This is a genomic window from Polaromonas sp. YR568 (assembly GCF_943369675.1).
GTDB lineage: Bacteria > Pseudomonadota > Gammaproteobacteria > Burkholderiales > Burkholderiaceae_C > Polaromonas.
This window is the reverse complement of the sequence record NZ_CALROB020000008.1, coordinates 112,427-155,728: the sequence shown is the minus strand read 5'-3', so window position 1 is coordinate 155,728 and position 43,302 is coordinate 112,427. Positions and strand designations below refer to the sequence as shown.

39 protein-coding genes and 1 tRNA gene (1 of these 40 running past the window's edge) are annotated in these 43,302 nt (G+C 63.0%); 27 read left to right on the top strand and 13 right to left on the bottom strand.

The genetic code is table 11. The features are described from left to right. Positions 1-158 precede the first annotated feature (158 nt). Positions 159-1,289, top strand: coding sequence for a branched-chain amino acid ABC transporter substrate-binding protein (locus ACLV8F_RS06355; protein ID WP_411883395.1), 1,131 nt, complete (start codon positions 159-161; stop codon positions 1,287-1,289). A 173-nt stretch (positions 1,290-1,462) separates the two neighbouring features. Here ACLV8F_RS06355 and ACLV8F_RS06350 read toward each other — a convergent pair. The 4 genes from ACLV8F_RS06350 to ACLV8F_RS06335 form a co-directional block, all read right to left on the bottom strand. After that, positions 1,463-1,552, bottom strand: a tRNA-Ser gene (locus ACLV8F_RS06350). A 62-nt stretch (positions 1,553-1,614) separates the two neighbouring features. Beyond that, entirely contained in the window at positions 1,615-1,989 is a 375-nt protein-coding gene (locus tag ACLV8F_RS06345; RefSeq protein WP_411883394.1) for a DUF2237 family protein, read from the bottom strand. 36 nt (positions 1,990-2,025) lie between these two features. Beyond that, positions 2,026-2,937, bottom strand: a complete 912-nt coding sequence (locus tag ACLV8F_RS06340; protein WP_411883393.1) for an SPFH domain-containing protein — start codon at positions 2,935-2,937, stop codon at positions 2,026-2,028. A 67-nt stretch (positions 2,938-3,004) separates the two neighbouring features. After that, positions 3,005-3,433, bottom strand: a complete 429-nt coding sequence (locus ACLV8F_RS06335) for an NfeD family protein (RefSeq protein WP_411883392.1) — start codon at positions 3,431-3,433, stop codon at positions 3,005-3,007. Positions 3,434-3,634: 201 nt separating this feature from the next. On the opposite strand from ACLV8F_RS06335, the gene ACLV8F_RS06330 reads away from it, so the two are divergent. Then, positions 3,635-5,923 carry an Orn/Lys/Arg decarboxylase N-terminal domain-containing protein gene (locus ACLV8F_RS06330; protein WP_411883391.1) on the top strand — a complete coding sequence of 763 codons (2,289 nt, stop codon included), beginning with the start codon at positions 3,635-3,637 and terminating at the stop codon, positions 5,921-5,923. A gap of 18 nt (positions 5,924-5,941) precedes the next feature. Here the strand turns inward: ACLV8F_RS06330 and ACLV8F_RS06325 are convergent, their stop codons facing one another. Then, positions 5,942-6,886: a DNA ligase gene (locus ACLV8F_RS06325; protein WP_411883390.1), complete on the bottom strand. Its 945-nt coding sequence runs from the start codon at positions 6,884-6,886 to the stop codon at positions 5,942-5,944. A 167-nt stretch (positions 6,887-7,053) separates the two neighbouring features. Here ACLV8F_RS06325 and ACLV8F_RS06320 point away from each other — a divergent pair, with 167 nt between their 5' ends. After that, the gene (locus ACLV8F_RS06320) at positions 7,054-7,794 is read left to right on the top strand and encodes a GNAT family N-acetyltransferase (RefSeq protein WP_411883389.1); all 741 of its coding nucleotides are present in this window, start codon (positions 7,054-7,056) and stop codon (positions 7,792-7,794) included. A gap of 21 nt (positions 7,795-7,815) precedes the next feature. On the opposite strand, the gene fabI is transcribed toward ACLV8F_RS06320, so the two are convergent. Next, positions 7,816-8,637 carry an enoyl-ACP reductase FabI gene (gene fabI / locus ACLV8F_RS06315; protein WP_411883388.1) on the bottom strand — a complete coding sequence of 274 codons (822 nt, stop codon included), beginning with the start codon at positions 8,635-8,637 and terminating at the stop codon, positions 7,816-7,818. Between the two features lie 95 nt (positions 8,638-8,732). Here fabI and ACLV8F_RS06310 point away from each other — a divergent pair, with 95 nt between their 5' ends. The 12 genes from ACLV8F_RS06310 to ACLV8F_RS06255 all read left to right on the top strand — a co-directional run bounded on the left by ACLV8F_RS06310 (position 8,733) and on the right by ACLV8F_RS06255 (position 25,293). Continuing rightward, positions 8,733-10,550, top strand: a complete 1,818-nt coding sequence (locus ACLV8F_RS06310) for an extracellular solute-binding protein (protein ID WP_411883387.1) — start codon at positions 8,733-8,735, stop codon at positions 10,548-10,550. Positions 10,551-10,554: 4 nt separating this feature from the next. Next, entirely contained in the window at positions 10,555-11,580 is a 1,026-nt protein-coding gene (locus tag ACLV8F_RS06305; RefSeq protein ID WP_411883386.1) for an ABC transporter permease subunit, read from the top strand. Beyond that, the gene (locus tag ACLV8F_RS06300; RefSeq protein ID WP_411883385.1) at positions 11,564-12,640 is read left to right on the top strand and encodes an ABC transporter permease; all 1,077 of its coding nucleotides are present in this window, start codon (positions 11,564-11,566) and stop codon (positions 12,638-12,640) included. The genes ACLV8F_RS06305 and ACLV8F_RS06300 overlap by 17 nt, the downstream gene beginning before the upstream one ends. After that, positions 12,640-14,280 (top strand): ABC transporter ATP-binding protein, encoded by a 1,641-nt coding sequence (locus ACLV8F_RS06295; protein ID WP_411883384.1) that lies wholly within the window; start codon positions 12,640-12,642, stop codon positions 14,278-14,280. The genes ACLV8F_RS06300 and ACLV8F_RS06295 overlap by 1 nt, the downstream gene beginning before the upstream one ends. A 372-nt stretch (positions 14,281-14,652) precedes the next feature. Then, a complete protein-coding gene (gene rimP / locus ACLV8F_RS06290; protein ID WP_411883383.1) occupies positions 14,653-15,240 on the top strand; it encodes a ribosome maturation factor RimP in 588 nt (195 codons plus the stop codon). Between the two features lie 33 nt (positions 15,241-15,273). Further along, positions 15,274-16,800, top strand: coding sequence for a transcription termination factor NusA (gene nusA, locus ACLV8F_RS06285; protein WP_411883382.1), 1,527 nt, complete (start codon positions 15,274-15,276; stop codon positions 16,798-16,800). A gap of 27 nt (positions 16,801-16,827) precedes the next feature. Beyond that, the gene (gene infB, locus ACLV8F_RS06280; protein WP_411883381.1) at positions 16,828-19,728 is read left to right on the top strand and encodes a translation initiation factor IF-2; all 2,901 of its coding nucleotides are present in this window, start codon (positions 16,828-16,830) and stop codon (positions 19,726-19,728) included. A 66-nt stretch (positions 19,729-19,794) separates the two neighbouring features. Further along, on the top strand, positions 19,795-20,163 hold the full coding sequence (gene rbfA, locus ACLV8F_RS06275; RefSeq protein ID WP_411883380.1) for a 30S ribosome-binding factor RbfA: 369 nt from the start codon (positions 19,795-19,797) through the stop codon (positions 20,161-20,163). 90 nt (positions 20,164-20,253) lie between these two features. Beyond that, positions 20,254-21,300, top strand: coding sequence for a tRNA pseudouridine(55) synthase TruB (gene truB, locus ACLV8F_RS06270; protein ID WP_411883379.1), 1,047 nt, complete (start codon positions 20,254-20,256; stop codon positions 21,298-21,300). Positions 21,301-21,349: 49 nt separating this feature from the next. Then, positions 21,350-23,173 carry a translational GTPase TypA gene (gene typA, locus ACLV8F_RS06265; RefSeq protein ID WP_411883378.1) on the top strand — a complete coding sequence of 608 codons (1,824 nt, stop codon included), beginning with the start codon at positions 21,350-21,352 and terminating at the stop codon, positions 23,171-23,173. A gap of 120 nt (positions 23,174-23,293) precedes the next feature. Next, positions 23,294-24,169, top strand: coding sequence for a DMT family transporter (locus ACLV8F_RS06260; RefSeq protein WP_411883377.1), 876 nt, complete (start codon positions 23,294-23,296; stop codon positions 24,167-24,169). Next, positions 24,166-25,293, top strand: coding sequence for an enoyl-CoA hydratase/isomerase family protein (locus tag ACLV8F_RS06255; RefSeq protein WP_411883376.1), 1,128 nt, complete (start codon positions 24,166-24,168; stop codon positions 25,291-25,293). The genes ACLV8F_RS06260 and ACLV8F_RS06255 overlap by 4 nt, the downstream gene beginning before the upstream one ends. A 25-nt stretch (positions 25,294-25,318) precedes the next feature. Here the strand turns inward: ACLV8F_RS06255 and ACLV8F_RS06250 are convergent, their stop codons facing one another. From ACLV8F_RS06250 to smpB, 4 genes are all read right to left on the bottom strand, one after another. Then, entirely contained in the window at positions 25,319-26,176 is an 858-nt protein-coding gene (locus ACLV8F_RS06250; RefSeq protein ID WP_411883375.1) for an anti-sigma factor family protein, read from the bottom strand. Positions 26,177-26,189: 13 nt separating this feature from the next. Further along, positions 26,190-26,717: an RNA polymerase sigma factor gene (locus ACLV8F_RS06245; RefSeq protein WP_411883374.1), complete on the bottom strand. Its 528-nt coding sequence runs from the start codon at positions 26,715-26,717 to the stop codon at positions 26,190-26,192. Between the two features lie 58 nt (positions 26,718-26,775). Beyond that, positions 26,776-27,144, bottom strand: coding sequence for a hypothetical protein (locus ACLV8F_RS06240; protein ID WP_411883373.1), 369 nt, complete (start codon positions 27,142-27,144; stop codon positions 26,776-26,778). 127 nt (positions 27,145-27,271) lie between these two features. Further along, positions 27,272-27,805, bottom strand: a complete 534-nt coding sequence (gene smpB, locus ACLV8F_RS06235; protein ID WP_411880407.1) for an SsrA-binding protein SmpB — start codon at positions 27,803-27,805, stop codon at positions 27,272-27,274. Between the two features lie 67 nt (positions 27,806-27,872). On the opposite strand from smpB, the gene ACLV8F_RS06230 reads away from it, so the two are divergent. Next, on the top strand, positions 27,873-28,319 hold the full coding sequence (locus tag ACLV8F_RS06230; RefSeq protein WP_411883372.1) for a type II toxin-antitoxin system RatA family toxin: 447 nt from the start codon (positions 27,873-27,875) through the stop codon (positions 28,317-28,319). After that, positions 28,306-28,662: an RnfH family protein gene (locus tag ACLV8F_RS06225; protein ID WP_411883371.1), complete on the top strand. Its 357-nt coding sequence runs from the start codon at positions 28,306-28,308 to the stop codon at positions 28,660-28,662. Before ACLV8F_RS06230 ends, ACLV8F_RS06225 begins: the two co-directional genes overlap by 14 nt. 86 nt (positions 28,663-28,748) lie before the next feature. Here the strand turns inward: ACLV8F_RS06225 and ACLV8F_RS06220 are convergent, their stop codons facing one another. Further along, positions 28,749-29,285, bottom strand: coding sequence for a DUF4124 domain-containing protein (locus ACLV8F_RS06220; RefSeq protein ID WP_411883370.1), 537 nt, complete (start codon positions 29,283-29,285; stop codon positions 28,749-28,751). Between the two features lie 351 nt (positions 29,286-29,636). On the opposite strand from ACLV8F_RS06220, the gene guaB reads away from it, so the two are divergent. The 8 genes from guaB to tadA all read left to right on the top strand — a co-directional run bounded on the left by guaB (position 29,637) and on the right by tadA (position 39,597). Continuing rightward, complete coding sequence (guaB, locus tag ACLV8F_RS06215; RefSeq protein ID WP_411883369.1) at positions 29,637-31,106, top strand: IMP dehydrogenase; 1,470 nt, start codon at positions 29,637-29,639, stop codon at positions 31,104-31,106. A gap of 71 nt (positions 31,107-31,177) precedes the next feature. Then, on the top strand, positions 31,178-32,797 hold the full coding sequence (gene guaA / locus ACLV8F_RS06210) for a glutamine-hydrolyzing GMP synthase (protein ID WP_411883368.1): 1,620 nt from the start codon (positions 31,178-31,180) through the stop codon (positions 32,795-32,797). Between the two features lie 17 nt (positions 32,798-32,814). After that, a complete protein-coding gene (locus tag ACLV8F_RS06205) occupies positions 32,815-35,514 on the top strand; it encodes an AAA domain-containing protein (protein WP_411883367.1) in 2,700 nt (899 codons plus the stop codon). Between the two features lie 55 nt (positions 35,515-35,569). Continuing rightward, complete coding sequence (locus tag ACLV8F_RS06200; RefSeq protein ID WP_411883366.1) at positions 35,570-36,172, top strand: 2'-5' RNA ligase family protein; 603 nt, start codon at positions 35,570-35,572, stop codon at positions 36,170-36,172. 113 nt (positions 36,173-36,285) lie between these two features. Further along, positions 36,286-37,284 (top strand): GAF domain-containing protein, encoded by a 999-nt coding sequence (locus ACLV8F_RS06195; protein ID WP_411883365.1) that lies wholly within the window; start codon positions 36,286-36,288, stop codon positions 37,282-37,284. A 30-nt stretch (positions 37,285-37,314) separates the two neighbouring features. Beyond that, on the top strand, positions 37,315-37,950 hold the full coding sequence (locus tag ACLV8F_RS06190; protein WP_411883364.1) for an FMN-binding negative transcriptional regulator: 636 nt from the start codon (positions 37,315-37,317) through the stop codon (positions 37,948-37,950). Between the two features lies 1 nt (position 37,951). After that, positions 37,952-38,179 carry a hypothetical protein gene (locus tag ACLV8F_RS06185; protein WP_411883363.1) on the top strand — a complete coding sequence of 76 codons (228 nt, stop codon included), beginning with the start codon at positions 37,952-37,954 and terminating at the stop codon, positions 38,177-38,179. Between the two features lie 26 nt (positions 38,180-38,205). Continuing rightward, positions 38,206-39,597, top strand: coding sequence for a tRNA adenosine(34) deaminase TadA (gene tadA / locus ACLV8F_RS06180; RefSeq protein WP_411883400.1), 1,392 nt, complete (start codon positions 38,206-38,208; stop codon positions 39,595-39,597). Here tadA and ACLV8F_RS06175 read toward each other — a convergent pair. Continuing rightward, complete coding sequence (locus tag ACLV8F_RS06175; protein ID WP_411883362.1) at positions 39,581-40,189, bottom strand: trimeric intracellular cation channel family protein; 609 nt, start codon at positions 40,187-40,189, stop codon at positions 39,581-39,583. The two genes, tadA and ACLV8F_RS06175, sit on opposite strands and share 17 nt — an antisense overlap. Before the next feature lie 68 nt (positions 40,190-40,257). Here ACLV8F_RS06175 and ACLV8F_RS06170 point away from each other — a divergent pair, with 68 nt between their 5' ends. Then, complete coding sequence (locus ACLV8F_RS06170; RefSeq protein ID WP_411883361.1) at positions 40,258-41,199, top strand: LD-carboxypeptidase; 942 nt, start codon at positions 40,258-40,260, stop codon at positions 41,197-41,199. Between the two features lie 165 nt (positions 41,200-41,364). Here the strand turns inward: ACLV8F_RS06170 and ACLV8F_RS06165 are convergent, their stop codons facing one another. Continuing rightward, positions 41,365-41,706 (bottom strand): hypothetical protein, encoded by a 342-nt coding sequence (locus ACLV8F_RS06165; protein WP_411883360.1) that lies wholly within the window; start codon positions 41,704-41,706, stop codon positions 41,365-41,367. 314 nt (positions 41,707-42,020) lie between these two features. Between ACLV8F_RS06165 and ACLV8F_RS06160 the strand changes: the two genes are divergently transcribed. Continuing rightward, positions 42,021-43,302, top strand: the 5' portion of a protein-coding gene (locus ACLV8F_RS06160) for an aldehyde dehydrogenase family protein (RefSeq protein ID WP_411883359.1). 152 nt of this gene lie beyond the right edge of the window; the window shows 1,282 of its 1,434 coding nt (coding positions 1-1,282); it begins with the start codon at positions 42,021-42,023; its stop codon lies off the right edge, out of view.

Here is a 43,302-nt window from a genome sequence, read left to right as displayed (position 1 = left end):
ACATAAGCCGTTCTGCTCCCCGGGTAAACCCCCTTATCGGAATTTAACCTAGGGACGTTGCTATGGTGCGGGCCCGGAAATTGCGTTATGTTCGGCCCCGTTGAGTAAAAAAATTCGTTCTCAACCTTTAACGGTAATTTCCTAATCGGAGTGTTTTTATGCAAATGAAATTAAAACTGACAGTAGTGGCTGCTCTCGCTGCGGTGGCGGGTTTTGCTTCTGCCCAAGACGCAGTCGTCAAAATCGGTCACGTCGCGCCGCTGTCCGGCTCGCAGGCCCATTACGGCAAAGACAATGAAAACGGCGTGCGCATGGCCATCGAAGACCTGAACGCGCAAAACGTGGTCATCGGCGGCAAGAAGGTCAAGTTTGAAATTGTTGCTGAAGATGACGCCGCTGATCCAAAACAGGGCACCGCAGCCGCACAAAAACTGTGCGACTCCAAAGTTGCCGGCGTGGTCGGTCACCTGAATTCGGGCACGACGATTCCTGCTTCCAAGGTTTACAACGATTGCGGCATTCCCCACGTCACGGGCGCTGCGACCAACCCCAACCTGACCAAGCCAGGCTACAAGACCACCTACCGCATCATCGCCAACGACAACGCCCTGGGCGCCGGCCTGGCTTTCTATGCAGCCGACACGCTGAAGCTGAAGAAAGTCGCCATCATTGACGACCGTACCGCTTACGGCCAAGGCGTGGCTGAAGTGTTCAAGAAAACGGCCGTGGCAAAAGGCATGACTGTTGTCGACGAGCAATTCACCACCGACAAAGCCACCGACTTCATGGCCATCCTGACCGCCATCAAGGCCAAAGCCCCTGACGCGATCTTCTTCGGCGGCATGGACCCACAAGGCGGCCCAATGCTGCGCCAGATGGAACAGCTCGGCATGAGCAACGTCAAGTACTTCGGCGGCGATGGCATCTGCACCGCAGAGCTGGCCAAGCTGACCGCAGGCGCCAAGACCATCGGCAACGTGGTTTGCGCTGAAGGCGGCGCATCGCTGGCAAAAATGCCAGGCGGCGAAGCCTGGAAAAAGCGTTACGACGCCAAGTACCCCAACCAGTTCCAGGTTTACAGCCCGTACACCTACGACGCCACCTTCGTTCTGGTCGACGCCATGAAGCGTGCCGGTTCGTGGGATCCAAAGGTCTACACCGCCAAGCTGCCTGAAACCAACTTCAAGGGCGTGACCACCACGATCGCTTTTGAAACCAACGGCGAGTTGAAGAACCCCGCCATCACCCTGTACGTCTACAAAGACGGCAAGAAGTCCGCTCTGAACTGATCGTTCACCGCGAACAAAAAAGCCACCGCAAGGTGGCTTTTTTTTGCCCGGCGCACGGAGCCCGGCGCAAAACGGAAAGTGGGCGGAAGTGGAACGGGCACAAAAAAGCCCAGACTGGCTGGGCTTTCAGGAGTTTTTGCCACCGTGTGGAAACTCACGGCAACTTGACTATTTGGCGGAAGAGGCGGGATTCGAACCCGCGGTAGGTTTAACCCTACGCACGCTTTCCAGGCGTGTGACTTAAACCGCTCATCCACCCTTCCGCGAAGCCTTTGATTATAGCAGCGCCCTGGCCCTGCGACGGCGGATCGTGGCAAAAAGGCTGCTAATGCATGGCGCCCAGGAAACGGTGCTTTTCCAGCTGGGCCAGCGTGACGAACTCCAGCGCCTTGCTATGGGTGGACTCGAGGATGACGGGCGGCGCGAAGCCGGCCTCCAGCGCTTCCCGCCAGCGGTTGGCGCACAGGCACCAGCGGTTGCCGGGTTTGAGTCCGGCGAAGCGGTGCTCGGGCCTGGGCGTGCTCAGGTCGTTGCCGTGCAGCGCGGAAAACGCCAGGAATTCATGGGTCACCCGCACGCAGACCAGGTGGGAGCCGAGGTCCGACTCGTCCGTGTTGCAGCAGCCGTCGCGGAAATAGCCCGTGAGCGGGTCGTAAGAGCAGGGCACGAGGTCCGTGCCCAGGACATTCTTGGCGGTCATGGCTTTTTTTTAACCTATACACCCCGTCAATGCGACTTAGACCTTGTTGGCTTGCACCATTTTCATGGCCGAACTGATGAGCGAGCCGACCTCCGTCATGTTGCTGGGCACGATCAGGGTGGTCTTGGAATCCTTGGCCACCTTGGAGTAGGCGTCCACAGCCTGTTCGGCGACCTTGAGCTGCACAGCCTGCTCGCCGCCGGGCTGGCGGATGGCCGCCGCGACCATTTCGATGGCTTTGGCATTGGCGTCGGCGACGGCCATGATGGCGGCCGCTTCGCCCTGGGCGTTGTTGATGGCGGCCAGCTTTTCGCCTTCTGAGCGGGCAATGAAGGCCTCGCGCTCACCGGTGGCGATATTGATCTGCTCCTGGCGGCGGCCTTCGGAGGCCGCGATCAGCGCGCGCTTTTCACGCTCGGCGGTGATCTGCGACTGCATGGCGTGCAGGATTTCCTTGGGAGGCGTCAAATCCTTGATCTCATAGCGCAAGACCTTCACGCCCCAGTTCAGTGCGGCCTCGTCAATGGCGGCCACGACTTGTGCATTGATGATGTCGCGCTCTTCAAAGGTCTTGTCCAGCTCCAGCTTGCCGATGACGGAGCGTAGCGAGGTCTGGGCCAGCTGCGTGACGGCCACGATGTAGTTGGACGAGCCGTAGCTGGCGCGCATCGGGTCGGTCACCTGGAAGTAGAGGATGCCGTCGACCTGCAGCTGCGTGTTGTCGCGTGTGATGCAAACCTGGCTGGGAACGTCCAGCGGGATTTCCTTCAAGCTGTGCTTGTAGGCGACGCGGTCCACAAAAGGCACGAGGAAATTCAGCCCCGGCGTGAGGCTGCCATGGTATTTGCCCAGCCGTTCGATCACCCAGGCGTTTTGCTGCGGCACGACCTTGATGCTGCGCACGATAAAGATGCCGGCCACGATCAGGATGACGATTGCGATTTCCATGGTTTCTCCATTCGGTTATGAATTATTGGGTGCCCCGGCGTAAAACCGGGGCGAAGGCCGGTATGGCCTAGAGTCTCTCAATGACCAGCCGGTTGCCCAGCATTTCCTTGATGCGAAAACTGCCGGGGCTGGCAACCTCGTCCGGGTCGGCCGCCACGGCGGTCCAGTTGGCGCCACGGAATTTCACGGTTGCGGTGCCGTCGGCGTTCCACTGCGCCACCTGCACAGGCTCGCCGATGTCCAGGTTGACGTCCCGGTTGGCGTTGGCGGGCAGGGGAGCCGGGCTTTTGCCGCGGTGCCAGTGCCAGACGGCGACGGCGCCGCCGCCTATGACCGCCGCCACCAGGATCTGGCCGACAAGCGGCAGCCCCAGGTGGGCCGCCACGGCGCCCGCCACCAGGCCCACCGCGAGCATCAGCAGGTAAAACGTGCCGGTCACCAGTTCCACACCGACGGCCGCGCCTGCCAGCAGCCACCAGATCGTCGATTCACTCATGCGTCCTCCTTTTGTCGGTCATCCGCTACATTTTGGGGCAATTAGACCCCATGACAAGCGTAGCGCAACAATATGTCCTTACACTTCGCTGCTTGGAAAAAGCTTCCTATCACCGCTCGGGCTCAACCTGTCTATGCCCTCTGAGCGTTTGCCATGCCCTCCGACAGGTTCAGGGCGCCCCCTCCAACTGCTGCCCACGCCATGAAATTCCGCTTTCCCATTGTCATCATTGACGAAGACTTCCGTTCCGAAAACACCTCCGGGCTGGGAATCCGCGCGCTGGCGCAAGCCATAGAGAGCGAAGGCTTCGAGGTGCTGGGCGTCACCAGCTACGGCGACCTCTCGCAGTTCGCCCAGCAGCAAAGCCGGGCCAGCGCCTTTATCCTGTCGATCGACGACGAAGAGTTCACCCCGGGCCCGGATCTGGACCCTGCCGTGCTGAACCTGCGCAACTTCATCGAAGAAGTGCGCCGCAAGAACCTGGACGTGCCGATTTACGTCTATGGCGAAACCAAGACCTCCCGCCACATCCCCAACGACATCCTGCGCGAACTGCACGGCTTCATCCACATGTTCGAGGACACGCCCGAGTTCGTGGCGCGCCACATCCTGCGTGAGGCCAAGAGCTACCTGGAAGGCGTGCAGCCGCCGTTCTTCAAGGCCTTGCTGGACTACGCCGAAGACGGCTCCTATTCCTGGCACTGCCCCGGCCATTCGGGCGGCGTCGCCTTCCTCAAGAGCCCGGTCGGCCAGATGTTCCACCAGTTTTTCGGCGAAAACATGCTGCGCGCCGACGTCTGCAACGCGGTGGAGGAACTCGGCCAGCTGCTGGACCACGACGGTGCGATCGGCGCCAGCGAGCGCAACGCGGCGCGTATCTTCAACGCCGACCACTGCTTCTTTGTGACCAACGGTACCTCCACCAGCAACAAGATGGTCTGGCACCACACGGTGGCGCCGGGCGACGTGGTGGTGGTCGACCGCAACTGCCACAAGTCCATCTTGCACGCCATCATCATGACGGGCGCGATCCCGGTGTTTTTGAAGCCCACGCGCAACCATTTCGGCATCATCGGCCCTATCCCGCAAAGCGAGTTCGAGCCCGAGGCCATCAAAGCCAAGATACGCGCCAACCCGCTGCTCAAGGGTGTCGATGCGGACAGCGTCAAGCCGCGCGTGCTGACGCTGACGCAGTCGACCTACGACGGCGTGCTCTACAACACCGAAACCATCAAGGGCATGCTCGACGGCTACGTCGACAACCTGCACTTTGACGAGGCCTGGCTGCCGCACGCGGCCTTTCACCCGTTCTACGGCAGCTACCACGCCATGGGCAAGAACCGTATCCGGCCGAAAAACGCCGTGGTGTATGCCACGCAGTCCATCCACAAGCTGCTCGCCGGCATCAGCCAGGCCAGCCACGTGCTGGTGCAGGACTCGCAGAACACCAAACTGGACAGGCACCTCTTCAACGAGGCTTACCTGATGCACACCTCCACGTCGCCGCAGTACAGCATCATCGCCAGCTGCGACGTAGCCGCGGCCATGATGGAGCCGCCCGGCGGCACGGCCTTGGTCGAGGAAAGCATTGCCGAAGCGCTGGATTTCCGCCGCGCCATGCGCAAGATCGACCAGGAATACGGCACCGACTGGTGGTTCAAGGTCTGGGGACCGGACAAGCTGGTCGAAGAGGGCATAGGCGAGTCGCAGGACTGGATCATCAAGGGCGAGTCGCGCAGCGCCAAGACGGCGAAAAACGGCGCCAACAACTGGCACGGCTTCGGCCAGATGGCCACCGGCTTCAACATGCTGGACCCGATCAAGTCCACCATCGTCACGCCCGGCCTCGACCTCAACGGCAAATTCGCGAAAACCGGCATCCCGGCCAGCATCGTGACCAAGTTCCTGGCCGAGCACGGCGTGATCGTCGAGAAAACCGGCCTCTACAGCTTCTTCATCATGTTCACCATCGGCATCACCAAGGGGCGCTGGAACACGCTGCTGACGGCGCTGCAGCAGTTCAAGGACGACTATGACAAGAACCAGCCGATGTGGCGCATCCTGCCCGAGTTCTGCCAGAAGTACCCCAAGTACGAGCGCATGGGCCTTGCCGACCTGTGCCAGCACATCCATGCCCTGTACGCCAAGTACGACATCGCGCGGCTGACCACCGAGGTCTACCTGAGCGACCTGGCGCCCGCCATGAAGCCCAGCGACGCCTATGCCCACATCGCCCACCGCACGACGGAACGCGTCGAGATCGACCACCTGGAAGGCCGCATCACCGTGGGCCTGGTCACGCCTTACCCGCCGGGCATCCCGCTGCTGATCCCGGGCGAGGTGTTCAACAAGCGCATCGTGGACTACCTGAAGTTCTCGCGCGAGTTCAACGCGCAGTGCCCGGGTTTTGAAACCGACATCCACGGCCTAGTGGAAGAGGTCGATGCCAAGGGCAAGACCCGCTACTACGCCGACTGCGTCAAGAAGTAGGTCCGGTTGGGGGGCGCCTTAAAGCGTGTCGTCCCGCACCCGCATGAAGGTGGCGAAGCGCGGGATGCCGCTGTCGTTCAGCCCGCGAAAGCGGTAAGTGACGGTGCTGCCCACGGGCGGCGGTTTCTGCCGCAGTTCGTCGCTGAGCCCGCTGCCCAGCTTGAAACGCTGGCTGCCCTTGCCGGCCGTGCCCGGAATTTCCACCAGCAGCGCCCCCACCATGCCCGCGTACTTGCCCTGGCCGGGAATGTGCGCCACCACGCGGGCTTCGCTGTCTTCATGCGGTTTGGCCTTGAGCAGGTCGTCGCTGCGCTGGCCTTTGTAGAGTGAGGCCCCGCGGTGCAGCATCAGGCCTTCGCCGCCTTGTTTGACGGTGTTGGCCATCAAGGCCTGCAAGGCGGCATGGCTGGCCACTTTGGACTGCGCCACCGCCTGCACCCAGGGCTGGTCGATACGGCTTACCAGCCCGTTGAGCGCTGGAATCCGCTCGCTGAACGCGCCGCCCTGCGCCGGCAAGTCAAACACCATGAAGCGCATGGCACGCCATGCCGATGGATCCGGGCTTTGCTGGCGCACGGTGGACACCGCCCGCGCAAACTGGCCGTGGCCCGCCCACAGCTCGCCATCCATCGGCACCTTGGGCCAGCCCGCCGTGAACCAGGCCGGCGCGGCAATGCGTTCCCCGTTGCGGGTCAGCAGCTTTTCACCATCCCAGTAGCCGCGCACGCCGTCGTATTTTTCGCTGACCCAGTAGTCGGGCACGGCGATGCCGGGGTGGTAGACCTTGGCGAGCATCAATTGCGGTGCTGGCGGGGCGGCCGACACCGCCAGCGCCGATGAAGGCAGGGCGGGCGTCAGCAGGCCGGCGAACACCAGCAGCAGATGAAGCGTCTTCAGGCGGAAGAACGACGCGGGAGCCGAGGCGCCGGAAGGCGGAGTGTGTTGGATGTGCCGTGTTGTCATAGCTAGTTTTGATTTAACTGTATGAATGTACAGCTTAAAGTCTAAAGTCCTCCGGCGTGTCGCGCAAGGGCTGGAGAGTCGTCCTGGAGAATATTGAATAATCCGCAACACCCCATATCCGCGTGCAAGCCATGTGCCATGGCTTCCCTATCTTGACGAATGCCTCCATGACCTCCAGCGACATCGAATCCGTAGAGCGGGCCACCCTGGCCGCAGTGTCCCCCGAAGCCGTTGAAGAATTCCAGGGCTGGCTTTTGCCTTTTGACGGCGGCACCGTCAGCCGCGCCCACAGCGCCGTTCCCTTGCGCCACACCCCATTTGATGCCGGCATGATCGACCAGATCGAGGCGCGTTACCGGGCGCGCGGCCTGCGCTCCGTATTCCGGCTGGCCAATGAGGCCTGCTTTGAGGGCTTGCGCCAGGAACTGGCGCGGCGCGGTTACCAGGCAGGCAAACCGGTGTTGGTCCAGGTGGCGACTGTCCAGGCCATGCGCGAGGCCTCGGCTGCTACGCCCGCCGAAACCGCAGATTCACCCGATGGGGCGTGGGCGGCCTTGTTTCTGGCTGAGGGCTTCGACCCCGTGGACGGCGCCAGCCGGGTCAAGGCCTTGAGCCGCGCCCAGGGATCGGTTTATGCCAGCGTGCGCGAAAACGGCAAAACTGTGGCCGCAGGCGCGGGTGCCTTCAGCCATGGCTGGGCCAGCGTGCACGGCATGCGCACCGACCAGGCCTTCAGGGGCAGGGGATTGGCCGGTCGTGTGCTGGCGGGCATCGCCGAGGTCGCGCTGCGGCGTGGCATCGACCGGGTGTTTTTGCAGGTCGAAGACGCCAACGATTCGGCGCTGGCGTTGTACCGCCGGGCCGGTTTTGAGACAGCCTGGAGTTACGACTACTGGCGGCAGCCTTAAGCGCTTTAAGCGCTCAAGTGTTTAAGCGGCCGGGGCCCCGGCTTCGGCCGGTTCCGCGATGCCGCCCACGACGTGGCTGAAGCCGCCGTCGACATAGGTGATCTCGGCGCTTACGCCGCCGGCCAGGTCGCTCAGCAGGAAGGCGGCGACGTTGCCGACGTCTTCAATCGTCACGTTGCGGCGTATCGGCGAGGCCTCGGCGACCACGCTCAAGATCTTGCCGAAGCCCTTGATGCCGCTGGCGGCCAGCGTCTTGATGGGGCCGGCGCTGATGCCGTTGACGCGCATGCCTTTGGGGCCCAGCGACTCTGCCAGATACCGCACCGAGGCTTCCAGGCTGGCTTTGGCCAGGCCCATGGTGTTGTAGTTGGGCACCGTGCGGACCGCGCCCAGGTAGGTCAACGTCAGCAGGGCGGACTTTTTGTTCAGGTAGGGCAGGGCGGCCTTGGCCATTGCCGGGAAGCTGTAGGCGCTGATGTCATGGGCGATCTTGAAGCCTTCGCGCGACAGGCCGTCGAGGAAGTCGCCGGCGATCGCCTCGCGCGGCGCGTAGCCGATGCTGTGCACAAAGCCGTCAAAGGTCGGCCAGGTCTTGGACAGGTCGGTGAACATTTTTTCGATCTGGGCGTCGTCGCCCACGTCGCAGTCAAAAATCAGTTTCGAGTCGAAGTCGGCGGCGAATTCCGTGATGCGCTCCTTGAAACGCTCGCCCACGTAACCAAAGGCCAGCTCGGCGCCCTGCGCATGGCAGGCCTTGGCGATGCCATAGGCGATGGAACGGTTGGACAGCACGCCTGTGATCAACAGTTTTTTGCCAGTGAGGAATCCGGTGTGTGTCGCCATGCAGGTGCTCCAGTGAATGTGCCGAGGGTTGCCGGCAATGGCGCGGCATCTGCGCGCCGGAAAGTTTGCCGACTCAAGTAGTGCAGAATTGTCGCATGCGAAGTTTGCTGGTCTGGGCCCTGTTGAGCGTTTCATTGCCGTCGTGGGCTGCGCACGGCTATGCGCTGTGGGGCGACCTCAAGTACCCGGCAGGTTTTGCCCATTTCGATTACGTCAATGCCGCGGCGCCCAAGGGTGGCGAACTGCGCCTGGTCAGCAACCTGCGTTATTCGACCTTCGACAAATACAACCCGTTCACGATCAAAGGCTCGGCGCCGGCTTATCTTTCGACTCTGATGTTCGATTCGCTGCTGGCCGGCTCCATGGACGAAACCGCCGCAGGTTATGGTCTGCTGGCTGAGGACGTGGAGGTGGCGCCCGATCGGCTGAGCGTGGTTTTCCGGCTGCGTCCCCAGGCGAAGTTCCATAACGGGGCGCCGGTGGAGGCCGCGGACGTCAAGCACAGCTACGACACGTTGATAGGCCCTTACACCTCGCCCGGTTACAAGACCGCGCTGGAGGACGTGGCCGGCTGCGACGTGATCGACGCGCACACCGTGCGCTACCGGTTCAAGAAGCCCAACCGCGAACTGCCCCTGACCGTGGGCGGCTTGCCTGTGTTCAGCCGTGCCTGGGGTATGGTGGACGGCAAGCCCAAGCGCTTCGACGACGTCGTGATGGACGTGCCCATCGGCAGCGGCCCGTACAAGATAGGCCCGGTGCGTTTCGGCAAGGACATCACCTATGTGCGGGATCCCAACTACTGGGCCCGCGATCTGAACGTGCGGCGCGGCGGCTACAACTTCGATCGCATCACCGTGAAGATCTACAAGGACAACACGGCGCGGCTGGAGGCCCTGAAGGCCGCCGAGTTCGACATGATGAGTTTTTATTCGGCCGGCGATTGGGCACGCCGTGTGACGGGCAAGCGCTTCGATTCGGGCGAACTGGTCAAGCAGGATTTCCCGCACCGCCAGCCGGCCGGTTTTCAGAGCTACGTGCTCAACAGCCGCAAGCCCATGCTGTCCGACCCGCGTGTGCGTGAGGCTTTGGACCTGGCGCTGGACTATGAGTGGATGAACCGGCAGATGTTCTACAACGGCTATCCGCGCGTGCAGGACCTTTTCGGCAATACGGACTGCGCCGCCACCGGTCTGCCGTCACCGGAGGAACTGGCCTTGCTGGGGCCCTTGCGCGCCAAAGTGCCTGCTGCGGTCTTCGGGCCCATGTACGAGCCGCCCCGTACGACGGGCGAAGGCCAGTCGCTGCGCAACAACCTGCGCAAGGCACAGGCACTGCTCAAGGACGCCGGCTGGACCTTCCGCGACGGTGCGCTGCGCAACGCCAAGGGCGAGGCCATGGTGCTCGACTACCTGGACAGCCGCGACACGGGGGTGCGCACGGTCGCGCCCTGGATGCGCAACCTGGAAAAGCTGGGCATTACGCTGCGTTTCTCGCCGGTGGACTTCGCGCTCTACCAGCAGCGGCTGGACAAATTCGAGTTCGACATCACGACCATCAACTTCCCGGGCACGCACGACCCGGGCCAGCAGCTCAGCGATATCTTCGGCAGCAAGGCGGCCGACACCGAAAGCTCGGGCAATTACTTTGGCGTCAAGAGCCCGGCTGTGGACGCGCTGGTCAGCGCGGCGGTCAGCGCCAGGACCAAGGCCGAACTGATTCCGGCCTGCCGGGCGCTGGACCGCGTGATCATGCACAGCCACTACCTGATCCCCCAGTGGACGCTGACGTCGCACCGCGTCGCCTACAACGCCTGGCGGCTGGGCTTCAAACCGCCGATGCCGCCTTATGCCGGGGCGGAAGATTGGGTCATGATGGCTTGGTGGGTCAAACCCGTGCCCCAAGGAAAGTAGCCAGATGTTCGCCTATATCGTCAAACGCCTGTTGCTGATGGTCCCCACTTTGCTGGGCGTGCTGCTGATAACCTTTGCCGTGATCCAGTTCGTGCCCGGTGGACCGGTGGAGCAGTACCTGTCGGACGCCAAAGGCGGTTTCGGCGGCGTGGAGTCGGGCGGCTCCAGCTACCGTGGCAATCAGGGCGTGGATCCCAAACGGCTGGAGGCGATCAAGGCCTTGTACGGTTTCGACAAGCCGGTCCATGAGCGGCTGGTGCAGATGCTGGGCCAGTTCGCGCGCTTCGATCTGGGCAAGAGCTTTTTCCAGAACAAGGATGTGTGGACGCTGATCCTGGAGAAGTTGCCGGTGTCCATCAGCCTGGGACTGTGGACCTTTTTCATCAGTTACGGCGTGGCCGTGCCCTTGGGCGTGGCCAAGGCGGTGAGGGCGGGGAGCAAGTTCGACCTCATCACCACCTTGCTGATCCTGGTGGGCTATGCCATCCCGGGCTTTGTGCTGGGCGTTGTGTTGCTGGTGGTCTTCGGCGGCCAGCTGCAGTGGTTTCCGCTGCGCGGGCTGACGTCGCCCAACTGGGACGAGCTTAGCTGGGGCGCGAGGATCGTGGACTACATCTGGCACATCACACTACCGGTGACGGCCATGGTGTTTGGCAGTTTTGCGGTCACGGCCATGCTGACCAAGAACTCGTTCCTCGAAGAGATTCGCAAGCAGTATGTGCTGACCGCGCGCGCCAAGGGACTGGCCGAAAACCGCGTGCTCTGGAAGCATGTGTTCCGCAATGCGCTGATTCCCATCATCACCGGGTTTCCGGGCGCGTTCATCGGGGCGTTCTTCACGGGGTCGCTGCTGATCGAGACACTGTTTTCGCTGGACGGCCTGGGACTGCTCAGCTACGAGAGCGTGATCCGGCGCGACTATCCCGTGGTGCTTGGAACGCTCTATCTGTTCACATTGATAGGGCTTGCCACCAAGCTGATCAGCGACCTCTCTTACGTACTGGTGGATCCACGTGTCAAATTCGACTAGTAATGGCGCCTCTGCGCCTGCGGCCGACGCCGTAGCGCTCCACGTCAGCCCGGCCCGCCGGGCCTGGCGGCGTTTTCGCCGCAACCCGCTGGGGTTCTGGAGCCTGGTGCTTTTCTGTGCGATGGTGGTAGTCAGCCTGTTCGCCGAAGTCGTCTCCAGCGACCGGCCGCTGGTCGTGCGCTACGAGGGCACTGTTTATTTCCCCATCGTCAAGGATTACTCGGAGCAGACTTTCGGCGGCGACTTCCCCACGCCCGCCGACTACCTGGATCCCTTTATCCGCGACCGCATCACCACCGGCGGCAACTGGGCGATCTATGCGCTCAACCCTTACGGTCCCAAAACACTGAACTACTTCGCCAAGTCCCCAAGCCCGGCCGCGCCCACCCGCGACAACTGGTTCGGCACCGACGACCGGGGGCGTGACCTGCTGGCCCAGCTGATCTACGGATTCCGCGTCAGTGTCCTCTTCGGCCTGGCGCTGACCGTCATCGGCACGGCGCTGGGCATCGTGGCGGGGGCGGTGCAGGGCTATTTCGCGGGCAAGACCGACCTGGTGATGCAGCGCCTGATCGAGATCTGGAGCGCGATGCCCGCACTCTATTTGCTCATCATCTTCAGCGCCATCTTCGCGCCCAGCATTGCGCTGCTGCTGATTTTGCTGTCGGTGTTCGGCTGGATGGACCTGGCTGACTACGTGCGCGCCGAGTTCCTGCGCAACCGTCAGATGGACTACGTGCGGGCGGCCAGGGCCTTGGGCGTCAGCAATTTGCAGATCATGTGGCGGCACATCCTGCCCAACAGCATGACGCCGGTCGTGACCTTTTTGCCGTTCCGCATGAGCGGCTCTATCCTGGCGCTGACCTCGCTGGACTTCCTGGGCCTGGGTGTGCCTCCGGGCACGCCTTCGCTGGGCGAGTTGCTCAGCCAGGGGAAAAACAACATCGACGCCTGGTGGATTTCGCTGGCTACCTTCCTGGTACTGGTCATGACGCTGTTACTGCTGACCTTTATGGGCGACGCCTTGCGCGACGCCATGGATCCCAGGAAGGCGGACTAATGGCAACCCCGCTGCTCGACGTCCAGAACCTGCAAATCTCGTTTGCGGGCAAATCGGTGGTCCACGGGATCGATTTTTCCATTGAACCCGGCGAAAAGCTGGCGCTGGTGGGCGAGTCCGGCTCGGGCAAGACAGTGACGGCCCTTAGCCTGCTGCGGCTGGCGCAAAACGCCACGGTAGGCGGAAAAGCCGTCTTTACCGGTGTGGACGCGGCCGAGCGCACGGCCAGCGGTGCGCCGCCCAAGGCCCCCGTGGATTTGTTGTCGCTGCCCGAACGGTCCCTGCGCGGGATTCGCGGCCGCGACATCGCCATGATCTTCCAGGAGCCGATGACGGCGCTCAACCCGCTTTACAGCGTGGGCGACCAGATTGCCGAGGTGCTGGAACTCCACAAAAGCCTGAGCCGCGCCGAGGCAGTGCAGGGCGCCATCCAGTTGCTGGCCGACACCGGCATCCCCGAGCCCGAGCGCCGTGCCAAGGCCTTCCCCCACGAGCTTTCCGGCGGGCAGCGCCAACGCGCCATGATCGCCATGGCGCTGGCCTGCCAGCCCCGGCTGCTGCTGGCCGACGAGCCGACCACGGCGCTGGACGTCACCCTGCGGGGCCAGATCCTGGACCTGCTCGGCGAGTTGCAACAGCGCAACGGCATGGCCGTGCTGCTGATCACCCACGACCTTAACCTGGTGCGCAAGTTCGCCGACCGGGTGGCGGTGATGGAAAACGGCCGCATCGTGGAGCAGGGCGCCGTGGCCGAAGTTTTTGCCCGGCCCCAGCATCCCTACACGCGCAAGCTGATCGACAGCAAGCCGCAGCGCGACGGGCTGGCGATGGCCGAAGCCGCGGCGGACGCGGCAGTCACGATGAAAGCGGACGGGCTGCGCGTGGCCTATCCCGTGCCCATCCCCGGCATACGTGGTTGGTTCCGGCACGCCGAATTTGTGGCGGTGAAAGACGCGAGTTTCCAGATTCCCGCCGGCCGGACGCTGGGCGTGATCGGCGAATCCGGCTCGGGCAAGTCCACCCTGGCGCTGGCCAGCCTGGGCTTGCTGCCTTTTTCGGGGCAATTGCAGGCCGCCGGCCAGGCCTGGAGCAAAGAGGCGGCCCGCAACAAGGCGATTCGCCGCGCCGTCCAGGTGGTGTTCCAGGACCCGTTTTCCTCGCTGTCGCCGCGCATGACCGTCGAAGCCATTGTGGAGGAGGGCTTGCGCGTGCACGAGCCGGCCCTGGCCGCCGCCGGGCGGCGGGAGCGCGCCCTTCAGGCGCTGGCCGACGTCGGCATGACCGAGGCCCAGTTTCCGGGCCTGCTGCAGCGCTACCCGCATGAGTTCTCGGGCGGCCAGCGCCAGCGCCTGGCAATTGCCCGCGCGCTCATCGTCAACCCCAGCCTGCTGGTGCTGGACGAGCCGACCAGTGCGCTGGACGTGACCATCCAGAAGCAGGTGCTGAGTTTGCTGCAAAGATTGCAGCGCGAGCGCGGCCTCAGCTACTTGTTGATCACGCACGACGTGGACGTGATCCGCGCCATGGCGCATGAAGTCATGGTGATGAAAGACGGTGACGTACTGGAGTCTGGATCGCTCAGCGAGGTGCTGGATTCGCCGCGCCATCCCTACACAAAAATTTTGGTGACAGCGGCTTGATTGCTTGGAAGGTAGTTGATAAATTACTTTAAATAAATAAAAAATGACTATGAATTTAAAGAAAAATTTCCAATTACCTGGATGTGCACATTGAAAATCAGGGTGCCGCGCCCATCTTTGTTCTCTACCTGTCAATCCATACGCAAGCTGCTTGTCCAGGCAGCGGCGACGTGATGCAGAAGAGGCTATAGCGGCGGCCATCAACGGGTTTCCAGCATCGGCTGTCGTTTCAGGCACGGAAATTGTTTGCATCGAGGGGCGCAGCACGTTACAATAAGAGCTTCACGACCAAATGGGCGGGTTTTCACCGCCCATTTTTTTTGGGCGTTTGTTTTTGAACTATTGACTTAAAACCGGGTTTTAAAAGACTGAATGGCATTGCAAGAGACGATTGAGCAAACTGTGACGGGACTGGGCTACGAGCTGGTCGAGATCGAGCGCACCGGCGGCGGTTTGCTGCGTGTCACGATCGACATGCCTTACGTCCAGGGCGCCGAGCAGTTCATCAATGCCGAAGACTGCGAAAAAGTCACCCGCCAGCTGCAGTTCGTGCTGGAAGTCGAAGGCGCCGAGTACGCCCGGCTGGAGGTTTCATCCCCCGGCATCGACAGGCCCCTGCGCAGCGAAAAGGATTTTGAGCGTTTTGCCGGCGAACTCGTCGACATCACGCTGAAGGCGCCGATCGGCGTGACGGCCAGCGCCGGCTCCACGGTGGCGGCCAGCCGCAAGAAGTTCCGCGGCACGCTGGAGCGCGCCGAGGCCGGCTGGCAGATCGTCTGGAGCGACGAGCCCGCCGTCAAACCCGGCCAGAAGGTCAGCAAGAAGAAGATACCCGCACCGCTGCAGGCGCTGGGTTTCACGCTCGACGAGATTCACCAGGCGCGTCTGGCGCCCGTGGTGGACTTCAAGGGGCGTAAACCCAAGGCAGCCCCCGGTGCCGGTCCCTCCACAGAGAATTAAATTTCAAGAAATGAAGAAAGGCAGGCTTGTGAAATGAATCGCGAACTGTTGATGTTGGTTGATGCCATCTCGCGTGAAAAAAATGTGGAACGCGACGTCGTTTTCGGCGCCGTCGAGCTCGCGCTCGCCTCGGCCACCAAAAAGGTGTACGAAGGCGAAGTGGACATCCGCGTGGCCGTCGACCGTGACAGCGGCAATTACGAAACCTTCCGCCGCTGGCTGGTGGTGCCCGACGAAGCCGGCCTGCAAAATCCTGAAGCCGAAGAGCTGGTCAGCGACGCCCGCGACGAAATCTCCGACATCGAAGAAGGCGACTACATCGAAAAGCCGGTGGAAAGCCTGCCTATCGGCCGCATCGGCGCGCAAGCGGCCAAGCAGGTCATCCTGCAGAAAATCCGCGACGCCGAGCGTGAAATGCTGCTCAACGACTTCATGTCGCGCGGCGACAAGATTTTCGTCGGCACCGTCAAGCGCATGGACAAGGGCGACATCATTGTCGAATCCGGCCGCGTCGAAGGGCGCCTGCGCCGCAGCGACATGATCCCCAAGGAAAACCTGCGCTCCGGCGACCGCGTCCGCGCCATGATCATGGAAGTCGACACCACCCTGCGCGGCGCGCCCATCATCCTTTCACGCACCGCGCCTGAATACATGATCGAGCTGTTCCGCCAGGAAGTGCCTGAAATCGAGCAAGGCCTGCTGGAGATCAAATCCTGCGCCCGTGACCCCGGTTCGCGCGCCAAGATCGCCGTGCTGTCGCACGACAAGCGCGTCGACCCGATCGGCACCTGCGTCGGCGTGCGCGGCACCCGCGTCAACGGCGTGACCAACGAGCTTGCCGGCGAACGCGTCGACATCGTGCTCTGGAGCGAAGACCCGGCCCAGTTCGTCATCGGCGCGCTGGCCCCGGCCAACGTGTCCTCCATCGTGGTCGACGAAGAGCGCCACGCCATGGACGTCGTCGTCGACGAAGAAAACCTGGCGATTTCGATCGGCCGCGGCGGCCAGAACGTGCGCCTTGCCGCCGAGCTGACCGGCTGGAAGATCAACATCATGACGGCCGACGAGTCCGCCCAGAAGCAGGCCAGCGAAACCGACACCAGCCGCAAGCTGTTCATGGAAAAGCTCGACGTGGACGAGGAAATCGCCGACATCCTGATCTCCGAAGGCTTCACCAGCCTGGAAGAAGTGGCCTATGTGCCGCTGCAGGAAATGCTCGAGATCGAATCCTTCGACGAAGACACCGTCAATGAGCTGCGCACGCGCGCCAAAGACGCACTCCTGACGATGGAAATAGCCAAAGAAGAAAATGCCGAAGGCGTTTCGCAGAACCTGCGCGACGTCGAAGGCCTCACGCCAGAGCTGATCGCCAAACTGACCGAAGCGGGCATTACCACCCGCGACGACCTGGCCGACCTGGCTGTGGACGAACTCACCGATATCACCGGCCAGTCTGCGGACGAAGCCAAAGCCCTGATCATGACCGCTCGCGCGCATTGGTTTACCGATGAGCCCGCTGCCGCTGACACCCCTGCACCCGCAGCGGCCCAAGAGCAATGATCATGGAGGCCAGCAGGAAAACAACATATGTCCAGTACCACTACCGTCGCTGAATTCGCAGCTGAACTCAATAAATCCCCCGCCACGCTGATCGAGCAATTGACCAGCGCGGGCGTCGCCAAGGCGCAAGCCAGCGACCCCCTGTCCGAGGCGGACAAGCAAAAGCTCCTGGGCTATTTGCAGGCCAGCCATGGCACCGTCACGGCCGAGCGCAAGAAAATCACGCTGGTGAAGAAATCCACCAGCGAAATCAAGCAGGCCGACGCCACCGGCAAGGCACGCACCATCCAGGTGGAAGTCCGTAAAAAACGCACCTTCGTCAAACGCGACGACGGTTCGGACCAGCCTGCCGAAGAAGTCCAGCCTGAAGTGGCCGCGCCGCCGCCGGCGCCCGTCGTCGACGACGCCGAGCTGATCCGCCGCGAGGAAGAAGCCAGCCGCCACGCCGAACTGCTGCGCCGCCAGGAGCAGGAGCTCGCCGAAAAACGCCGCCTGCGCGAAGAGCAGGATGCGAAGGACGCCGCCCGTGAACAGGAACGCCTGGCCGCCGAGCAGGCCGCCCAGGCGGAAGCCGCCGCCGCCGAAGCCCTGAAGAAGGCCAAGCCGGCCACCGGCAAGGTCAAGGAAGTCGCCGCGCCTACGGCCGCCGCCACCAAGGCCGCCGAAACGGCCGCCGCCGAACAGGTCACCAAGGCCGCTGATGCCGCCGCCGCGGCCGCCGCCGCCAAAGCCAAGGCCACCGCTGAATTCCAGGCCGACGCCGCCAAGGCGCAGGAACTGCAGGAACGCCGCCGCAAGGCTGAGGCCGAAGCCGCAGGCATTCGCGCCATGATGTCCGCGCCCAAGCGCGTGCTGGTGCCGCACGTCGACCCCAAAGCCGCCATCAAGGGCACGCTGCACAAACCGGCTGCCGTGCCGGGCGCGGCCGCCAAGCCGGGTGCTCCCGCAGCCGCGGGCGCGCCGGGCGCCGCCGGCAAGAAGGAAGTCAAGTCGGAGAACCTGTCTTCGACCTGGAAGGACGACGCCGCCAAGAAGAAGGGCATCCCGAGCCGTGGCGCGCCTGTCGTGCCCGGACGCGGCAACTTCCGCAGCGGCCCGCGCGGCCGCCGCGGCAACGACCGCGAGGCACGCCCGGAGTCCAACTTCGTGGCGCCGACCGAGTTCAAGGTCATTGAAGTGCACGTGCCCGAAACCATCACCGTGGCGGAACTGGCGCACAAGATGAGCGTCAAGTCTTCCGAGGTGATCAAGCACCTGATGAAGCTCGGCCAGATGGTCACCATCAACCAGCCGCTGGACCAGGACACCGCCATGATCGTGGTGGAAGAAATGGGCCACAAGGCAGTCACGGCGTCGTTGGACGATCCGGAAGCCTTTGCCGACGAAGACGTGCAGGGCCAGCAGGCCGAGTTGCTGCCGCGCGCGCCTGTCGTGACCGTCATGGGCCACGTCGACCACGGCAAGACCTCGCTGCTCGATTACATCCGCCGCGCCAAGGTTGCCTCCGGTGAAGCCGGCGGCATTACCCAGCACATCGGCGCCTACCACGTGGAAACCCCGCGCGGCATGGTGTCCTTCCTGGATACCCCGGGCCACGAGGCGTTCACCGCCATGCGTGCCCGCGGCGCCCAGGCCACCGACATCGTGATCCTGGTGGTGGCCGCCGACGACGGCGTGATGCCGCAGACCAAGGAAGCCATCAAGCATGCCAAGGCAGCCGGCGTTCCCATCGTCGTGGCGATCAACAAGATCGACAAGCCGGGCATCAACCTGGAACGCGTCAAGGGCGAACTGGTCACTGAAGAAGTGATTCCCGAAGAGTTCGGCGGCGACGTTCCGTTCGTCGGCGTCTCGGCCCATACCGGCGCCGGTGTCGATGCCTTGCTCGAACAGGTGCTGCTGCAGGCTGAAGTGCTTGAACTCAAGGCGCCCGTGGATGCATTGGCCAAGGGCCTGGTGATCGAAGCCCGCCTCGACAAGGGCCGCGGCCCGGTCGCGACCGTGCTGATCCAGGCCGGCACGCTCAAGGCCGGAGACGTGGTGCTGGCCGGTTCCACCTACGGCCGCGTGCGCGCCATGCTGGACGAAAACGGCAAGCCGATCAAAACGGCCGGTCCGTCGATCCCGGTGGAAATCCAGGGCCTGACGGAAGTGCCGCAGGCCGGTGATGAATTCATGGTCATGCTCGACGAGCGCCGTGCCCGTGAAATCTCCACCTACCGTGCCGGCAAGTTCCGCAACACCAAGCTGGCCAAGCAACAGGCCGCCAAGCTGGAGAACATGTTCTCCGACATCGGCGCCGGCGAAGTCAAGATGCTGCCCATCATCATCAAGGCCGACGTGCAGGGTTCGCAGGAAGCGCTGGCCCAGTCGTTGCTCAAGCTCTCGACCGACGAGGTCAAGGTCCAACTGGTGTACTCCGGTGTCGGCGGCATCTCCGAGTCCGACGTCAACCTGGCCATCGCCTCCAAGGCCGTGGTGATCGGGTTCAACACCCGCGCCGACGCCCAGGCCCGCAAGCAGGCCGAAAACAACGGCGTGGACATTCGTTACTACAACATCATTTATGACGCTGTGGACGAACTGCGCGCCGCGATGTCGGGCATGCTGACGCCGGACAAGAAGGAAGAAGTCATCGGCAATGCCGAGATTCGCCAGGTGTTCAAGGTCAGCAAGATCGGCTCGATCGCCGGCTGTATGGTCACCGCCGGTGTGGTTCGCCGCACGGCGCGCCTGCGCCTGTTGCGCGAAAACGTGGTCATCTTCACGGGTGAACTCGACTCGCTCAAGCGTTTCAAGGACGATGCCAAGGAAGTCAAGGAAGGCTTCGAGTGCGGCTTGAACATCAAGAACTACAACGACATCCAGGTTGGCGACATCCTGGAGTTCTTTGAAATCAGGGAAGTGGCCAGAACGCTGGAAGCCTGAACAACGTGAACCCGCCCGCAGCCCAGGCTGCGGGCCTTCACGCCAACGGCCTCAACACTTTTTGACATGCGCAAAAAATCCACCACCCCCAACCGCGGTTTTCGCGTTGCCGACCAGATCCAGCGCGATCTGACGGAGCTGATCGCGCGCGAGCTGAAAGACCCGCGGGTCGGGATGGTGACCATCCAGGCCGTCGAGGTGACGGCCGACTACGCGCATGCCAAGGTGTTTTTCAGCGTGCTGATCGGCGACCCGAACGAGTGCGAAGAAGCGCTCAACCAGGCCGCCGGTTTCCTGCGCAACGGCCTGTTCAAGCGGCTGATGACGCACACGGTGCCGACCCTGCATTTCCATTTCGACCGCACGACGGAACGCGCGGCCGACATGAACGCCTTGATTGCCAAGGCGGTCTCCTCCCGCGCGCAAGACGACTGAGTTCGCGCCGTTCCCCTTGATGACAGGTTCAGGGACAACGGCGCCAACAAAGCGCCCGGTTTGTCCCGTGCGCCGAACCTGTCGGAATTTATGACGCAAACCTCTTCTCATCGCCAGAAAATCCAGCGACGTCCCGTGCACGGCGTGCTGCTGCTCGACAAGCCGCTGGGTCTGTCGAGCAACCAGGCCTTGCAGAAGGCCAAATGGCTGCTGCGCGCCGACAAGGCCGGCCACACCGGCACGCTGGACCCGCTGGCCACCGGCGTGCTGCCGCTGTGCTTTGGCGCGGCCACCAAGTTCAGCCAGATCCAGCTCGATGCCGACAAGACCTACGAAGCTGTCCTGCTGCTGGGCCAGAAAACCAGCACGGCGGACGCCGAAGGCGACGTGATTGAAACCCGGCCCGTGCCCGAGATTACGCCGGCCCTGCTGCAGGATTTGACGGCGCGTTTTACCGGCCCGCTGGCGCAGGTCCCGCCCATGTACTCGGCGCTCAAGAAGGACGGCAAGGCGCTGTATGAATACGCCCGCCAGGGCCAGGAAGTGGAGCGCGAAGCCCGCCACATCACCATCTTCCAGCTTGACATGGCCGTGGTCCATGACGAGCGCGCGCCGGCCGCCATCAAGATCACCGTGAGCTGCAGCAAAGGCACCTACATCCGTACCCTGGGCGAAGACATCGGCGAGGCCATAGGTTGCGGCGCCCACCTGGGTTCGCTCAGGCGGCTGGAAACCGGCGGTTTTACCGCGCAACAATGCGTGAGCCTGCCGGCCCTGGAAGCCATGACCGAGCCCGAGCGCGAAGCTTGCCTGCTGCCGGCCCAGGCCCTGGTGTCGGCGTACCCGTCTGTCACATTGGACGCCGACAATGCAGGGCGGTTTTTAAGCGGCCTGCGCCGCCGCGGCCAGCCCGGCCAGTGGGGCGCCGATGCGCCGCTGGTGCAGGTTTACGGCCCTGCGGCGGATGCGGGGCAGGGCGGCGAGGCGCCGGCCTTCCTGGGCTCGGCCCACATCACGGCCGACGAATTGATTCCGCAGCGCCTGTTGAGCCCGATCGAGATCCAGGACATCCTGGCTGCCGCACAGAGTTCCGGCGATGCCGCGCCCGCGGGTGCGGCGGCCCTTGTTCACCATTAGCCGTTTTTTTTGCCAGTTTTGACGTTTTAAAGTTCCCAGAAAGCCAACCATGAGCCACAAACAGATCCGCAATATCGCCATCATCGCCCACGTTGACCATGGCAAAACCACCATGGTCGACCAGCTGCTGCGCCAGTCCGGCACCTTCGCCGAGCACGAAAAAGTGGTCGACACCGTGATGGACAACAACGCCATCGAAAAAGAACGCGGCATTACCATCCTGGCCAAGAACTGCGCCGTGACCTGGGAAGGCACGCACATCAACATCGTCGACACCCCGGGCCACGCCGACTTCGGCGGCGAAGTGGAACGCGCGCTGTCCATGGTCGACGGCGTGGTGCTGCTGATCGACGCGCAGGAAGGCCCCATGCCCCAGACGCGTTTCGTGACCAAGAAGGCGTTGGCCCTGGGCCTCAAGCCCATCGTGGTGGTCAACAAGGTCGACAAGCCGGGCGCCAACCCCGACAAGGTCGTCAACGCCGCTTTCGACCTGTTCGACAAACTGGGCGCGACCGACGAGCAGCTCGACTTCCCCGTGGTCTATGCCTCCGGCATCAACGGCTGGTCTTCGCTGGAAGAAGGCCCACCCAATGAACAGTGGGGCCCCGACATGTCGGCCCTGTTCAACACCATCCTCAAGCACGTGCCTGCGCAAAAGGGCGATCCTGCAGCTCCGTTGCAACTGCAGATTTCCGCACTCGACTTCTCGACCTTCGTCGGCCGCATCGGCGTGGGCCGCATCAGCCAGGGCACGATCAAGCCCATGATGGACGTCGTGGTCATGGAAGGCCCGGACGGCAAGGCCGTCAAAGGCCGTATCAACCAGGTGCTGACCTTCCAGGGCCTGGAGCGCGTGCAGGCCACCGAAGCCGGCCCCGGCGAAATCGTGCTGATCAACGGCCTGACCGACATCGGCATCGGCGTGACCATCACCGACCCGGCCAACCCGGCGCCGCTGCCCATGCTCAAGGTCGACGAGCCGACGCTGACCATGAATTTCTGCGTCAACACCAGCCCATTGGCCGGACGTGAAGGCAAGTTCGTCACCAGCCGCCAGATCTGGGACCGCCTGCAAAAGGAGCTGCAACACAACGTGGCCCTGCGCGTCAAGGAAACCGACGAAGAAGGTATCTTCGAAGTTATGGGCCGCGGCGAGTTGCACCTGACCATCCTGCTGGAAAACATGCGCCGTGAAGGCTATGAAATGGCCGTGTCCAAGCCGCGCGTGGTGTTCAAGGACGTCGACGGCGTGCGCCACGAGCCTATCGAGCTGGTCACCGCCGACATTGAAGACCAGCACCAGGGCGGCGTGATGCAGGCACTGGGCGAGCGCAAAGGTGAACTGGTGAACATGGAGCCGGACGGCCGCGGCCGTGTGCGCCTCGAGTACCGCATCCCTGCGCGCGGCCTGATCGGCTTCACCAATGAATTCCTGAATTTGACGCGCGGCTCCGGCCTGATTTCCAATATCTTTGACGGCTATGAGCCGCACAAGGGTGACATCGGCGGCCGCAAGAACGGCGTGCTGATCTCCATGGACGACGGTGAAATCTTCACCTACGCCCTGGGCAAGCTGGACGACCGCGGCCGCATGTTCGTGCGCGCCAACGACCCGGTGTACGAAGGCATGATCGTCGGCATCCACAGCCGCGACAACGACCTGGTGGTCAACGCCACGCGCACCAAGCAGCTGACCAACTTCCGCGTCAGCGGCAAGGAAGACGCGATCAAGATCACGCCCCCAATCGAATGCACGCTGGAATACGGCGTGGAATTCATCGAGGACGACGAACTGGTCGAGATCACGCCCAAGTCCATCCGCCTGCGCAAGCGCCACCTCAAGGAAAGCGACCGCAAGCGCGCAGGCCGCTAAGCCCTCGGCCGCCGAGGCGGCCAGAGGCCAAGCGCCAGATGGAAGGGCCGCTGCACGGTTGTGCGAGAAGCGGCCCTTTTCTTTTATCGATGTAGTTATGCATTTTCGGCAGAGATTTTTATGAAACTCACGCATTCCCGCGCCGTCTTCCTGATGATCCTCGTGACCATGATGTGGTCGATTGCCGGTGTCGTGACACGCCACCTGGAGTCGGCCCGCAGCTTTGAGGTCACTTTCTGGCGCAGCTTTTTCACCGTGGTGTCGCTGCTGGTCATCCTGCCGTTTTTCCAGGGCAGGGCGGTGTTCACCAAGATCCGCAACGGCGGGGGCGCCTTCTGGCTGTCGGGCATTTGCTGGAGCGTGATGTTCACGGCTTTTATGGTGGCGCTCACGCTGACCACCGTGGCCAATGTGCTGGTGACCATGGCGGTCAGCCCTTTCATCACGGCCTTGCTGGCGCGTGTCTTTATCGGCCACAAAATCCCCGCGCGCACCTGGCTGGCCATCGCGATGGCGGGCGCCGGCATTGCCTGGATGTACGGCGGGCAGATGGACCTTTCCAGCCACATAGGCGGAACCCTGGTGGCGCTGATGGTGCCGATCGCCAGCGCCAGCAACTGGACGGTGGTGCAGCACAGCCGCGCGCACGGCAAGAACATCGACCTGGTGCCGGCGGTGCTGCTGGGCGCGGTGATTTCGACGCTGGCGACTTTGCCTTTGTCGCTGCCGTTTTCGGCCACGGCGCATGACGTCGGTTTGCTGGCCTTGCTGGGCCTGGTGCAACTGGCGATTCCCTGCGTGCTGTCGGTGATGTGCGCCGGCGTGCTCAAGGCGCCGGAAGTCGCCCTGCTGGCGCTGCTGGAGGTGATCTTCGGGATATTGCTGGCCTGGGTCGGCGCGGGCGAGGTGCCCGGTGCGAGCGTGCTGACCGGCGGTGCGCTGGTCATCGGCGCGCTGGTGGTCAATGAATTGATTGGATGGAGGCAACGGGCATGAGCAGCACAAGTATCGAAACCAGAAGCGACGTCGTGGTCGAGCGGCGTGGCAACGCGGGCCTCATTACCCTGAACCGCCCCAAGGCGCTTAATGCCTTGTCGCTGCCCATGATCCGGGATCTGTCGGCCGCCTTGCAGGCCTGGCGCGAAGACCCCGAGGTCCACGTCGTGGCGATACGCGGCAGCAACAAAAAAGGCCAGCCCGGCACGCCGGAAAGCCTGTTCGGCGGCTTTTGCGCGGGCGGTGACATCCGCTTTTTTCACCAGGCGGCGCTCGCGGGCGACTCCGCGCTGGAAGACTTCTTCACCGAGGAATACGCCCTCAACCACCTGATCCACAGCTACCCCAAGCCTTATGTCGCTTTTATGGACGGCGTGGTGATGGGCGGCGGCATGGGAATCAGTCAAGGCGCCAAGGTGCGCATCGTGACCGAGCACACCAAGATGGCCATGCCTGAAACCAATATCGGCCTGTTTCCCGATGTCGGCGGCGGTTATTTCCTGGGGCGCTGCCCTGGCCACGCGGGTGAATACCTCGCGCTGACGGGGGACGTGATTGGCGCGGACGAGGCGTTGGACTATGGCCTGGCCGACATCAAGGTGGACGCGGCCAGCTTGCCCAAGCTTTGGGACGCGCTGGGCAGCCAGGCCTTCGGGTCGGTCGATGCGGCCGAGGCATGGATCACGGCGCAGTGGACGTCAGGCCATACCCGGCCGGCACAAGCAGACAGCCGGATCGACGGCTATTTTTCCCTGCAGCGCGTAAAACACATCGTCGATGCGCTGGAAGCTTCGGGCGACCCCTGGGCGGCCAAAACCGCCGCCACCTTGCGCAAACGCTCGCCCTTGATGCTGCATGTGGCGCTGGAGCAAATCCGGCGCGCCCGCGGCTTGAGCCTGGCCGACGACCTGCGCATGGAGCGCGATATGGTCTACCAATGCTTTCACCTGCGCCCGGGCGCGGCCGGCGAGACTGTCGAAGGCATACGCGCGCTGGCTGTCGACAAGGACTACAAGCCGCAGTGGAACCCGGCCCGCATTGAAGACGTCAAGCCCGGCATGGCCGATGCGTTTTTTGCGAGCCCCTGGACGCCTGAAACACATCCACTGCGCGACCTGAAATAGCTGGAGTGATTCCGGAGATGTGAGCCTAGAGCTGCTGGTACACCAGCTGCGCCAGCTTCATCAATTCATCGCGCGACACGGCGCCGCTCAGCGCGTAGCCGAAGCCCTGGTCCACCCAGTAAAACGAAGGCACCGGGCCGTCGCCGCTGTAGCGAAAAGCGGTTTCCTGCGCAGCCTGGGGCGCCGCTTTGGTGGAGCCCGGCAAGGCCGCGTCGATGGCGCCCAGGTACAAGGTCAAGCGCAGGCCGGCCGGGTTCTGGAACATGAACTGCGCGCGGGCGCCGCCGTCGCCTGACAGCAGCCGGCCACCGACCAGTTCATAACCTTCAGTCGCCAGCACCGGCACTTTCAGCGGCCGGCCCACACGTTTGGACAGCCACTGCACCAGATGGTCCTGCTGCGCGGCCGTGACTTCGACGGGATGCCGCACCTCCGGTGAAAACACCGCGTGCGCGAGCGAGGCCTGGTGCACAAACGATTGCGCCGCACCGGTCCCGGCCGAGGCGAGTTGCTGCGATGCCGGCGGGCCGCCGAGCTGCCCATGCGAGAGCCAGCCCACGCCAAACGCCAGCATCACGGCCGCCGCCATGCCGCCCCAGCGCTGCCATTGGCCGACTTGTCGCCTGCCGGCCTCGCCACGGCGTGCGGCGGCCATCAGCGCGTCGGGGATGGCTTCTTCCAGTAACGGGCGGTGCAAGGCGCGCAAGGCCTCGCGCTGGGCTTTCCAGGCCTGCAGGGTGTCCTGGGCGGCGGTATCGTTGGCCAGCTGCGCCTCGAGTTCTACTTGCCGCGCGGGCGGCAACCGGCCATCGACCAAGGCATTGATCCGGTCGTGCAGGAGTTCGCCATGGGGCGCGCGTGATGTGTCGTGGGTTTTTTCCATGAAGGTCCTGCCTTTACTTCAGGCGCCTGAGCTGTGCGGGCGCGCCGGCGGCCGGTGTCGACGCCGGGCCGTCCATCAATTCGCGCAGGCGGCTGCGCGCGCGCGACAGGCGGGACATGACCGTCCCGACCGGCACGCCGGTGATCTTTGCGACCTCCTCATAGGTCAGGTCTTCCAGGCTGACCAGCAGCAGCACGGCCCGCTGGTCTTCGGGAAGGCGCAACAGGCAGCGCTGCAGGTCCAGGGACTGGGCCGTGCCCGCTTCAGGCGCGGCCAGCTCGTTCTCGACGTCATCGACGTTGACCGTGGTGCCCGCAGCCGCCTGCCGCATGGAGCGGCGGACCTGGTTGACGAAGACGTTGTGCATCAGCGTGAACAGCCAGGCGCGCAGGTCGCTGCCCACCACCCACAGACGCCACCTGGAGCAGGCACGTTCCAGTGTGTCCTGCACCAGGTCGTCGGCCGTCCAGGCGTCGCCCGTCAGCGCGCGCGCATAGCGGCGCAGGCTGGGGATGTGGTCGGTCAGCGGAAATTCGGTCATGCGTCAGGCAAAGCCTGCTGCCATCGTGGTGGGGCGGGCAGCAGCAGGCATTACGTCGTCAGGGCTTGACGACGTGCCAGACGGTTCCCACGTTGTCGCCGGTCTTGTCGCCGGGCTTGGTGTCCTTGGCCCAGTAGTACAGCGGCTTGCCTTTCAGGGCCCACTGCTTTTTGCCGTCGTCGCGGGTGATGATGGTGTAGTCGCCGGCGGCCTTGTCGGCGTCGGTGGCCATCAGCGGCGGCCAGTTGGTGGCGCAGCCGCCGTTGCAAACCGACTTGTCGCCCGTGTCCTTGTCGAAGATATAGAGCGTCATGCCGTTGGGGCCGACCAGCACGCCGTCGGCGGCTTTGGCCGGGCTTTGGGCGCCTGCAGATGCGCAGATACCGAGCAGGCTGGCGGTCAACAGGGCAATGGGTAGCAATTTCATGGAAATCTCCGGTTGTGTTTCAGGCCAAAGCAGCCTGCACCGGAGTAAACACCCGCGATGGGTGGTTTATTCCATGGCGTTACAAATTTTTTCAGCGGCGTGGACCTGCCGCTCGCGCAAGCCGCATTCAGCGGTTGCGGGACTTCATGGCGCGCTCGACCTCGCGCTTGCCTTCGCGGTCCTTGATGGTGTCGCGTTTGTCGTGCTCGCCCTTGCCCTTGGCCAGGCCGATCTCGCACTTCACCTTGCCGGCCTTCCAGTGCATGTTCAGCGGCACCAGGGTGAAGCCTTTTTGTTCGACCTTACCGATCAGCCTGCGGATCTCTTCCTTGTGCATCAGCAGCTTCTTGGTGCGCACCGAGTCGGGCCGCACGTGGGTCGAGGCTGTGCCCAGCGGATTGATCTGGCAGCCGATGATGAACAGTTCGCCGCCGCGCACCACCACATAGCCGTCGGTGAGCTGCACCTTGCCTTCGCGCAGGGACTTCACTTCCCAGCCTTCCAGCACCATGCCCGCTTCAAAGCGCTCCTCGATGTGGTAGTTGAAAAGTGCTTTTTTGTTGTCGGCAATGCGCACGGCGGCAGCCGCGGCCTTGGGGGAAAGGTTTGCGGAAGGCGTTGCGGCCGTTTTTTTGGAGGAGGATGCTTCTTTGGTGGCCATGGATAAAAGATAGGGGCGAAAACCGGAAAGTACAGTGCCAATACAATTGCGCCCAGTCCTCGATTGTATGAAAACCGTTCACAAGTCCGTTTTAATCTGGTACAGCGCCGCCGAGATGTTCGCCCTGGTCATCGACGTCGCCCGTTATCCGGAGTTTTTACCCTGGTGCGACCAGGCCTCGGTACTGGAGGAAGACGCGCACGGCATGACGGCAAAGATCGGCCTTTCCATTGCCGGCCTCTCGCAAAGCTTCACCACACGCAACACCCATGAAAAAGACCGCAAGGTCAGCCTCAAGCTGGTTGACGGCCCTTTTTCAAAGCTCGACGGCCACTGGGATTTCACGACGGTGGGCAAGGGCGACGAAAGAGCCTGCAAGGTCGAGTTCACCCTGCGCTACGATTTTGACAATGCCGCGCTGGCGGCCCTGGTCGGCCCCGTGTTCGACAAGATCGCAGGCAGCCTGGTCGATGCTTTTGTCAAAAGAGCGTCGGATGTTTATGGCGAAGGCTGAGGGCGGCGGGCTGTTCAAGATAGTCCTGGTTTACTCCCCTATGCCCAGGCAGGTGCGCGAGTGGGTGCTGGAACTCGCAGACGGTGCGACAGTGGCGCAGGCGCTGGCGGCCAGCGGGGTGTTCGATGAGTTTGCCGAATTGCGTGCCGGGCGTCCCGTGCTGGGCATCTGGGGCCGCAAGACCACGCCGGGGCATGTGCTGCTGGACCATGACCGCGTGGAGATCTACCGCGGCCTGCGTGTGGATCCCAAGGTGGCGCGCAGGGAAAGGTTCAACCGGCAGGGGGCCAAGCGGGCCGGGCTGTTTGCCAGGACCCGGGCCGGTGCGAAGGCCGGCTACTGACGGGAAGTGCGAAGGAGCTGCGGCTCAGGCAGTTTGCGAAACGCTGCGTGCGGTTGAGGCCGGTGGTTAGCTGGAATCCGCTTCGCTTATTTGCAATCGCTGTCGATAACAGCCTGGAGGCGTTTCGTTTCGGCCGCCTTGGCGCTGTCATCGAGGACCTCCCGTTCACCCTTGGCGTTGGTCGTCAAAATCCTCACGCCGGACTTCATGCTGGCCTGGCCTTTTTTGGCCAATTCGCAATTGTCGGCCTTGGCTTTGGCGACCTTTTCGTCTTCGGCTTTTTTCTTGGTGGCTTCTTCGTCTTCAGCCTGTTTTTTCTTGGCTTCCAGCTGGGCGTCCTTACCCGACAGCTTGGGAGCGCCGGCATTGCCCTTGGCGGCGGCGGAGGCCGTGCCGGCAGGCGCAGCCGCCGGCGCGTCACTCGCGACAGGCGCTGCCGTGACCTGGGCTCCGCGCGGCCTCTTCAGGATATTTTTTTCCAGGATATCGGCCGGTGGCGAGCGGTCGCTGTAGACCTTGCGGCCGTCCTTGTCGATCCATTGCCACTGGGCAAACGCGGTGAGTGCAAATGACCCGCCGGCGACGGCCAGGATGAGGGTTCTTGAAACGAGTTTGAGATCCATTTCACCAGTGTAGCGCCGTGAGATGCGGTTTGCCCTCCGTTCGGGCGCAAAGGGGGCGCAAAGAGCAGGCAAAGCTGCCTTTTTACAACCCGGCGCAACAGTAGCCCGACGGATGTCGAGGCGCTAGGAGCCTGGGCGGCAGAAGGCATCGAAGCGAAAAGCGAGCCCAGCGAGGACAGTTTTTGCCGGATTTGCAGACCCATAGCCGTAGCTATGGGGCAAAAAGCCGGTGAAAAATGGACCGCTGCGCTCGCTTTGCAGCCGATGCTCCTTCTGCCGCCCAGGCTCCTAGGGGTTAGTACCGACGGGTCTTTGCGACAAGGGTACAATCGTGTTTTTGGAGCCATCCCTATGCGCCTACTCGGCAAAGCGCTCACCTTCGACGACGTATTGTTGGTGCCAGCGTTCTCCCAGGTCCTGCCCAAGGACACCTCGCTTTCCACCCAGTTTTCCCGAAACATCCGCCTGAACCTGCCGCTCGTGTCGGCCGCCATGGACACGGTCACCGAAGCCCGGCTCGCCATCGCCATCGCGCAGGAGGGCGGCATCGGCATCGTCCACAAGAACCTCACGCCCCAACAACAGGCCGCTGAAGTCGCCAAGGTCAAGCGCTACGAAAGCGGCGTGCTGCGTGACCCCGTGGTGATCACCCCCACCCACACTGTGCGCCAGGTCATGGCCCTGAGCGAGCAGCTCGGCATCTCCGGCTTCCCGGTGATCGACGGCGGCAGGGTCGTCGGCATCGTGACCGGGCGCGACATGCGCTTCGAATCGCGCATGGACGTGCCGGTCAGCACCATCATGACGCCGCGCGAGCGCCTGATCACCATCTCCGAAACCGCTTCGCTGGCCGATGCCAAGGCATTGCTGAACAAGCACCGCCTCGAGCGCGTGCTGCTGGTCAACGACAATTTCGAGCTCAAGGGCCTGATCACCGTCAAGGACATCACCAAGCAGACCACCTTCCCGAACGCCGCACGCGACTCGCACGGCCAGCTGCGCGTGGGCGCCGCTGTCGGGGTGGGTGAGGGCACTGAAGAGCGGGTTGAAGCCCTGGTCAAGGCCGGCGTCGACGCCATCGTCGTCGATACCGCCCACGGCCACAGCAAAGGCGTGCTGGACCGGGTTCGCTGGGTCAAGCAGAACTACCCGCAAGTTGATGTCATAGGCGGCAACATCGCCACGGGCGCCGCGGCGCTGGCGCTGGTCGAAGCCGGCGCCGACGGCGTCAAGGTCGGCATAGGCCCCGGCAGCATCTGCACCACCCGCATCGTTGCCGGCGTGGGCGTTCCGCAGATCATGGCCATCGACAACGTCGCCACCGCGCTGCGCGGCACCGGCGTCCCGTTGATCGGCGACGGCGGCATCCGCTACAGCGGCGACATCGCCAAGGCGATCGCGGCCGGCGCCAACACGGTCATGATGGGCGGCATGTTCGCCGGCACCGAAGAGGCCCCGGGCGAGGTCATCCTGTTCCAGGGCCGCAGCTACAAGAGCTACCGCGGCATGGGCAGCATAGGCGCCATGCAGCAGGGCAGCGCCGACCGCTATTTCCAGGAATCCAGCACCGGCAACCCGAATGCCGACAAGCTGGTGCCCGAAGGCATTGAAGGCCGGGTCCCCTACAAGGGCTCCATGGTCGCCATCGTGTTCCAGATGGCCGGCGGCCTGCGGGCCAGCATGGGCTACTGCGGTTGCCCCACCATTGAAGACATGCGCGACAAGGCCGAATTTGTGGAAATCACCTCCGCCGGCATACGCGAGAGCCATGTCCACGACGTGCAGATCACCAAGGAAGCGCCGAACTACCGGGCTGATTGAGCCCCACAGCGGCCTGAGGCGTCTGATAAACCAGACGCCTTTTTCTTTTTTTGCCTTGGAGTAACACCCTCATGCAGCACCAGAAAATCCTCATTCTTGATTTTGGTTCCCAGGTCACCCAGCTGATCGCCCGCCGCGTGCGCGACGCCCACGTGTTCTGCGAAGTCCACCCCTGCGACGTCAGCGACGAATGGATCCGCGACTACGCGAAGGACGGCACGCTCAAGGGCGTGATCCTCTCCGGCAGCCACGCCAGCATTTACGAAGAGACCACCGACAAGGCGCCGCAAGCCGTCTTCGAGCTGGGCCTTCCGGTGCTGGGCATCTGCTACGGCATGCAGGCCATGGCGCACCAATTGGGCGGCAAGGTCGAAGGCGGGCACAAGCGCGAGTTCGGCTCCGCCGACGTGCGCGCCCGCGGCCACACCGCGCTGCTGAAAGACATCGCCGACTACACCACGCCCGAAGGCCAGGGCATGCTGGACGTCTGGATGAGCCACGGCGACAAGGTCACCGAGATGCCGCCGGGCTTCAAGCTCATGGCCTCCACCGATTCCTGCCCCATCGCCGGCATGGCCGACGAAGACCGCCGTTTCTACGCGGTGCAGTTCCACCCCGAGGTCACGCACACCAAGCAGGGCAACGCCATCCTCCAGCGTTTTGTGCTGGGCATCTGCGGCACCCGCCAGGACTGGGTCATGGGCGACTACATCAGCGAAGCCGTTGAAAAAATCCGCCAGCAGGTCGGTGACGAGGAAGTCATCCTGGGCTTGTCGGGCGGCGTTGATTCGTCCGTCGCGGCGGCCCTGATCCACCGCGCCATCGGCGACCAGCTCACCTGCGTTTTCGTCGACCACGGCCTGCTGCGCTTGAACGAAGGCGACATGGTGATGGACATGTTCGTCGGCAAGCTGCACGCCAAGGTGATTCGTGTCGATGCGAGCGACCAGTTCCTCGGCCACCTGGCCGGCGTGAACGAACCCGAAGCCAAGCGGAAAATCATTGGCCGCGAGTTCGTCGAAGTGTTCAAGGCCGAGGCTGCCCGGCTGAAAGCCGGCGACGGCGGCCACAAGGGCGCCAAATGGCTGGCCCAAGGCACGATTTACCCCGACGTCATTGAATCCGGCGGCGCCAAGAGCAAAAAAGCCGTCACCATCAAGAGCCACCACAACGTGGGCGGCCTGCCCGAGCAGTTGGGCCTGAAGCTGCTGGAACCCCTGCGCGAGCTGTTCAAGGACGAAGTCCGCGAACTCGGCGTCGCGCTGGGCCTGCCGCACGACATGGTCTACCGCCATCCTTTCCCCGGCCCGGGCCTGGGCGTGCGCATCCTCGGCGAAGTCAAAAAAGAATACGCCGACCTGCTGCGCCGCGCCGACGCGATCTTCATCGAAGAGCTGCGCAACTTCAAGGACGCGGCCACCGGCAAGTCCTGGTACGACCTCACCAGCCAGGCTTTCACCGTGTTCTTGCCGGTCAAAAGCGTCGGCGTGATGGGCGACGGCCGCACCTACGACTATGTGGTCGCCTTGCGCGCCGTGCAGACCAGCGACTTCATGACCGCCGATTGGGCCGAGCTGCCCTATGCGCTGCTCAAAAAAGTCTCCGGCCGCATCATCAACGAAGTGCGCGGCATCAACCGCGTCACCTACGACGTCAGCAGCAAGCCGCCGGCGACGATTGAGTGGGAGTGAGCGTGTAGAGAATGTCCATGGTCTCTATCCATGTCCGCGGCGAAGACAGGACTCGGCAAATCAGGGACTGGACGATTCAATGGAGCAACACGCACCAGGCATTGGCATTGACTTGCCATTTCCCCTCCAAAAAAATCTTTACCTGCCCGCTCAGTGAATGCACGATCGTTCCCACCCGGGAACTGGGTGAGAAGTTTTTTGTCAAGAAAGGCAGTTCCGTCGTCAAGACCATCGAAAAAGCGGTGATCTATGGCGAGAAATACGCTGCCATCCAGTATCCGGGAAGCACCAAGAGCTACGTCCATAAGCTGGATGGCATTGAATTCGTCTCGCAGACGGAGATGATGGATGGGCCGATATTCCGCTACTTCGTTTCCGTGGCAAATGCCCGGGTGGACTGCGGGATGTCGGCGGATCAAGAGCAGATCGCGGCCAACGTAGTGCGCCAACTCGAAAAACTGCCCGCCTGTGTGGGCACTGCCTTGCATGCCTACTGTACAGGGATCAATGGTAAGCAGAAAGAGGCGGAGCAACTGATCTATCCCTTTGGTGTCAACGAAAGCCAGCTCATGGCGGTTGAGCAGGCTTTCAACACACAGATCAGCCTGATTGAAGGGCCTCCCGGGACAGGCAAGACGCAGACAATCCTGAACATCATCGCCAATGTCCTTTTGCGCGGTAAAACGGTCGCAGTGCTGTCCAACAACAATGCGGCGGTGAAAAATGTTTACGAAAAACTAGAAAAAGTCGGCTTGGATTATCTGGCCGCCCGGCTCGGTAGCAAAGACAACCAAAAGGACTTCTTCGCCAGTATTCCCCTCGCGCCGTCGGCCGAACCAGAAGCTGCGCCCGCAATGGAGGACCTTCAGACCACTCTGGCACAGTTGAAGCAGCACCTGAGCGCCCACAACACGGCTGCGCAACTCAAAGCCGAGATAAATGAATTGGTCATAGAGCGGCGCTATCTTCTGCAGTGGCAGCAGGACAATGGGGCGCGGGCTCCTGCCTCTTTGGATAAATACGGCTTGTCCCCGCGAAAGACGGCGGATTTGATGGCCTATCTGTCCCATCTTGCGAGTCAGCGCATCGGGTTCAAGGACAGGATAGAGCTGCTGTTTCAATTCAGGATATTTCGAACCAGGCCTTTCGGTAATGGGGAAAAGCGCCAGTCCGTCTTTTATTCCTTGCAGATGCACTACTACGACAAGGTGCTAGGCGAGAAGGAGGCGGCTTTGGCCGTGTGCCTTGCGTCCTTGGAGCGCGGAAATTTCACGGCACTTCTGGATGAATTGACGGTGGGTTCGATGAGGTATCTAAAACGCCACCTTCATGAAAATATCCGGGATTCGCAAATGTTCGATGCGGAGAACTACCGGAAAGACTTCGATGCGTTTTTGAAGCGTTTTCCGGTCATCGGCAGCAGCACGCACTCCATCGTCAATTCGATCGCAGCGGGGGCGATACTCGACTACGTCATCATCGACGAGGCCTCCCAGCAAGACATTGTCCCGGGAATATTGGCGCTGGGTTGCGCGAAGAATCTGGTCATCGTTGGTGATCACAGGCAGTTGGCGCACATTCCCGTGAAACTGGACCTGGTGGCGCCCGTTGATGGTTACGATTGCGAGAAATACAGTCTGCTCGATTCGAGCATCGGTGTTTTCAAGCACACGCTGCCCAGGACCTTGCTGAAAGAGCACTACCGATGCCATCCCCGGATCATCCAGTTCTGCAATCAGCAGTTCTATGAGAACGAACTGATTCCGATGACGCATGATGGTGGCGAAGAATCCCTGAGCTTGCTGGTCACCGCCAAGGGAAACCATACCCGAAAAAACGCGAACCTCAGGGAACTGGACTCGTTGCTCAAGACGCTCGAAGACGAAGGAGAGCCCGCAGGGCTGGACGGAGACGGCCGAGGCTTCATTGCCCCTTTCAGAGCGCAAGTCGCTCTTTCTGGTTCGTATTTGCCGGCGGATTTCGTGAAAGACACCGTGCACAAGTTCCAGGGCCGGGAGTGCGATGAGATCGTCTTCTCCACCGTGTTGGATAAGAAGCGGGAAAGCCAGACCCGGCTGGATTTTGTGGATGATGCGCGCATGGTCAACGTTGCGGTGTCGAGGGCCAAAAACAAATTCATCCTGGTGACGGGCGACGAGGTCTTTTCCGCGAACAGCGGACCTATTGCCGCATTGGTGCGCTATGTCGAGTATTACGCGAACGAAAAACAGGTGCGGCGCGCTCCCGTGGTTTCGGCCTTCGATCTGCTGTACCGGGAGTACGACCAATCCCTGGAGCGGCTCAATGCCAGACTACGGCCTGTAGATTCACGGTTCAAATCCGAGCAGATCGTGGCACAGGTGTTGCGGGACGCGATGTCTGGCGCGTCGTGCCGGGCGCTGACGTTTCACTTCCAGATCGCACTGAACCAGGTCGCCTCATCGACCAACGCAGCATTGACGGCACGAGAGCAGGCGTTTATGAAAAACCGCGCCAGTTGTGATTTTGTGCTCTATTTCAAGGTGGGGAAAACGCCGTTGGGTGTGATCGAAGTCGATGGCGGCTCTCACGACAGGGCGGAACAGGCGGAGCGGGATGCGTTGAAGAACAGCATCTTAAATAAGAGCAATATTCCGTTACTTCGCTTGAGAACCGTGGAGAGTCGTATTGAAGACAAAGTCACCCAGTTTCTCGCCAATTGGGCAAGCCACGCTTGAAATGTATGAAGTCTGATGTTTTCTTGATGATTGCGTGGGCGTGAGGGCCAGAGCCATGACCGGGCAATCCTCATTTCCGGGCTTTGAAGAGGCCAAGCCGACCGATCGCCTGTTTCTGGCGCTGTTTCCTACGCCGGAAACCGCGCTGGAGATCGCGGAGCTTGCCGCCCGGATTCGCGGCACCCATGCCTTGCGCGGCCGGCCGCTCGAGGCGGCGCGCTTTCACATCACCCTGAACCACCTGGGCGACTACGCCGGTTTGCCGTCCGACGTCGTCAGGCGGGCCGGTGCAGCCGCCGCCGAAGCGGCGGCCGCCACACAGCCTTTCGCCGTCACCTTCACCCGCGCGGAAAGTTTTGCCAGCATGCCGCGCAACCGCCCTCTGGTATTGCGCGGCGATGACGAGGGCCTCTCGTCCTTGATGGCTTTCCACAAAGTTCTGGGCGCGGCGCTGAAGAAGGCCAACCTGGGGCAATGGGCCAAGCCCGGCTACACGCCGCACGTGACCTTGCTCTACGACGATGGCGCGCTGGGCGCTACGCCCGTGCCGCCTGTGGCCTGGACGGCCGTGGAAGTCGTGCTTGTGCACAGCCTGCTGGGCGAAACCCGCCATGTGCACCTGGCGCGCTGGCCGCTGTCGGGGCCGCCTTCGGCATAGCTGTCATGCGTCGCGCCTGTGCTTTCTGGGCGACGGGCGGAAAATGTTGAATCCACGGGCAGCTTGCCCGCGTAAACGCTGGATAGCTTTCTTCGCCTTCCGGCCTGACCCTCATGCTCGCAGCCCCGATACCCGACAACGATTCCGAACGACTGGACGCGCTTCGCGACGGTTTTTGCGCCTACGCTCCCCGGGAAGAGCGCTTTGACCGCATCACGCGCACCGCCAAAAGGCTGCTCCAGGTGCCGATTTCGCTGATCTCCATCATCGAGCAGGACGAGCAATGGTTCCGCTCGGTGCAGGGCCTGGAGATCGACCACACCGCGCGGGACATTTCCTTCTGCGGCCACGCCATTGCGCTGAACAAGCCGCTGAGCATTCCCGACGCCTGGGAGGACGTCCGGTTCCACGACAACCCGCTGGTGCTGGGCCCGCCGGGAATCCGCTCTTACCTCGGCTGGCCGCTTGAAATCGCGCCCGGCCTGGCGGTGGGATCGCTCTGCGTGATCGACACCATGCCGCGCACTTTTGGCCCGGACGACCGCGATGCCCTGAAGGACCTCGCCAGCATGGCCGAAGCGGAGCTGAAGGTGAGGGCGATGTCCAGCCTGCAAAACAAGCTGATGATGCGGCTCAGCGCACTGCAACGCAAAGGCGCGCTGGATCCGCTGACCGGCTGCTGGAACATCCGCGGTTTCCGGGAGTTGCTCGCGCTGGGTGTGGAAGATGCGCGCACCAGGGCCACCGACCTGGCAGTCTGCAGCCTGCATGTGGACGACATCGAGCAGTTGGCGGGGAAGGCCGGGTTTTCCAACCGCGATGCCCTGGCGCTGATGCTGGCCCAGGTGCTGCGCCAGCGGCTCCCGCAAAACGGCGCGCTCGCGCGCCTGGGTCCCTCGAACTTTTGCGCCCTGGTGCCGGCCGCATCCGCCCTGGCATTGGAGGAAGAGCTGGCCAAACTCACCTTTCCCACCGCGACGGTGAACCTGCCGGGCAGCAAGCTGCGGCTGGATATTCCCCTGTCCGTGCGGGTGTCGTGGCTGGCCGAGCTGGGTCCCGGCAGCACTGCGGGTAGCTTGTGGGCCCACGCGCTTTCGGCCCACGCCGCCTGAAATCCGTTTTTTTGGCCTATGCTTCAGCCCATGTACCTACCGCCCCAATTCAAAGGCGACCGCGTCCAGGCCGCGGCGCTGATCAATGAGAACCCCTTCGCCAGCCTGATCAGCGTGGACGACGCGGGCCTGCCTTATGTGACCCATCTGCCGCTGCACCTTGAGATACACGATGAGCAGATGGTGCTGCTGGGCCATGTGGCCAAGCCCAACCCGCACTGGCGCCACCTGCAGGCGCGGCCCCAGGCCGTCGTGACTTTCCTCGGGCCCCATGCCTATCTGTCGCCCAAGGTCTACCCCGACCTGGCGCGCGTGCCGACCTGGAACTACCTGGCCGTGCACTGCACCGTGCAGGCCACGCTGATTGAAGAGCCGGCGGCCAAGGACGCGCTGCTCAAAAAGCTCATAGGCGACCACGAGCCGCCTTACGCGCAGCAGTGGCGCGACCTGGGTGAAGAATTCGGCCACAAGATGATGGCCGGCATCGTGGGCTTTGAACTGCGGGTGACCGATTTCCAATGCAAGGTCAAAATCAACCAGCACAGGCGCGAGTCGCATGCCGCGATGAAAGCCATGTACGCCACCGGCAATGAGGACGAGCGCGCCTTGGCGACCTGGATGACCCGCCTGGGCATGGCCCAAGACAACACCTCATCGGAGACTTGATATGCGCGGTATTTTCAGCCTCGTGGGCCTGCTGGTGGTGCTGGCCATCGTCGGCCTGCTGGTCAAAAAGCAAATGAGTACCCAGATATCCGTTCCGCCGGCTCCCGGCATGCCGGCCGTCTCCGCCGATGCCCCGCCTCAGGTGCAAAGCCAGCAGGCCCAGCAGCAGGTCAAGCAGGCCGTGGAGGGCGCCCTGCAGCAAGCCCGGCCCATGCCGGAAGAGAAATAACCCACCCCGTGTCTGACGCTGAGGCGATGAACGACGAGGTCTTTATGCGGCAGGCGCTGGCCGAGGCACGCAAGGCCGCCGCCGCGGGCGAAGTGCCTGTGGGCGCAGTGGTGGTGCGGCACGGCGAGGTCATCGCCACCGGCCGCAATGCGCCTGTGGACGGGCATGACCCGACCGCCCACGCCGAGATCGTCGCACTGCGCGCTGCCGCACAGGCGCTGGGCAATTACCGGCTCGACGACTGCGAGCTTTTTGTCACCCTGGAGCCCTGCGCCATGTGCAGCGGCGCCATGTTGCATGCCCGCCTCAGGCGCGTGGTGTTCGGCGCGGCCGATCCCAAGACCGGCGCGGCCGGCTCGGTCATCAACCTGTTTGACGAGCCTCGGCTGAACCACCAGACCACGTTGCAAGGAGGTGTGCTGGCGCAGGAGTGCGGCGAACCCCTGCAAGCCTTTTTCCGTCAGCGGCGGGCCGACAAGCGCGAAGAATCGCGGCTTGCCCACCCGCTTCGCGACGATGCGCTGCGCACGCCCGACGCGGCGTTTGACGATGTGCCGGGCTATCCGTGGTCGCCGCATTACGTCAGCGACCTGCCGGCGCTGGATGGGCTGCGTTTGCATTACCTGGATGAGGGCGAGGAAGGCAAAGATGGCCTGACCTGGCTGTGCCTGCATGGCAATCCCGCCTGGAGTTACCTCTACCGCAAGATGATTCCGGTGCTGCTGCAAGCCGGACACAGGGTTGTCGCCCCCGATTTGGTCGGCTTCGGCAAAAGCGACAAACCCAAGAAGGACAGCTTTCACAGCTTCAGCGTCCATCGGCAAATCCTCCTCGAACTGGTGGAGCGCCTGGACCTGCAAAACATCGTGCTGGTGGTACAGGACTGGGGCGGCCTGCTGGGCCTGACGCTGCCCATGGCGGTGCCGCGGCGCTACCGGGGCCTGCTGGTCATGAACACCACGCTGGGCACGGGCGACGCGCCGCTGCCCGCGGGCTTTGTGGCCTGGCGCGAGATGTGCGCGAAAAACCCGGAGTTCGATGTCGCCCGCCTGTTTGCGCGCGGCAACCCGCAGATGAGTGCCGCCGAATGCGCGGCCTACAGCGCGCCGTTCCCGGACAAGGGCCACCGCGCTGCCTTGCGTGCCTTCCCGCCCATGGTGCCGGATGCGCCCGATGCCGACGGCGCCGCCGTATCACGTGAGGCGCGCAGCTTCTGGCAAAACGACTGGACGGGCCAGGCCTTGATGGTGGTCGGCGCGCAGGACCCTGTGCTGGGCCCGCCTGTGATGCGCGAACTGCAGGCGCTCATTCGCGGCTGCGGCGAGCCTGTGGTGTTCGAACAGGCCGGGCACTTTGTGCAGGAGCACGGCGAGCCGATTGCGCGGCAGGCTGTGCGCTTCTTCAGCCCGGCAGTTTAAAAACAGGCAAGTGCCAGCCCATGAAGATGGCGCTGATCCGCAGCACCACCACAGCCGCCAGGCCGATGCCAAAGGCCCATGAAGGCTTGAGCCCCAGCGCCTTCAGGGCCAGGTAGAGCACGATCCCGGCAATCGCGGCGCTGGCGTAAATGTCCTGGCGCAGCAACAGCGGCACCTGGTTGCTGCAGACGTCGCGCATCAGGCCGCCCGCCACGCCGGTCATGGTGCCCATCACCACCACAATGACCGGCGACAGCCGCGCGGCTTCGGCCAGTTGCGCGCCCGACAGCGCGAACAGCGCCAGCCCCAGCGCATCGGCCACCAGCAACGCCTGCGAGGGAATCGGCAGCACCTGCACATACAGCATGGTGCCCAGCGCCGCCGCGCCAATCACCAGCAGGTAGGCGGGCCTGGCCATCCAGAACACCGGGTGGCGGTCCATCAGCAGGTCGCGCAAAGTGCCGCCGCCTATGGCGGTCAGCGCCGCCAGCACCAGCACGCCCAGCAGGTCAAGCTGCAGGCGCCCGGCGGCCAGCGCGCCGCTCACGGCAAAGACGGCGACGCCCAGGAGGTCCAGCACATACAGCATCATGGTGGCCCGTTTATACCTGCTGCCACCGCGGCGGGGAAAGTTGCAGCGGCAGTGGGATACTTGCAGCCGTGAAAAAACATATCTACATCTACTCCCCCTCCAGCGCCGTGCGTGACAAAGCCGCTTTCAAGCGCGGCGTGCAGCGCCTCACCGCCCTGGGCCATGAAGTTGAAGTCGACACCGACGCACTCGCGCGCCACCAGCGTTTTGCCGGCGACGACGACACCCGGCTGGCCGCCATCCACCGCGCGGCCGCCAGCGGCGCCGACGTGGCCCTGATCTCGCGCGGCGGCTACGGCCTGTCGCGCATCCTGCCGGGCATCCAGTACAAGGCCGTCGCCAAAGCCATCGCCGGCGGCACCCGATTCGTGGGCCTGAGCGATTTCACGGCCTTCCAGATGGCGGTGATGGCCAAGACCGGTGCCGTGACCTGGGCCGGCCCGGCACTCGGCGAAGACTTCGGCGCCAAGGCGCCGGACGACATCACCGAAGCCTGTTTTGACGACCTGATCACGGGGCAGGGCGAGGGCACGGGCTGGCAACTGCCCAAACCCGCCGCGGACGCCAAACCATCAGCCGATTTCATGGTCAAGGATGCGGTGCTCTGGGGCGGCAACCTGGCCATGCTGTCCTCGCTGGCGGGCACGCCTTACCTGCCGGCCGTCAAGGGCGGGATTTTGTTCATCGAGGACGTGGCCGAGCATCCTTACCGCGTCGAGCGCATGCTCACGCAGCTGCTTTATGCTGGTGTGCTGGCGCAGCAAAAAGCCATCATCTTCGGCCAGTTCACCAACTACTCCCTGGTGCCGCACGACAAGGGCTTCAAGCTGGCCTCGGTCATTGCCTGGCTGCAAAGCAAAGTCAAGGCGCGTGTGCTGACAGGCCTGCCTTTCGGCCATGTGCCGACCAAGGTGATGCTTCCCGTGGGCCTGAAAACCACCCTGGCGGTGGAGGGGCGAGACGCCTTTGTGCTGTGGGGCCACCTGCACGACCACCATCACCACCACTGAGCCGGACAGGCAGCGGCTGCGAGCGGACAAAAATAAACCAGCTAGAAGCTGGTTTAAAAAGTTGCCTTGGAGGCCAGGAAGAAACTGAAGAACTCTCTGAAGAAACTCTCTGAAAAAACTCTGGAGACTGGAAAAGAGAAGAAGAAACTAACGAAGGAAAATGGTTCAGGTCGTGAGCGGGCTGGGCCGGGAACTCAGGCCCCGCGGCAGCATGCCCTTGAATTTGTCGCTGATGCGGCTGACTTTTTCACGGGCGATGGTTTCACCGTGCATGGCCGCCAGCACCGCCATCACGTCGCCGCGGGTGTACCAGAGGCCCTGGATGTCCTGGGCGTAACGCACGCGGCGCGTAATCTTGGGATAGTGTTTTTCGCCGAAGTCGCCGAGTTCGTCCAGGATGAACTGGCGGATGTCCTCGGTGCGGTCTTCAAGTATGGAAGGCGTGACCTCGCCGGAGCCCAGCAACGCCATGAAGCTGCTCTTCAGATTCGGTTTTAACCAGCGCATGTGTTTCACAACTTTCTACCGGGGGATCGGGGATATTTGTTTGGGTTCCCATGGAACGTCGTCTTCTGTTAGATTAAGACGACATCTAATCATTTGCAAGGTGTTTTGTGTGAAATGGTTAACGCAAAACAACAAATGAATCAAGGAGTTAGTAACCAGATGTCAAGTCGATTCTGGTATTGAACACTGTTTAAATCTTTAGGCCTACAGGGAGATTTCGCCTGTGAGTCGAAAGTCAGCTCCTGGTTTTTTCCGCATTATTTACCTCTTTTCAGGCCTGCTTCGGGCCTTTCCAGACCGACATGAGCACACCCATGACCGCAACGACTGTTTATCCCGCGCACTACATCAACGGCCAATGGGTCAAGGCCCAGTCGCCCGAAACCCTGCCTGTCCATGATTCCAGCACCGAGGAGTTGATGGCAACGGTGCCTTCCGGCAGCGCGGCCGAAGCCGAAGCCGCCGTGCTGGCGGCCCGCGCGGCCTTTGACGGCTGGTCGGCCTTGCCGGTCGAGACGCGCGCGGCCTACCTCGACAAGGTGGCGGCCGGCGTCAAGGCCCGCACCGACGACCTCGCGCTGGCGATTGCCCGCGAAGTCGGCATGCCGCTGAAGATGGCGCGTGCCGTCCAGGTCGGCGGCCCGGCCTGGCACTGGGGCAACTTTGCCAAGGTGGCGCGCCAGTTCGAGTGGGAGAAAAAAGTCGGCAACTCCCTGGTGGTGCGCGAGGCCATCGGCGTCGTCGGCTGCATCACGCCCTGGAATTTCCCGCTTAGCCAGATCACGCTGAAGATCGCGCCGGCCATGGTTGCCGGTTGCACCGTGGTGCTCAAGCCCAGCGAAATCGCCCCGGTCAACGCCATGATCCTGGCCGAAATCATCCACGAGGCAGGCTTGCCGCCCGGCGTGTTCAACCTCGTCAACGGCATGGGCCCGGTGGTGGGTGAAGTGCTGGCCACCCACCCCGAGGTGGACATGGTGAGCTTCACCGGCTCCACCCGCGCGGGCAAACGTGTGGGCGAGCTGGCCAGCCAGTCCATCAAGCGCGTGGCGCTGGAGCTGGGCGGCAAATCGGCCAGCGTGGTGCTGGACGACGCCAATTTCGAGGCGGCGGTCAAGGGCACCGTGTCGGCCTGCATGCTCAACAGCGGCCAGACCTGCTCGGCCCACACCCGGCTGCTGGTGCCGGCCGCTCGTTATGACGAGGTCAAGGCGCTGGCCCAGGCCGCCATCGCCAAATTCAGCGTCGGCCCCAGCCTGGAAGAGGGCAGCAAGCTCGGGCCCCTGGTCAGCGCCGCGCAGCGCGACCGCGTGCTGGGTTTTATCCGCACCGGCATCGAAGAGGGTGCCGACGTGATCGCCGGCGGGGCCGAGGCGCCCGCCATCGCCAAGGGCTACTTCGTCCAGCCCACCATCCTCGGCATCAAGGCGACGGACACCCTGGCCCAGGAAGAAATCTTCGGCCCGGTGCTGGTGGTCATTCCCTACAAGGATGAAGACGACGCGGTGGCGATTGCCAACAGCACTATTTACGGCCTGGGCGGCGCCGTGTGGGGCGGCAGCGACGAGCACGCCATGAAGATCGCGCGCCGCTTGC

What these genes read in the sequence shown, in the direction of transcription:
- ACLV8F_RS06355 (WP_411883395.1), top strand. Translation starts at nt 159, where the DNA reads ATGCAAATGAAATTAAAACTGACAGTAGTGGCTGCTCTCGCTGCGGTG.
- ACLV8F_RS06345 (WP_411883394.1), bottom strand. Translation starts at nt 1,989, where the DNA reads ATGACCGCCAAGAATGTCCTGGGCACGGACCTCGTGCCCTGCTCTTAC.
- ACLV8F_RS06340 (WP_411883393.1), bottom strand. Translation starts at nt 2,937, where the DNA reads ATGGAAATCGCAATCGTCATCCTGATCGTGGCCGGCATCTTTATCGTG.
- ACLV8F_RS06335 (WP_411883392.1), bottom strand. Translation starts at nt 3,433, where the DNA reads ATGAGTGAATCGACGATCTGGTGGCTGCTGGCAGGCGCGGCCGTCGGT.
- ACLV8F_RS06330 (WP_411883391.1), top strand. Translation starts at nt 3,635, where the DNA reads ATGAAATTCCGCTTTCCCATTGTCATCATTGACGAAGACTTCCGTTCC.
- ACLV8F_RS06325 (WP_411883390.1), bottom strand. Translation starts at nt 6,886, where the DNA reads ATGACAACACGGCACATCCAACACACTCCGCCTTCCGGCGCCTCGGCT.
- ACLV8F_RS06320 (WP_411883389.1), top strand. Translation starts at nt 7,054, where the DNA reads ATGACCTCCAGCGACATCGAATCCGTAGAGCGGGCCACCCTGGCCGCA.
- fabI (WP_411883388.1), bottom strand. Translation starts at nt 8,637, where the DNA reads ATGGCGACACACACCGGATTCCTCACTGGCAAAAAACTGTTGATCACA.
- ACLV8F_RS06310 (WP_411883387.1), top strand. Translation starts at nt 8,733, where the DNA reads ATGCGAAGTTTGCTGGTCTGGGCCCTGTTGAGCGTTTCATTGCCGTCG.
- ACLV8F_RS06305 (WP_411883386.1), top strand. Translation starts at nt 10,555, where the DNA reads ATGTTCGCCTATATCGTCAAACGCCTGTTGCTGATGGTCCCCACTTTG.
- ACLV8F_RS06295 (WP_411883384.1), top strand. Translation starts at nt 12,640, where the DNA reads ATGGCAACCCCGCTGCTCGACGTCCAGAACCTGCAAATCTCGTTTGCG.
- rimP (WP_411883383.1), top strand. Translation starts at nt 14,653, where the DNA reads ATGGCATTGCAAGAGACGATTGAGCAAACTGTGACGGGACTGGGCTAC.
- nusA (WP_411883382.1), top strand. Translation starts at nt 15,274, where the DNA reads ATGAATCGCGAACTGTTGATGTTGGTTGATGCCATCTCGCGTGAAAAA.
- infB (WP_411883381.1), top strand. Translation starts at nt 16,828, where the DNA reads ATGTCCAGTACCACTACCGTCGCTGAATTCGCAGCTGAACTCAATAAA.
- rbfA (WP_411883380.1), top strand. Translation starts at nt 19,795, where the DNA reads ATGCGCAAAAAATCCACCACCCCCAACCGCGGTTTTCGCGTTGCCGAC.
- truB (WP_411883379.1), top strand. Translation starts at nt 20,254, where the DNA reads ATGACGCAAACCTCTTCTCATCGCCAGAAAATCCAGCGACGTCCCGTG.
- typA (WP_411883378.1), top strand. Translation starts at nt 21,350, where the DNA reads ATGAGCCACAAACAGATCCGCAATATCGCCATCATCGCCCACGTTGAC.
- ACLV8F_RS06260 (WP_411883377.1), top strand. Translation starts at nt 23,294, where the DNA reads ATGAAACTCACGCATTCCCGCGCCGTCTTCCTGATGATCCTCGTGACC.
- ACLV8F_RS06255 (WP_411883376.1), top strand. Translation starts at nt 24,166, where the DNA reads ATGAGCAGCACAAGTATCGAAACCAGAAGCGACGTCGTGGTCGAGCGG.
- ACLV8F_RS06250 (WP_411883375.1), bottom strand. Translation starts at nt 26,176, where the DNA reads ATGGAAAAAACCCACGACACATCACGCGCGCCCCATGGCGAACTCCTG.
- ACLV8F_RS06245 (WP_411883374.1), bottom strand. Translation starts at nt 26,717, where the DNA reads ATGACCGAATTTCCGCTGACCGACCACATCCCCAGCCTGCGCCGCTAT.
- ACLV8F_RS06240 (WP_411883373.1), bottom strand. Translation starts at nt 27,144, where the DNA reads ATGAAATTGCTACCCATTGCCCTGTTGACCGCCAGCCTGCTCGGTATC.
- smpB (WP_411880407.1), bottom strand. Translation starts at nt 27,805, where the DNA reads ATGGCCACCAAAGAAGCATCCTCCTCCAAAAAAACGGCCGCAACGCCT.
- ACLV8F_RS06230 (WP_411883372.1), top strand. Translation starts at nt 27,873, where the DNA reads ATGAAAACCGTTCACAAGTCCGTTTTAATCTGGTACAGCGCCGCCGAG.
- ACLV8F_RS06225 (WP_411883371.1), top strand. Translation starts at nt 28,306, where the DNA reads ATGGCGAAGGCTGAGGGCGGCGGGCTGTTCAAGATAGTCCTGGTTTAC.
- ACLV8F_RS06220 (WP_411883370.1), bottom strand. Translation starts at nt 29,285, where the DNA reads ATGGATCTCAAACTCGTTTCAAGAACCCTCATCCTGGCCGTCGCCGGC.
- guaB (WP_411883369.1), top strand. Translation starts at nt 29,637, where the DNA reads ATGCGCCTACTCGGCAAAGCGCTCACCTTCGACGACGTATTGTTGGTG.
- guaA (WP_411883368.1), top strand. Translation starts at nt 31,178, where the DNA reads ATGCAGCACCAGAAAATCCTCATTCTTGATTTTGGTTCCCAGGTCACC.
- ACLV8F_RS06205 (WP_411883367.1), top strand. Translation starts at nt 32,815, where the DNA reads ATGGTCTCTATCCATGTCCGCGGCGAAGACAGGACTCGGCAAATCAGG.
- ACLV8F_RS06200 (WP_411883366.1), top strand. Translation starts at nt 35,570, where the DNA reads ATGACCGGGCAATCCTCATTTCCGGGCTTTGAAGAGGCCAAGCCGACC.
- ACLV8F_RS06195 (WP_411883365.1), top strand. Translation starts at nt 36,286, where the DNA reads ATGCTCGCAGCCCCGATACCCGACAACGATTCCGAACGACTGGACGCG.
- ACLV8F_RS06190 (WP_411883364.1), top strand. Translation starts at nt 37,315, where the DNA reads ATGTACCTACCGCCCCAATTCAAAGGCGACCGCGTCCAGGCCGCGGCG.
- ACLV8F_RS06185 (WP_411883363.1), top strand. Translation starts at nt 37,952, where the DNA reads ATGCGCGGTATTTTCAGCCTCGTGGGCCTGCTGGTGGTGCTGGCCATC.
- tadA (WP_411883400.1), top strand. Translation starts at nt 38,206, where the DNA reads ATGAACGACGAGGTCTTTATGCGGCAGGCGCTGGCCGAGGCACGCAAG.
- ACLV8F_RS06175 (WP_411883362.1), bottom strand. Translation starts at nt 40,189, where the DNA reads ATGATGCTGTATGTGCTGGACCTCCTGGGCGTCGCCGTCTTTGCCGTG.
- ACLV8F_RS06165 (WP_411883360.1), bottom strand. Translation starts at nt 41,706, where the DNA reads ATGCGCTGGTTAAAACCGAATCTGAAGAGCAGCTTCATGGCGTTGCTG.